This window comes from Escherichia sp. E4385 (genome assembly GCF_963883145.1).
Lineage (GTDB): Bacteria > Pseudomonadota > Gammaproteobacteria > Enterobacterales > Enterobacteriaceae > Escherichia.
Genome location: NZ_CAWOOJ010000022.1, coordinates 56,451 through 106,473 on the forward strand (window position 1 = coordinate 56,451; position 50,023 = coordinate 106,473).

Consider the following 50,023-nt stretch of genomic DNA (forward strand, 5'->3'; position numbering starts at 1 on the left):
TGGATTTAATCCGCTATGCGCGATCCTTCGGGATCTTTGTCTGTTCGGGACTTGAGCACATCGCCGAGTCAGCGTATACTACGCCACCTTTGAGAATCTCGGGTTTGGCATTTGGGCCTGGCAATCGAGAGTTCACATAGAACTGCGATGACCGGGCTGTAAAGCCTGACGAGGCGCCAATACCCCATACGAAGCTCGAGCTAATTTGATTTTTGGAGAATAGACATGTCCCGAGTCTGCCAAGTTACTGGCAAGCGTCCGGTGACCGGTAACAACCGTTCCCACGCACTGAACGCGACTAAACGCCGTTTCCTGCCGAACCTGCACTCTCACCGTTTCTGGGTTGAGAGCGAGAAGCGTTTTGTCACCCTGCGCGTATCTGCTAAAGGTATGCGTGTAATCGATAAAAAAGGCATCGATACAGTTCTGGCTGAACTGCGTGCCCGTGGCGAAAAGTACTAAGTACTTAGAGGAAATAAATCATGGCTAAAGGTATTCGTGAGAAAATCAAGCTGGTTTCTTCTGCTGGTACTGGTCACTTCTATACCACTACGAAGAACAAACGTACTAAGCCGGAAAAACTGGAACTGAAAAAATTCGATCCAGTTGTTCGCCAGCACGTGATCTACAAAGAAGCGAAAATCAAATAATTTTCGCTTTGATGTAACGAAAAACCTCGCTACGGCGGGGTTTTTTGTTATCTGCCTGCCCCCATATTGACTGCATCTGTTCATTCCTGGAGATGCTATGCCTGAATTACCCGAAGTTGAAACCAGCCGTCGCGGCATAGAACCGCATCTCGTTGGTGCAACCATTCTTCATGCGGTGGTGCGCAACGGACGCTTGCGCTGGCCGGTTTCGGAAGAAATCTACCGTTTAAGCGATCAACCAGTGCTAAGTGTACAGCGCCGTGCTAAATATCTGCTGCTGGAGCTGCCTGAGGGCTGGATTATCATTCACCTGGGCATGTCTGGCAGTTTGCGCATACTTACGGAAGACCTTCCCCCTGAAAAGCATGATCATGTTGATTTGGTGATGAGCAACGGTAAAGTGCTGCGCTACACCGATCCGCGCCGCTTTGGTGCCTGGCTGTGGACCAAAGAGCTGGAAGGGCACAACGTGCTGGTCCATCTTGGACCGGAGCCGCTTAGCGACGATTTCAACGGTGAGTACCTGCATCAGAAGTGCGCGAAGAAAAAGACGGCGATTAAGCCCTGGCTGATGGATAACAAACTGGTGGTAGGCGTAGGGAATATCTATGCCAGCGAATCTCTGTTTGCGGCGGGGATCCATCCGGATCGGCTGGCATCGTCTCTCTCGCTGGCAGAATGCGAACTGTTGGCACGAGTGATTAAAGCGGTGTTGCTGCGTTCAATTGAGCAGGGCGGCACGACGCTGAAAGATTTTCTGCAAAGTGATGGTAAACCGGGCTATTTCGCGCAGGAATTGCAGGTTTACGGGCGAAAAGGTGAGCCGTGTCGGGTGTGCGGTACGCCGATTGTGGCGTCTAAACATGCGCAGCGGGCAACGTTTTATTGCAAGCACTGCCAGAAATAATTGATGCTTGCCGGATGGCATACCATCCGGCATAAACGCTACGCTAACTTCGCCATCAGCGCCTGATGGACATTCTCCGGCAGGAAATGGGTGACATCGCCCTGATGGCGCGCCACCTCTTTCACCAACGATGAAGAGATAAAGGACCACTCTTTCGACGGCATCAGAAACACACTTTCCAGTTCTGGCATTAAGTGGCGATTCATATGCGCCAGCTGCATTTCATATTCAAAATCTGCCACCGCACGCAGGCCACGAATCAGCACCGTAGCGTGTTGATTGCGGGCGAAGTTTGCCATCAAATCGCTAAATCCGACCACTTCAACGTTTCCCAGATGCGCAGTTGCCTGTTGTGCCAGCGCCACACGCTCTTCCAGAGTAAACATCGGTTTTTTACTGGGGCTGGCGGCAATCGCCAGAATAACGTGATCGAACATCTGCGTGGCGCGCGTCACGATATCGATATGACCATTGGTAATGGGATCGAAAGTACCCGGATAAATCGCCCGTTTTTGCATAACAACCTCAATGCGTTTTCGGTGGCAGGTAAGGTTCCAGCAGTTGAAGCAGACGCTGTAGCGCGCCCTGGTTTTGATACAGCACTTCAACGGCATGACGGCCATAGAAACTACGGTAATCGGCGTCGGTGAGTAAAGAGGAAACCTCTTTTGCAAGCGTAGTGGCATCGGTGACGGTAATCAGCCCGCTTGCCTGCTCCAGCCGCGCGCAAATGTCTTTAAAGTTAAAGGTATGCGGCCCCATCAACACCGGGATAGCGTGTGCGGCGGCCTCCAGCGGATTATGCCCACCGCGTTCAACCAGTGAACCGCCAACAAACGCGAGATCGGCAATACCGTACAGCAACATCAGTTCGCCCATCGTATCGCCAACCACAACCTGCGTGCTGGTGGAGGGGACTTCCCCTGAGGAGCGTGTGATATAGCTTAGTCCAGCCTGGCGGACAAGGTTAATCGCATCCGGGAAGCGTTCCGGATGACGGGGTACCAGGATGAGCAATAAATTCGGGAACTGTTGTAACAGCGCCTGATGGGCGGCAATCACTACGCTCTCTTCGCCATCATGAGTACTGGTGGCAATCCATACTGGACGATGCGGCGCCCACTGGCGGCGCAGTGTTACTGCTTTAGCGGCCAACTGTGGCGTCACTGAAATATCGAATTTCAGGCTACCGGTGACGGTGACCTGATTATTTTTTGCACCCAGCGTCACAAAGCGCGCAGCATCTTCTTCATTTTGCGCAGCAATCAGCGTAATACGGCGGAGCAAGCGACGAACAAATTTACCCAGTTTGGCGTAACCTGCGGCAGAGCGTGCAGAGAGTCGCGCATTAGCGATAACCAGTGGAATTTTACGTTTATGTAGCGCCGCAATCAGGTTAGGCCATAGTTCGGTTTCCATAATCAACACCAGTTTTGGGTCGACTTTATTCAGGAAACGGTTGAGCGCATCGGGCAGATCGTAAGGCAGATAGACGTGCTGAACATCTTTTCCAAAAGCCGATTGTACGCGCTCCGAACCAGTCGGCGTCATAGTCGTGACTGTGATTGGTAAATCAGGATAGCGATGACGCAGCGCGCGCACCAACGGGATTGCCGCCAGGGTTTCACCGACGGAGACGGAGTGCAGCATAATGCCGCCTGGTGTTAGCGGATGGCGGTAAAAACCGTAACGTTCACCCCAGCGTTTTCGATAGGCCGGAGCCTTACGTCCGCGCACCCAGAGCCGTATCCAGATTAGCGGCTGAATAAGGTAGAGAAGGGCGGTGTAAAGCAATTCGAGCATAATAAATAGCTGACTTATGGATGTGCTGGGGATTCTATGTATTTAACGGTGGCTTTACCATTACTTTTCCCGTTTTTGACTTAAATAGCTTCAGTTTGGTCTGATCTGCCGCTACATCTTCATTTTTTTTGTATTTTTATGCGATTCATTGAAACTCGGCCCCATTTTCAACTCTACATAGGCCATACCGACATTATAGATATGCTTTTTTATCTATTTGATTTTTATGATTAAAACATATTTCGTGTATAAAAATCATTCGGGTCGGATTGCTGCGAAAGAAATGATACACTAGCACGTCAAGTAAGTGCGTTATCAGTATTCAGGTAGCTGTTGAGCCTGGGGCGGTAGCGTGCTTTTTTTCTGCTTAACTTAATCAGACAATCACACAAAAGAGTCGCTAGTGGAAAAGCCATTTCGAAAAATTCTGGTCATAAAGATGCGATATCATGGAGATATGTTATTAACTACTCCTGTCATCAGTACGCTCAAGCAGAATTATCCTGATGCAAAAATCGATATGCTGCTTTATCAGGATACCATCCCTATTTTGTCTGAAAACCCGGAAATTAATGCGCTCTACGGGATAAGCAATAAAGGTGCGGGAACATTCGATAAAATTAAAAATGTGCTTTCGTTGATAAAAACTCTGCGTGCGAATAATTATGACCTGGTCATTAATCTTACGGATCAGTGGATGGTGGCGCTGCTGGTACGTTTTTTACCCGCACGGATGAAAATATCGCAACTTTATGGTCATCGGCAGCATGGCATTTGGAAAAAAAGCTTCACACACTTAGCGCCAATACACGGCACACATATTGTTGAGCGTAATTTATCGGTCCTTGAGCCATTAGGTATTACCGATTTCTACACTGACACAACAATGAGTTACGCCGAAGATTGCTGGAAGAAGATGCGCCAGGAATTAGATGCCCTGGGCGTAAAAGATCATTATGTTGTCATCCAGCCGACAGCGCGTCAGATATTTAAGTGCTGGGATAACGATAAATTTTCTAAGGTTATCGATGCGCTGCAACAGCGAGGGTATCAGGTTGTCCTGACCTGTGGGCCTTCGGCAGATGATCTCGCTTGTGTAGATGAGATTGCACGAGGTTGCGAAACAAAACCCATTACTGGCCTTGCAGGTAAAACACGTTTTCCTGAACTAGGCGCGTTAATTGATCATGCAGTGCTTTTTATTGGTGTGGATTCTGCGCCGGGGCATATTGCGGCGGCGGTGAAGACGCCAGTTATTAGCCTCTTTGGGGCCACTGATCATGTATTCTGGCGCCCATGGACCGAGAATATTATTCAATTCTGGGCGGGGAATTATCAGAAAATGCCGACCCGGCATGAACTTGACCGCAACAAAAAATATCTTTCTGTTATTCCAGCGGAAGATGTGATCGCCGCTACGGAAAAGCTGTTGCCAGAAGATGCCCCATCAGCTGACAGGAATACACAATTATGATCGTGGCGTTTTGTTTATATAAATATTTTCCATTTGGTGGGCTTCAACGTGACTTTATGCGCATTGCATCAACAGTTGCCGCACGGGGCCACCATGTTCGAGTCTATACGCAGTCATGGGAAGGTGATTGCCCAAAAGCATTTGAGCTTATTCAGGTGCCAGTTAAGTCCCATACCAACCATGGACGCAATGCAGAATATTATGCCTGGGTACAAAATCATCTCAAAGAGCATCCCGCTGATCGCGTTGTTGGGTTTAATAAGATGCCAGGTCTGGATGTTTATTTTGCCGCTGATGTTTGTTACGCCGAGAAAGTTGCGCAAGAAAAAGGTTTTTTATATCGTTTAACATCACGATATCGCCATTATGCCGCATTTGAGCGAGCAACTTTCGAGCAGGGTAAATCGACGAAACTTATGATGCTGACCGATAAGCAAATCGCCGATTTCCAGAAGCATTATCAAACTGAATCTGAACGTTTTCAAATTCTTCCTCCCGGTATTTATCCGGACAGAAAATACAGCGAGCAAATCCCAAACAGTCGTGAAATTTATCGCCAGAAAAATGGCATAAAAGAGCAACAAAACTTATTACTGCAGGTTGGATCAGATTTTGGTCGTAAAGGTGTTGATCGCTCAATTGAAGCTTTGGCATCGTTACCGGAATCATTACGTCACAATACGCTTTTATTTGTTGTTGGTCAGGATAAACCGCGGAAATTTGAAGCGTTGGCAGAAAAACTCGGCGTGCGGAGCAATGTGCATTTCTTCTCCGGTCGCAATGATGTGTCAGAATTAATGGCAGCCGCTGATTTATTACTGCATCCCGCTTATCAGGAAGCCGCGGGTATCGTTCTTCTTGAAGCGATCACTGCTGGATTACCTGTTTTAACAACTGCAGTATGTGGGTATGCGCATTATATTGCAGATGCCAATTGTGGAACGGTCATTGCTGAACCTTTCTCCCAGGAACAATTAAATGAGGTTTTACGTAAAGCGTTAACTCAGTCTCCATTACGAATGGCCTGGGCGGAGAATGCTCGCCATTATGCCGATACTCAGGATTTGTATAGCCTGCCAGAGAAAGCCGCAGATATCATTACAGGTGGTTTAGATGGTTGAATTAAAAGAGCCGCTTGCCACACTTTGGCGTGGTAAAGATGTTTTTGCAGAAGTCAAAGAACTGAACGGCGAGGTCTTTCGTGAACTCGAGACGCGTCGCACATTACGCTTTGAGCTGTCCGGGAAAAGCTATTTTCTTAAATGGCACAAGGGGACGACATTAAAAGAGATTGTAAAAAATCTACTCTCATTACGGATGCCCGTTTTGGGCGCAGACAGAGAGTGGCACGCTATTCATCGCCTGAGTGATGTTGGCGTTGATACAATGAAGGGCATTGGGTTTGGTGAGAAAGGTTTAAACCCATTAACCCGTACATCATTTATTATTACCGAAGATCTCACTCCCACGATTAGCCTTGAAGATTATTGTGCTGATTGGGCAGTCAACCCGCCTGATATACGTGTAAAGCGTATGCTGATTACACGAGTGGCAACCATGGTGCGTAAAATGCACGCCGCAGGGATAAATCACCGTGACTGCTACATTTGCCACTTTTTACTTCATTTGCCATTTACTGGCCGGGAAGATGAATTAAAAATTTCGGTTATCGATCTGCATCGGGCACAGATACGTGCAAAAGTACCGCGTCGTTGGCGCGATAAAGACCTGATTGGTTTGTATTTCTCATCAATGAATATTGGGCTGACGCAGAGAGATATCTGGCGATTTATGAAGGTTTATTTTGGTATGCCTTTACGTAAGATATTATCTCTTGAACGGAATTTATTGAACATGGCAAGTGTTAAGGCCGAGCATATTAAAGAGCGAACACAACGCAAAGGATTATAAAAATATTTATCAGTATGTACTGGAACTAATTTCATTATGACTATTTATTTTATAAACTGGATTGCAGATTATGAATTAAGAATGATCCAGTACCTGAAAAAAAAGTACAAGATAAAAAATATAACAACACCAAAAAAATACAACTGGGTTAATAAGAAAATTTTGAAATTAGGGATGGATAATGCATGGCTGGGGCGATTATTCATCAAGCATTACCTCAATGATATCAGAAAAGATGACATAATTATCTTTAATGACAGTGTTATTAATAAAGGTATCAATAAACAAATATTAAAAAACATTAACTGTCATAAAGTTTTGCTTCTAAGAAATACTGTCAGCGAAGATTTTATTTTTGATAACACTAATTATTTTGATATTATCTATGATTTTGAGCATAGATTTATAGGGAATGAAAAGACCAAGGCAATAGAACAATTTTTTCCTATAGGAATGGATGAAATTAGAAATTATAGTTTATCTGACAAAAATAACAGTCAGCCAATATGTTTTTTTCTTGGTCGTGATAAAGGACGTCTTCAAATAATTAATGAATTAGCCGATAGATTAACAACACTAGGATGTAAGTTAGATTTTAATGTTGTCAAAGATAAAACATCATCTCCGACTTCAAAGTATTTGATTGAAGAACAAATACCGTATGAAGAGAATATTAGAAGAACATTAAATGCTAATATAATTGTTGATATAACTAAAGAAAACCAATCTGGCTGGACTCTTCGTATACTTGAGGCACTATTTTTCAATAAAAAATTAATTACTAATAATATAAATATACTTGGTTCAGAAATCTATAGTGAGTCTCGCTTTTTTATAATAGGTCATGATGATTGGGATAAGTTAGAGTATTTTATTAACTCATCTGTTAAACCAATGGATTATGATAGTTTATATAAATTCAGCCCTGATAAAATGATGTCAACAATTGTTTCTGATTTTATAGAAAAATAAAATCATTAAAATAGTGAGCTTTACTCAATTAATGAGAGTTTCAATGAAAATAGCATTTATCGGCGAAGCTGTTTCTGGATTTGGCGGCATGGAAACAGTCATTCGTGATGTTATTACTACCTTCAGGCAACAACATATCCAAAGTGAAATGTTTTTCTTTTGTCGTAATGACAAAATGGATAAGGGATGGCTGGAAGGTATTAAATACTCATGTTCATTTTCCAATATTCGTTTAGGTTTTTTGCGTCGGGCGAAACATATTTATGCTCTAAGTAAATGGCTTCAGGAGTACCAACCAGATATCGTTATTTGTATTGATGTGATCTCCTGCCTGTTTGCCGCCAAAGCACGTAAAAAATCAGGAATTAATGTGCCAGTATTTTCATGGCCACATTTTTCTTTAGATCACAAAAAACATGCTGAATATATCACCTGTGCCGACTATCATTTAGCAATCAGCTCTGGCATTAAACAGCAAATGATTAATCGGGGTGTAGCAGAATCGACGATAAATGTTATTTTTAATCCAGTCGAAGCTAAAGACACAGTCATTCCTGCGCCTGAGGAAGGCGAAACGGCAACGTTCATTTATGTTGGGCGTATGAAATTCGAGGGCCAGAAGCGAGTTAAAGACCTCCTTGATGGCTTATCACAAGCGCAAGGTAACTGGAAACTCCATGTATTGGGTGATGGTTCCGATTTCGAAAAATGCCAGGCTTATAGTAGAGAACTAAATATTGATGATCGAATTGTCTGGTATGGTTGGCAACAACATCCCTGGGAATTGGTCCAGCAAGATATTAAAAAGGTGAGTGCGTTATTGCTCACGTCATCTTTTGAAGGTTTCCCAATGACCCTACTTGAAGCCTTGTCATGGGGAATTCCTTGTATCAGTGCCGATTGTGTCTCCGGGCCTGCTGACATTATTCAACCTGATGTCAATGGTCATCTGTATCAACCGGGAGATATTGCTGGTTTTGTAACGCTTCTAAATAAATATATAGCAGGTGAAATTCATATCGAACATGAAAAAATTCCTGCGTCGATCGATAAGTTTTACCAATTGAAGTATTACGATAGATTACATGAACTAATTATTTCTGCTATTTCCCGGAGGAAATAATGCAGCAGGTGTTTTTCCAGGAAACTGAGTTTCTTAATTCAGTTATTGATTATAATCATAAAGTAGAAACAGAAAATCTTTGTTTGGACATCGCTTATGGGACTGACAAAAATTTTCTATTTGGTTGCGGAATTTCGATTGCTTCAATATTAAAGTGTAATGAAGGAAGTCGATTGTGTTTCCATATTTTTACTGACTATTTTGGTGATGATGATCGTAAGTATTTTGATGCCCTGGCGCTGCAGTATAAAACCAGAATTAAAATATATCTGATTAATGCTGATCGACTCCGCTCATTGCCTAGCACTAAGAACTGGACTCATGCAATATATTTTCGCTTTGTTATTGCAGATTACTTTATTAATAAGGCGTCTAAAGTCCTTTATCTGGATGCAGATATCATTTGTCAGGGGACTATTGAGCCACTAATTAATTTCTCATTTCCTGACAATAAAGTCGCAATGGTTGTTACAGAAGGGCAAACTGACTGGTGGGAAAAACGCGCACATTCGTTAGGTGTTGCGGGAATTGCTAAAGGTTACTTTAACTCCGGTTTTTTATTGATTAATACTGACCAATGGGCTGCTCAGCAGGTTTCTGCACGAGCCATTGCAATGCTAAATGATCCAGAAATAGTCAAAAAAATAACACATCCTGATCAGGATGTATTAAATATGTTGCTGGCAGACAGACTTATTTTTGCTGATATAAAATATAACACCCAGTTTAGCTTAAACTATCAACTCAAAGAAAGTTTTACAAACCCAGTAACCAACGATACTATTTTTATCCACTATATCGGTCCAACCAAGCCCTGGCATGATTGGGCCTGGGATTATCCTGTATCACAAGCCTTTATGGAGGCAAAAAATGCTTCGCCATGGAAGAGTACGGCGTTGCTGAAACCGAACAATAGCAATCAATTAAGATATAGCGCAAAACATATGCTTAAAAAGCATAGATATCTAAAAGGATTTAGCAATTATCTTTTTTATTTTATTGAAAAGATAAAGCATTAAAACTGGGAAACTATAAAGTAATGATATAAGGGTAGCATTGTGGACTCATTTCCTGCCATAGAGATAGATAAAGTTAAAGCCTGGGATTATCGGCTAGTTAATATAAATACTTCTGAATGTTTAAATGTTGCCTATGGTGTCGATGCTAATTATCTTGATGGTGTAGGTGTTTCCATCACATCAATTGTGCTAAACAATCGAAATATTAATCTTGATTTTTATATTATTGCTGACGTTTATAATGATGGTTTTTTTCAAAAAGTCGCAAAGCTTGCAGAGCAATACCAATTAAGAATCACGCTATATAGAATTAACACTGATAAGCTCCAGTGCTTGCCTTGTACACAGGTCTGGTCAAGAGCAATGTACTTCCGTTTATTTGCATTTCAATTATTGGGTTTAACGCTTGATCGTTTGCTTTATCTTGATGCAGATGTTGTTTGTAAAGGCGATATTAGCCAACTATTGCATCTGGATTTAAACGGAGCGGTAGCTGCTGTTGTTAAAGATGTTGAGCCAATGCAGGAAAAGGCGGTATCCAGGTTGTCTGATCCTGAATTACTTGGGCAATACTTTAATTCCGGCGTCGTTTATTTAGACTTAAAAAAATGGGCTGACGCAAAACTAACAGAAAAAGCGTTGTCTATTCTTATGAGTAAAGATAATGTTTATAAATACCCTGATCAGGATGTTATGAATATCTTACTGAAAGGGATGACAATATTTTTGCCTCGTGAGTACAATACAATTTATACAATTAAAAGTGAATTAAAAGACAAAACACATCAAAACTATAAAAAACTGATTACAGAAAGTACTCTGCTTATTCATTATACAGGTGCAACTAAACCGTGGCACAAATGGGCAATTTATCCATCGGTAAAATACTATAAAATAGCTTTAGAAAATTCACCATGGAAAGATGACTCTCCACGAGATGCAAAATCAATTATTGAATTTAAAAAAAGATATAAACATCTTTTAGTACAGCATAAATATATCTCAGGAATTATAGCAGGAGTCTGTTATCTTTGCCGAAAATATTACCGTAAATAACATTTAACTGGTTTATTATGATTCAGAAGAGCAAGATCAAAGACTTGGTTGTTTTTACCGATGAAAACAATTCAAAGTATCTCAATGTATTAAATGATTTCTTGTCTTATAATATAAATATCATCAAGGTTTTTCGTTCTATTGATGATACAAAAGTTATGCTTATTGATACCGATTACGGTAAATTGATTCTTAAGGTTTTTTCTCCGAAAGTTAAGCGTAACGAACGTTTCTTTAAGTCTCTGTTAAAAGGTGATTATTACGAACGCCTTTTTGAGCAAACCCAAAAAGTAAGAAATGAAGGGTTAAATACACTCAATGATTTTTATTTATTGGCTGAACGGAAAACCTTACGATTTGTCCATACTTATATCATGATCATCGAGTATATTGATGGCATAGAGTTGTGTGATATGCCTGATATTGATGATGTGCTAAAAAATAAAATTCAGCAATCAATTAATTCCTTACATCAACATGGCATGGTTTCTGGCGACCCCCATCGTGGTAACTTCATTATAAAAAATGGCGAGGTTCGAATTATTGATCTCTCCGGAAAACGTGCTTCAGCGCAGCGTAAAGCGAAAGATCGTATTGACTTAGAGCGTCATTACGGTATTAAAAATGAGATTAAAGATCTAGGCTATTATCTTTTAGTATATCGTAAAAAAATGCGCAATTTTATGCGGCGTTTGAAAGGGAAACCAGCGCGCTAAAATAGAATTACCCACAATTACTGTCTTCACCCGGACAGTTTTAAGCGGAGTTATTTATTTCACAGGTTTATCATGAAGAATATTAGATACATTGACAAAAAAGATGTTGAAAACCTGATTGAAAATAGAACATCTGATGATGTTATTATTTTTCTTTCTGGCCCCACATCGCAAAAAACACCTTTGTCAGCATTGCGAACAAAGGATATTATTGCTGTCAATGGTTCTGCGCAATATTTGTTAAGTCATAATATCGTTCCTTTCATATATGTACTTACAGATGTCCGCTTTTTACATCAGCGTCGTGATGATTTTTATAAATTTAGCCAGAGAAGTCGTTATACTATAGTAAACGTTGACGTTTATGAACACGCTTCCAAAGAAGATAAACTTTATATCCTCCAGAACTGTCTTGTATTACGGTCTTTTTACCGCCGGGAAAAAGGTGGTTTTATAAAGAAGATTAAATTTAATATTTTGAGACAGATTCACAAAGAACTGCTGATCTCTGTACCGTTGTCTAAAAAAGGTCGTCTGGTCGGATTTTGCAAGGACATTAGTCTTGGTTATTGCTCATGCCATACTATTGCCTTTGCTGCAATTCAAATAGCATATTCACTTAAGTATGCACGGATTATTTGTTCCGGTCTTGATTTAACGGGTAGTTGTTCGCGTTTCTATGACGAGAATAAGAATCCCATGCCCTCGGAATTAAGTAGGGATTTATTTAAAATCTTGCCATTTTTCCGTTTTATGCATGATAATGTAAAAGATATTAATATTTATAATTTATCAGATGATACGGCTATTTCTTACGATGTAATTCCATTTATTAAACTTCAAGATATCAGTACGGAAGAGTCAAAGGATAAGACAAGAAAAAAAATGCAATATAAAGCTTCAACTGATTCTTATGCTAATTAGTTATCCTGAAACTAAAATAATATGGTATAAAAATGCGTTTAGGAACTTTTCACAAAAAGAAAAGATTTTATATAAACAAAATCAAAATTAATTTCCTTTCTTTTTTATTTCGTAAGAAAATCAATAACCAAGTTACAGGGCCAGCACAAATTAAATCATGCCTAATCATTCATGATAATAATAAACTCGGTGATCTAATTGTATTAAGTTCGATTTATCGTGAGCTTTATAGTAAAGGAGTTAAAATAACCATTCTCACAAATAGAAAGGGTGGGGAGTTTCTCTCTAATAATAAAAATATATTTGAGTTCTGTATCAAAGAATCGACGGGTTCCCTTAAAATGCTTACTCTATGTAAGCATCTGCGGGATTTACAGTTCGATATTGTATTAGACCCCTTTGAAACAATGCCCTCATTTAATCATAGTTTAATATTATCAAGTTTAAAAGATTCTTACATTCTGGGTTTTGATCAATGGTATAAGCGTTACTATTCATTTTACCATCCCCACGATGAATGTTTAAAAGAACATATGAGTACACGAGCAACAGAAATACTGAAGCATATTTATGGTGAGGGTGAATTTTCCACCGACTACGACTTGCATTTACCTGTAGATGTTGAAAATAAAATAAAAGATTTTATTGGAAATACAAGAATAATCATCATTAACCCATTAGGTGCAAAAAAAATATGCCGACTTACCTTTGAGCAAATAAAAATTATATATCAAGAAGTGAAAGCACAGTTTGAAAATTATCGAGTGATATTTACCGGGTTACCACAAGATTTATTGACAATACCAATACCTGAAATTGAAACACTACCATTTGACGAGTTTATTTATACTGTTGCGTTGACCCGGTATAGCGATTTTGTCATTTCTGTTGATACAGCTCTTGTTCATATCGCTGCGGCTTATCATAAACCAACGCTTGCATTTTATCCTAATTCACGTACTCCGGAATATCCCTCACATTTAATTTGGGCCCCGAATAATCATCAATCTATACAAATAGTATCTCCAACATTTACGATAAAAGATATCGATACTGAAACTTTAACTGATTCAGTAAAGAGATTAAGTTGTATAGATAAGAAGTGAGTTAAAACTCACTTCTTAAACTTGTCTATTCTTGATTAATAGTATTGTTGCGATTATTAATAACGAGTAAGAGGACTATCGCGGATATAACGATAATTGGAATGCTGCGTGCCCATATGATCACATCACTGAGTCCAATCCCCACAATGCCGAGCGTTAATATCAACAAACCCAATGCGCGTTTTTTATATACTGTATAAAATAGTGAAAAATAGAGGAAAAGGGTGGAAAAAATCCCCATCAGACCTTTCAGTGACCCTGCTTCAATTATCTCATTATGTAGGTGTACGTTAGCAAAATCCAATGCCCCTCTTAGTCTATTGTTTTCTGCGACTAACAAATTCATACTTTCAGCGCGCGACTCTGCAGATCTAAATGAAAAAGGCGATTCTTTGAATAAATCAAAACCAATTTCGTACATTGCCAGTCTTGCACCTAAGGAAGTCACGCTATTAGCATTGGTATAACTGTTTAAATCATTTAATGCTTCGTTATAGCGATATTGAATTGGTTTATTAAATATAATTACAACACTGGCCAATATAGCAATTAGAAGAACAATAGCGGAAGTGAATTTTTTTGGGGATTTATTGTAATATGTAATTAGTGCAACAGCACAAATTACAGGGAAAAGGAGTAGAGTTGCTCTGGTTTGTGTCAGTGCCAGAACATAAAGTACCGCGCAACTATTTAATAAAAATAAAAAAGGATGGTTTTTTTTAGTATAAAGAATTGCAACACCACTAACTATCCCTATTAGCATTGTTGAATATGCTGCTCCTGTTGCCGCTCCTATACCAAAAGAAATGCGGTCATATTCATGAATGCTATTAGTATAAATTGCATATGCAGCAATTATAAATGACAGGGAATATAAAATGTATAACACACTTTCTTTTTTTGTTTTTAGCTGGCTAGTTAGTGCTAAAAAAACAATAAAAGATCCAAATATAAATATTTTAGCAGTATTTAAATAACTGTGGTAAGTAGCACGAAATGGAGAGTTGTCTACTTTAAACACAGAATACCAAATTAAATCAAGCAATCCTATAAAAAATATAGAAAGTGGAAGGATAAGGTTTTTTATATTATAATTTCCTTGTCTGCCACGTAAAATTAGTGATAACAAGCAAACTATAGCAGTGATATTATATATCTTTATGCTGAAAGTGTTATCGATGAATGCAATTATCAATGAAAAAAAACATAATATATAAGTCATTATCTCTAGAATCACAGATGATTTCAGAGTGTAAGGTTTCCATGAGTGAAATTTAATGAAGGTTGGCATGTTTTACCTTTATAATGATGATAATTTTTCCAAAACTGCTTGACCGTTGAGATTAATTAAACTTTTCCCCGGTGCCATGCAAACTACCTGATTCTTCCCATAACCGCCAATTAATCCCGGGTCTGTCGGCCCATAAACTGTGATATTGGGTTTATCGAGTGCCGCAGTTAAATGGCTTAATCCTGTATCGACTGACACAACAAATTTAGCTCCAGCCAGCACACGGGCAACGCCTTCCAGAGTCATCTTCGGCAGTACGTCGACATAATCAAAGCCTTCCGCCAGCCTTTTTGCCCGCTCTTCTTCATGCGGCGCTCCCCACGGTAGTTTAATTCGAATCCCTGAACCTGCCAGTAAACCAATTAATTCTCGCCAGTGCTCTTCCGGCCAGTGTTTATCATCGCGGGTGGTCGCATGAAGGAATACAGCATACTCCCCAGCATCCGGTAGTGGATTTGTCAGGAAATGCTGCGCAATAGCATAATCGCCCTGGGCCTGCGGTTTGCTATACCCAAGGCTTTTTGCGAACAGTTCACGGGTACGTTCTACGGCATGCTGCTGTTTCGCAATATGATGTTTGCGATTGTAAAACAGGCTGGCTAAAGGCTCGCGAGCGGTTTGCCAGTCCATTCCATGCTTAACGCCATGTGCTAAACGTGTCACCAGCGCTGCGCTTTTTACCAGCCCTTGGGCGTCGATAATTGCGTCATAGTTTTCTGCCTGAAGGGCTGCACGAAACGCTTTCCGTTCCGCTTTTATGGGGGCCGAGAACCAGGCTTTGCGCCAGCGTCGTATCGCCACCGGAACAACTCGCTCAACGGCGGCGTGCCAGGAAGGAATCTGTGCGAATCCCTCTTCCACCACCCAATCAAACTTAATCCCCGGAATTGCCTGCTGGGCATCGGTGAGCGCGGGCAGCGTATGGAGAACATCGCCCATCGACGATGTTTTAACGATCAGAACCCGCATCCGTCAGGCTTCCTCTTGTAACAATAGCGCGTTGAGTTCTTCCAGTACGCGCTGGGGAGTAATGTCGATCAAACTCTGGTGATATCCTTCTGCGGCATCGCCTTTACGCACTTTGTGATAGCCGGTAATCAGGCGGATCACGCGCGCTTTATGGGAAAGCGGCGGCGTAAAGTCCGGACTGCTCGGCCCATACAGAGCAACCAGTGGACGATTGAGCGCCGCAGCAACGTGCATCAGGCCAGAATCGTTAGTGACAATGGCTTTACAGGCGGCAATCAAAATGACTGCCTGCTCAAGCTGCGTTTCGCCAGCCAGATTACGACACCAAGCCTGCTGCTCGGTATTCAATGCGGCAAGAATCTCATTGCCCGCCTCATGATCTTTCGCAGAGCCAAACAGAACCACCTGATAACCTTCATCAATCAGCTGCTTTGCCAGCTCTGCATAGTGGTAGTGTGGCCAGCGTTTCGCCGGGCCAAACTCCGCACCCGGGCAAAAGCCAATCATCGGACGTTCTGATGAGAGCGAAAATTGGTTACAGGCATACGATTTTTCACCTTCGCTCACTTGCAATTGCGGCCATAACAACGGTTTTGGTAGATCTTGTGCGGTACGCATCACGCCTTTGTCATAGGCCAGCGCCACATAGCGTTCCACCATTAGCGGCCAGGCTTCTTTATCGAGCACACGTACATCGTTGAGTAAACCGTAGCGCATCTCGCCGCGCCAGCCGGTGCGATGAGGAATACCCGCGAAGAAAGGCACTAATGCAGATTTGAAGGAGTTGGGTAAGACGTAGGCGCGGTCGTAGCGCTTTTCACGCAGACTATGACCCAGTTTGCGGCGTTCGCCGATTTCCAGCGCCCCGTGACCGAGAGGCATAGGGATAGCTTCGTTAACTTCCGGCATCCGCGATAATAATGGACGGCACCATGCCGGTGCCATCACGTCGATTATCGCCTGGGGATAGCGCGCCTGGAGCGTGCGATAGAGACTTTGCGACATCATCATGTCGCCAACCCAAGACGGGCCGATCACCAGTATTTTCATGCAGAGCTCTTATGCGTCGCGATTCAGCCAGGCCATGTATTCCGTTACACCTTCAGCAACGGTTTTGAACGGTTTGTCGTAACCCGCAGCGCGCAGATTAGTCAGATCCGCCTGAGTAAACGCCTGATAGCGGCCTTTCAGTTTATCCGGGAACGGAATGTATTCGATCTGACCTTTCTTGTGATAAGCAAGCGTTGCATCTGCTACTGCCTGGAAGGATTCCGCACGGCCAGTACCGAGGTTGAAGATGCCGGAAACGCCATTTTCCAGGAACCACAGATTCACATCAGCCACGTCGCCCACGTAGACGAAGTCGCGTTTAAAGTTCTCGCTACCTTCGAACAGTTTCGGAGACTCACCGTTGTTAAGCTGGGTGTTGAGATGGAAAGCGACGCTCGCCATGCTGCCTTTATGGCCTTCACGCGGTCCATAAACGTTGAAATAGCGGAAACCAACAATCTGCGAGTTCGCTTCTGGCAGGATTTGACGAACATATTCATCAAACAGGAACTTCGAATAACCGTAGACATTCAGTGGTTTTTCGTATTCGCGGGATTCAATAAAGTCGGAGGTGCGACCGCCGTAAGTGGCTGCGGAAGAGGCGTACAGGAACGGGATTTCGCGCTCCAGACAGTAGTGCAGCAGCTCTTTGGAGTATTGATAGTTGTTATCCATCATATACTTGCCGTCCCACTCGGTAGTGGAAGAGCACGCGCCTTCGTGGAAAATCGCTTCGACATCGCCGAACTCTTCGCCCGCCATAATCTGGATCAGGAAGTCTTCCTTATCCATATAGTCCGCGATGTCCAGGTCCACCAGGTTCACAAACTTGGTGCCGTCTTTCAGGTTGTCCACCACCAGAATATCGGTGATGCCTTTATCATTCAGGGCCTTAACGATGTTGCTGCCGATAAAGCCCGCGCCGCCGGTAACGATGATCATAACTGTAACCTTCGAATTATGGAGTCAGAGACAATCTCAGACACGAATACTTCTATCATATCACTACACGGCGTTGGCTTCAGCCATTCGCCGAAAGTGAGGGGGATGGACGTTATTTATTCTAAATTTTACAGAAGTGTTAACGCGTCATCTCGTCGCGAACTATAAGTTTGGGTAATATGTGCTGGAAATTGCCCTGTCTGGAGAACCGCAATGCGTGGAGAATTTTATCAGCAGTTAACTAACGATCTGGAAACCGCAAGGGCGGAAGGGTTGTTTAAAGAAGAACGCATTATTACGTCTGCGCAGCAAGCAGACATCACTGTGGCTGATGGAAGTCACGTCATAAACTTTTGCGCCAATAACTATCTCGGACTGGCGAATCATCCGGAGCTGATTGCGGCGGCAAAAGCGGGAATGGATTCTCACGGTTTCGGCATGGCTTCGGTGCGATTTATCTGCGGCACCCAGGATAGCCATAAAGAGCTTGAGCAGAAACTGGCAGCATTTCTCGGCATGGAAGATGCGATTCTCTACTCTTCCTGTTTTGATGCCAACGGCGGTCTGTTTGAAACACTGCTGGGCGCGGAAGACGCCATTATCTCCGATGCTCTGAACCATGCCTCGATCATCGACGGCGTGCGGCTGTGCAAAGCCAAACGCTATCGCTATGCCAACAACAATATGCAAGAGCTGGAAGCGTGCCTGAAAGAAGCGCGTGAATCAGGGGCGCGCCATGTGTTAATCGCCACCGATGGCGTGTTCTCTATGGATGGCGTAATTGCCAACCTGAAAGGGGTTTGCGATCTGGCCGATAAATACGATGCGCTGGTGATGGTGGATGATTCCCATGCGGTCGGTTTTGTCGGTGAGAACGGTCGCGGTTCTCATGAATACTGCGATGTGATGGGCCGGGTCGATATTATCACCGGAACACTCGGTAAAGCACTGGGCGGGGCTTCTGGTGGTTATACCGCGGCGCGCAAAGAGGTGGTTGAGTGGCTGCGCCAGCGTTCTCGCCCGTACCTGTTCTCCAACTCGCTGGCACCAGCGATTGTCGCCGCTTCCATCAAAGTGCTGGAGATGGTTGAAGCGGGTAGCGAGCTGCGTGACCGTCTGTGGGCGAATGCGCGTCAGTTCCGTGAGCAAATGTCGGCGGCGGGCTTTACCCTGGCGGGAGCCGATCACGCCATTATTCCGGTCATGCTTGGCGATGCGGTAGTGGCGCAGAAATTTGCTCGTGAGCTGCAAAAAGAGGGCATTTACGTCACCGGTTTCTTCTATCCGGTCGTTCCGAAAGGTCAGGCGCGTATTCGTACTCAGATGTCTGCGGCGCATACTCCTGAGCAAATTACGCGTGCGGTAGAAGCGTTCACGCGTATTGGTAAACAACTGGGCGTAATCGCCTGAGTGAGGATGTGAGATGAAAGCGTTATCCAAACTGAAAGCGGAAGAGGGCATCTGGATGACCGACGTTCCTGAACCGGAACTCGGACATAACGATCTGCTGATTAAAATCCGTAAAACAGCCATCTGCGGGACTGACGTTCACATCTATAACTGGGATGAGTGGTCGCAAAAAACCATCCCAGTACCGATGGTTGTAGGCCATGAATATGTTGGTGAGGTAGTTGGCATCGGTCAGGAAGTGAAAGGCTTCAAGATCGGCGATCGCGTTTCTGGCGAAGGCCATATCACCTGTGGTCATTGCCGCAACTGTCGTGGTGGTCGTACCCATTTGTGCCGCAACACGATAGGCGTTGGTGTTAATCGCCCGGGCTGCTTCGCCGAATATCTGGTGATCCCGGCATTCAACGCCTTCAAAATCCCCGACAATATCTCTGATGACTTAGCCGCAATTTTTGACCCGTTCGGAAATGCGGTGCATACGGCGCTATCGTTTGATCTGGTCGGCGAAGATGTTCTGGTTTCTGGTGCAGGCCCAATTGGTATTATGGCCGCGGCTGTAGCGAAACACGTTGGTGCACGCAACGTGGTGATCACTGATGTTAACGAATACCGTCTGGGGCTGGCGCGCAAAATGGGTATCACTCGTGCGGTTAACGTCGCGAAAGAGAATCTCAACGACGTAATGGCAGAACTGGGCATGACTGAAGGCTTTGATGTTGGTCTGGAAATGTCTGGTGCGCCGTCAGCGTTTCGCACGATGCTGGACACCATGAATCACGGTGGTCGTATTGCGATGCTGGGTATCCCGCCGTCTGATATGTCTATCGACTGGACAAAAGTGATCTTTAAAGGCCTGTTCATTAAAGGTATTTACGGTCGTGAGATGTTTGAAACCTGGTACAAGATGGCGGCGCTGATTCAGTCTGGTCTGGATCTCTCGCCAATCATTACCCATCGTTTCTCCATCGACGATTTCCAGAAAGGCTTTGATGCCATGCGTTCTGGCCAGTCCGGGAAAGTTATTCTGAGCTGGGATTAACACGAACAAGGGCTGGTATTCCAGCCCTTTCTCCTGAGGATAATCCGTTAAATATGTAAAATCCTGTCAGTGTAATAAAGATATCGTAATTGCGCTGTTATCTTATATTGCTGCATTCATTATCTCTCTAGCCTGAAGTTACTTTCTCACCCGTAAAAATAATATTTCACAAGCTTAATGGTTTCTTAATACAAAGCCTGTACAACGTTAGGGTAACTTCAGAGGTCGTCGGTAATTTATGATGAACAGCACCAATAAACTAAGTGTTATTATCCCGTTATATAATGCGGGAGATGATTTCAACGCTTGCATGGAATCTTTAATTGCGCAAACCTGGACTGCTCTGGAAATTATTATTATTAACGATGGATCAACGGATAATTCTGTTGAAATAGCAAAGCATTACGCAGAAAAACATCCACATGTTCGCTTGCTGCATCAGGCGAATGCTGGCGCATCGGTGGCGCGTAATCGCGGGATCGAGGCAGCGACGGGCAAATATGTTGCTTTTGTCGATGCTGATGATGAAGTCTATCCCACCATGTATGAAACGCTGATGACTATGGCGTTAGAGGACGATCTCGACGTGGCGCAGTGCAACGCTGACTGGTGTTTTCGTGAAACGGGGAAAACCTGGCAATCCATTCCCACCGATCGCATACGCTCAACCGGCGTATTAACCGGCCCGGACTGGCTGCGGATGGGACTTTCTTCTCGCCGCTGGACTCACGTTGTCTGGATGGGCGTTTATCGCCGCGATGTTATTGTAAAAAATAACATTAAATTTATTGCCGGATTACATCATCAGGATATTGTCTGGACAACAGAATTTATGTTTAACGCGCTGCGTGCGCGATATACCGAGCAATCGTTATATAAATATTATCTGCATAATACGTCAGTGAGTCGGTTGAATAGACAAGGGAATAAAAACCTTAATTATCAACGTCACTATATTAAGATTACCCGCCTGCTGGAGAAATTAAATCGAAATTATGCCGGCAAAATTACAATTTATCCGGAATTTCATCAGCAAATAACTTACGAAGCATTGCGTGTTTGCCATGCGGTGCGCAAAGAGCCAGATATTATTATCCGCCAACGGATGATTGCTGAGATATTTACTTCCGGCATGTATAAGCGCCTGATTACTAATGTCCGCAGCGTAAAGGTGGGTTATCAGGCATTACTGTGGTCTTTCCGCTTATGGCAATGGCGCGACAAAACACGATCGCACCATCGCATTACGCGTAGCGCCTTTAATTTGCGCTAGCGTTAAACTTCGCCGCTTCGGGCTGTTTGCCCCAGCCTTGCCACTGATGCTGGAAGTAAACGATCAGCGTGCTCTGGCTGATGCTTTCGCTTAATACTTCAAAGAAGCGATTCGCATAAACTGGCTCCAGCGGTTTTTTCGGTTTACACAGCTTCACGCCACGGAACGGATTACGCGGCGCGTTGGGCACCGTATTTTTCGGTGGCGTAGACGTATCGACCTGCGGTTCATTCAGCAAGCTGCTGGCTTTCACCAGCGTAATGTCTGGCGGCAGGTTATAAACCATTTGTTGCAATACGCGTACCGTTGAGGGATGTGGATGACCAATGGCGATGGTCGAACCGTTGCGACGCGCCAGGTCAATTGCACGATTAAACTGTACACGAATATCCGCTTCATTTTGCGAATCGTCGAGGAACACCTTCCGTTTAATAACCTTCACGCCAGTGCCTTGTGCGGCGCGCATCGCCTGGGTATTACCGATGGTTACGCTGTCGAGGAAGTAAAGATTGTAACGCGCCAGCGCCTGCATCACTTTCTGCATACCAAACAGGTTAGAGGTCATTTTGCTGCCCATGTGGTTGTTGATTCCCACGGCATAGGGCACGTTATTGACCGCACTACGAATAATGCGCTCAATTTCGTCGCTGCTCATCTCCGGGCGCAGCGTGTTTTTCTCCAGCGGCTGTTTACTCAACGGTGCCATTGGCAGATGGATCAACACTTCGTGACCGCTGTTATGCGCTTTGGTCGCCATCTCTCTGGCGTGCGGTGAATCGGGTAACACGGCGACGGAGATCGCGGAGGGCATTGCCAGCACCTGGTTTTCGTTGTGCGGGCGATAACCAAAATCATCAATGACGATGGCTAGTTTGCCAGCAATTACGGGGGAGGAGAGCGCCAACAGCGCGGCAAATGCAAGAACGTTACGACGAAATGGAAACAAAACTTATCTTCCCAACCACGGTTGTGGATTGACCGCCTGACCCTGGCGGCGAATTTCGAAATAGAGTGAAGGCCGACCCTGACCACCACTGCTGCCCACCAGTGCAATTGGCTGGCCCGCGCGAACCTGCGAACCAACGCTCACCAGTGCGCTCTGATTATAGCCGTAAAGACTCATGTCGCCTTTACCGTGCTCAACCACCACCACCAGACCGTAGCCTTGCAGCCAGTCGGCCAGAATCACCCGACCGTCGGCAATCGCTTTAACTTCAGTACCTTCAGAAGCACCGATAACCATCCCTTTCCAACGCAGTTCGCCTTGTAGCTGTTCGCCATAGCGATGCAGCGTTGGCCCACGAACCGGCCAGAATGCCTGACCGCGCGGCGCGCCCAGACCACCAGTTCGGGACATCAGCGATTTTTCGCTTTCGGTCGGTTTGTAGGTGGTGCCTTTACGCGTCGCTTCTTTCTGACGGTCGCGAACCGCCTGAGCTTCGCGCGCTTCACGTTCAGCACGCGCTTTCGCTGCCGCTTCTGCACGGGCAATGCTGTTACGCAGACGGGATTCGTTGGCACGCAGTTCACTTAGCTGCTGCTGACCTTGCTGGATGGAAGATTCCAGCCCCGCCAGCGTCTTTTTACGCTCGTTCAGCGCCTGAGTCAGTTTCGCCTGTTGGGCGCGCTGCTCATATAACAGCGTTTGTTGTTCGCTTTGTTTCTCTTCCAGTTCAGCACGCTGCATGGCGACTTCTTCACGCGTTTGCTTCAACTGGGCGATGGTTTCTTGTCGCGCCTGGTTGAGATAGCCGAAGTAAGCCTGCAATCGTTGACCACGCTGGCTTTCTTCACCGCTGAGAATCAGCTGAATACCGGTATGTTCACCCTGACGAAACGCGGCATCCAGTTGCGCGGCGAGGCTGCGTTCCTGGGCGGCTTTTTGCTGCTCCAGTTTGGCAATCGACGCGTTCATCTCATCAATCTGTTTATTCAGTTGATTGAGCGTGTTTTGCGTTTCGCGCAGCTTGCGGGTGGCTTCGGAGATTGCCTCTTCCTGCTTTTTCAGCTGAGCAAGCAGGCTTGAGCGTTGTTGCTGCTGTTGGCGTACCGCGCGCTCTTTCGCGGCGATATCGGCCTGAATAGACTTGAGTTGGTCGCGGTCATCCGCGTGGGCGGAAAACGTGCACAACAATACGCCAGCGCTAAGAACGCTGGCGTAAATGATGGGCCTGACTGCAAACCTGCGCGGTTTCGTGGCCCGTGTCATGGTATTAATCGCCTTTCCCCTCATGGGGAGGGATTATTCCACGATGAACAGCGGCTTACCAGTCATCTCTTGCGGGATTTCCATCCCCATCAGCGACAACATGGTCGGTGCGATGTCAGAAAGTTTACCGCCTTCAACCGCTTTCACGTTCTTATCACCAACGTAAATCAGCGGAACTGGCAGGTTGGTGTGTGCCGTGTGTGCCTGACCCGTTGCCGGATCGCGCATCTGTTCAGCGTTACCGTGGTCAGCGGTGATCAGCAGTTGTCCACCCACGGACTCAACGGCTTTTGTCACTTCTGCAACACAGTGATCCAGCGCTTCTACCGCTTTAACCGCCGCTTCCATCACCCCGGTGTGACCTACCATGTCGCCGTTCGGATAGTTACAGATAATGGTGTCGTATTTGCCGCTCTTGATTGCCGCAACCAGTTTTTCGGTCAGCTCTGCGGAGCTCATTTCCGGCTGCAGGTCGTAGGTAGCGACTTTCGGCGAGTTGATCAGAATGCGGTCTTCGCCTTTGAACGACTCTTCTACACCACCGTTAAAGAAGAAAGTGACGTGAGCATATTTCTCAGTTTCGGAAATACGCAGCTGAGTTTTGTCGTTTTTCGCCATCCACTCGCCGAAGGTATTAACCAGGGAAGCCGGTGGGTAAGCCACTGCGGTTTTGATGTCAGCGGCGTATTCGGTCAGCATCACGAAATCGACGTTAACCACTTTCTTACGCGCGAAGCCGTCAAAATCAGCGTTCACGAATGCACGAGTGATTTCACGCGCACGGTCAGCACGGAAGTTCATGAAAATCAGCGCGTCGCCGTCTTCCATTGCCGCATCTGGCTGGCCTTCCGCACGGATAACGGTCGCTTTCACGAATTCGTCGTTTTCGTCGCGAGCATAAGCAGCCTGCAAACCAGCAACGGCAGTATCGGCCTGGAACTCACCCTGCGCCAGAGTCAGCAGGTCATAGGCTTTTTCAACGCGATCCCAACGGTTGTCGCGGTCCATGGCGTAGTAACGACCAATGATGGACGCTACGCGGCCTTTACCCAGCGCGGCAAATTTCTCTTCGAATTTTTTCAGCGAAGATTCAGCACTGCGCGGCGGAGTGTCTCGACCGTCAAGGAATGCGTGCAGATAGATTTTTTCTGCGCCGCGTTCAGCTGCCAGTTCTACCATCGCCATGATGTGATCTTCGTGGCTGTGTACGCCGCCTGCGGAGAGCAGACCCATAATGTGTACTGCTTTGCCTGCGTTTTTCGCTTTATCTACCGCACCAGTCAGTACTGGATTAGCAAAGAAAGCGCGATCTTTGATTTCAACGTCCAGACGAGTCAGGTCCTGATACACGATGCGGCCGGCACCCAGGTTAACGTGGCCTACTTCGGAGTTACCCATCTGACGGTCAGGCAGACCGACTTCCAGACCGGAAGCGTCGATCAGGGTATGCGGACGATTGGCCCACAGTGCATCCATTACCGGGGTTTTAGCACTAAAAATGGCGTTATCCTGCTGTTCTTCGCGATAGCCATAGCCATCCAGAATCACCAGTACCATAGGTTTTTTAGAAACCGACATTGCGACAACCTCATACTCAAGAGTCAAAATTTGCGTAATTTTACTACAGCTGAATCGATAAAATAGCCTCTGAAGATCAAAATATACGACCGCTCGCGGCAAGCCGATGCCAGATTTGCGATTTTTTTTCGTAGCGCCCCGCAAAATTGCATTCCAGTTAACGCGCTGGCTGTATTTGCCGCACTGCGCAGGTATACTCCTTTCCTGGTTTTTTTAATCACTACGTCGGGAGTTGTTACCCCCCATGCAAGAAATTATGCAATTTGTTGGCCGTCATCCCATACTGAGTATCGCCTGGATCGCGTTACTGGTGGCGGTTCTTGTCACTACGTTTAAGAGCCTGACCTCGAAAGTGAAGGTGATTACTCGTGGTGAAGCTACGCGTCTGATCAACAAAGAAGACGCTGTGGTTGTGGATTTACGTCAGCGTGATGACTTCCGTAAAGGCCATATCGCAGGTTCTATCAATCTGTTGCCGAGCGAAATCAAAGCCAACAATGTTGGTGAGCTTGAGAAGCACAAAGACAAACCGGTTATCGTGGTAGACGGTTCTGGCATGCAGTGCCAGGAGCCTGCAAACGCGCTGACGAAAGCTGGTTTTGCGCAAGTATTCGTGCTGAAAGACGGCGTCGCTGGCTGGGCTGGCGAAAACTTGCCTCTGGTGCGCGGCAAATAATTTACCTGTCGTCTTTCATGATGCAGGCCGTTAGCTGCAATTATGCCCCCAGCGACTTATTGTTATAAGCTTCTGGGGACACTCCATTTTGCTGCCGCCCTGCAACATGAAATTTCAGGGTAAAAAACAGGAGCTAAGTTATGGCCAATGTTGAAATCTATACCAAAGAAACCTGCCCGTATTGCCATCGTGCAAAAGCACTGCTGAGCAGCAAGGGCGTGAGTTTTCAGGAGCTGCCGATCGATGGCAACGCCGCTAAGCGTGAAGAGATGATCAAACGCAGCGGTCGCACCACGGTTCCCCAGATTTTTATTGACGCACAGCACATTGGCGGCTGTGATGACTTGTATGCATTGGATGCACGTGGTGGACTGGATCCCCTGCTGAAATAACGTGTGAACGTTGGCATTACATTGCGCAGTATTTAAGGACAACACTTAAGGGTTTTCTACACATGTCAGAACAAAACAACACCGAAATGACTTTCCAGATCCAACGTATTTATACCAAGGATATTTCTTTCGAAGCGCCGAACGCGCCGCACGTTTTCCAGAAAGATTGGCAGCCAGAAGTTAAACTTGATCTGGATACGGCATCTTCTCAACTGGCAGATGACGTTTACGAAGTGGTACTGCGTGTTACCGTAACGGCATCCCTGGGCGAAGAAACTGCGTTCCTGTGTGAAGTTCAGCAGGGCGGTATTTTCTCCATCGCGGGTATCGAAGGCACCCAGCTGGCACATTGCCTGGGCGCATACTGCCCGAACATTCTGTTCCCGTATGCTCGTGAATGCATCACCAGCATGGTATCCCGCGGTACATTCCCGCAACTGAACCTTGCGCCGGTTAACTTCGATGCGCTGTTCATGAACTATTTGCAGCAGCAGGCTGGCGAAGGTACTGAAGAACATCAGGATGCCTGATGAACCAACGTAATGCTTCAATGACTGTGATCGGTGCCGGCTCGTACGGCACCGCTCTTGCCATCACCCTGGCAAGAAATGGCCACGAGGTTGTCCTCTGGGGCCATGACCCTGAACATATCGCAACGCTTGAACGCGACCGCTGTAACGCCGCGTTTCTCCCCGATGTGCCTTTTCCCGATACGCTCCATCTTGAAAGCGATCTCGCCACCGCGCTGGCAGCCAGCCGTAATATTCTTGTCGTCGTACCCAGCCATGTCTTTGGTGAAGTGCTGCGCCAGATTAAACCGCTGATGCGTTCTGATGCGCGTCTGGTGTGGGCGACTAAAGGTCTGGAAGCGGAAACCGGGCGTCTGTTACAGGACGTGGCGCGTGAGGCGTTAGGCGATCAAATTCCGCTAGCGGTTATCTCTGGCCCAACATTTGCGAAAGAACTGGCGGCAGGTTTACCGACGGCTATTTCGCTGGCCTCTACCGACCAGACCTTCGCCGATGATCTCCAGCAGTTGCTGCACTGTGGCAAAAGTTTCCGCGTTTACAGCAATCCGGATTTCATTGGCGTCCAGCTTGGCGGCGCGGTGAAAAACGTCATTGCCATTGGCGCGGGGATGTCCGACGGTATCGGTTTTGGCGCGAATGCACGAACGGCGCTAATTACCCGTGGCCTGGCTGAGATGTCGCGTCTTGGCGCGGCGCTGGGTGCCGATCCTGCCACCTTTATGGGCATGGCGGGGCTGGGCGATCTGGTGCTTACCTGTACCGACAACCAGTCGCGTAACCGCCGTTTTGGCATGATGCTCGGTCAGGGCATGGATGTACAAAGCGCGCAGGAGAAGATTGGTCAGGTGGTGGAAGGCTACCGCAATACGAAAGAAGTCCGCGAGTTGGCGCATCGCTTCGGCGTTGAAATGCCAATAACCGAGGAAATTTATCAAGTATTATATTGCGGAAAAAACGCGCGCGAGGCAGCATTGACTTTACTAGGTCGTGCACGCAAGGACGAGCGCAGCAGCCACTAACCTCAGGGAACCTTTGTTACCGCTATGACCCGGCCCGCGCAGAACGGGCCGGTCATTATCTCATCGTGTGGAGTAAGCAATGTCGTGTGAAGAACTGGAAATTGTCTGGAACAATATTAAAGCTGAAGCCAGAACGCTGGCGGACTGTGAGCCAATGCTGGCCAGTTTTTACCACGCGACACTACTCAAGCACGAAAACCTTGGCAGTGCGCTGAGCTACATGCTGGCGAACAAGCTGTCATCGCCAATCATGCCTGCCATTGCTATCCGCGAAGTGGTTGAAGAAGCCTACGCCGCTGACCCGGAAATGATCGCCTCTGCGGCCTGTGATATTCAGGCGGTGCGTACCCGCGACCCGGCAGTCGATAAATACTCAACGCCGTTGTTATACCTGAAAGGTTTTCATGCCTTGCAGGCGTATCGCATCGGTCACTGGCTGTGGAATCAGGGCCGTCGCGCACTGGCTATTTTTCTGCAAAACCAGGTTTCTGTGACGTTCCAGGTCGATATTCACCCGGCAGCAAAAATTGGCCGTGGCATTATGCTCGACCATGCGACGGGCATCGTCGTTGGTGAAACGGCGGTGATTGAAAACGACGTGTCGATTCTGCAATCCGTCACCCTTGGCGGTACTGGGAAAACCAGCGGTGACCGTCACCCGAAAATTCGTGAAGGCGTGATGATTGGCGCGGGCGCGAAAATTCTCGGCAATATTGAAGTTGGGCGCGGCGCGAAGATTGGCGCAGGTTCCGTGGTGCTGCAACCGGTGCCGCCGCATACTACCGCCGCTGGCGTTCCGGCACGCATTGTCGGTAAACCAGACAGCGATAAGCCATCAATGGATATGGACCAGCATTTCAACGGTATTAACCATACGTTTGAGTATGGGGATGGGATCTGACGTTCTGTGATCGTGCCGGATGCGATGTAATCATCTATCCGGCCTGGCGTAACTAATCTCTCAATACCGCTCCCGGATACCCCAGCTGCCGCCAGGCTTCATACACCACTACCGAAACCGCATTGGACAGGTTCATGCTGCGGCTGTCCGGCACCATCGGAATCCGAATTTTTTGTTCAGCGGGCAGGGCATCAAGAATGCTTGCTGGCAGGCCGCGTGTTTCCGGGCCGAACATCAGATAGTCGCCATCCTGATAGCTTACGGCGCTATGTGCGGGCGTACCTTTTGTAGTGAGAGCAAACAGGCGCTGGGGATTTTCTGCTTCGAGGAACGCGCTGTAGTCATGATGACGCGTAACGGCGGTAAACTCGTGGTAGTCCAGCCCCGCGCGGCGCAGGCGCTTATCGTCCCAGGCAAATCCCATCGGTTCGATGATATGCAGACGAAAGCCGGTATTAGCGCAAAGACGGATGATGTTGCCAGTATTTGGCGGAATTTCTGGTTCGTAAAGTACGATGTTTAGCATACTGCCCCCTTAGTGCGGGGGCAGGATAGCAGAAAATTGGTGAGCCGTGCGGCCTTTTCCCCTCACCCCGGTCCTCTCCCCAGAGGGTTAGGGGGCTCAAACGACTATGCCGCATTCCCTTTCGCCATCGGAGCCAGCGCCGCAGGCAACTCTTTACCCAGTCCCTGCACCAACGAATCTTGCGTAATTTCACTGATCGATTTCGCGCCCGTCAGCGTCATCGCCACTTTCATCTCTTTTTCGATCAGATTCAGCAGGTTAGCCACGCCAGCCTGGCCTGCTGTTGCCAGCGCATACAGGAAAGCACGACCCAGCAGTACGGTGTCGGCACCGAGCGCAATCATACGCACGACATCAAGCCCGTTACGAATGCCGCTATCTGCCAGAATGGCGATATCACCTTTCACCGCATCCGCAATAGCAGGCAGTGCGCGGGCAGAAGAGAGCACGCCATCTAACTGACGACCGCCGTGGTTAGAAACCACAATCCCGTCAGCGCCAAAGCGTACCGCATCACGGGCATCTTCTGGGTCGAGGATCCCTTTGATCACCATCGGGCCATCCCAGAAATCGCGGATCCACTCAAGGTCTTTCCAGGAGATGGACGGATCGAAGTTATTCCCCAGCCAGCCGATGTAATCTTCCAGCCCAGTCGGTTTGCCGAGGTAAGTTGAGATATTGCCTAAGTCATGCGGACGACCATTCAGGCCCACATCCCACGCCCATTGTGGATGAGTCACCGCCTGCAAGTAGCGGCGCATTGCCGCATTTGGGCCGCTCATACCCGAATGCGCATCACGGTAACGCGCGCCCGGCGTTGGCATATCCACGGTGAAAACCAGCGTAGAACACCCCGCGGCTTTTGCTCGCTCCAGTGCGTTACGCATAAAACCGCGATCGCGCAGTACGTAAAGCTGGAACCACATTGGGCGCTTGATGGCGGGTGCGACTTCCTCAATCGGGCAAACGGAAACCGTCGAGAGGGTAAACGGAATGCCGTGCGCATCCGCCGCTTTTGCGGCTTGAACTTCGCCGCGTCGCGCATACATGCCGCACAAGCCCACTGGAGCCAGCGCTACTGGCATCGACAATTTCTCATTAAACAATGTCGTTTCCAGACTTAAGTCGGACATGTTTTTCAGAATACGCTGGCGCAGCGCCACTTCTGATAAATCTTCCATGTTACGACGCAGGGTATATTCAGAATATGCGCCGCCATCCATATAGTGGAACAGGAACGGCGGCAGAATGCGTTGTGCTGCGGCGCGATAATCGCTGGCTGCAGAAATAATCATGCGTTTTTCTCCCTCGAATGCTCATTATGCTCACCGGGCAGGCGGGTAATACGTGCACGGCGCGCCTGATCTTCATCGAATCTTTTCATGGTGCTGTGGACAAAACTGAGATGCGCCATCATCGCTTTACGCGCCCCGTCGGCATCCCCGGCAAAAATGGCGTCAATGACCGCCTGATGCTGCTCGGTCAGTTGTGAAAAAATGGGCGGCACGAGATACATCCGTTGACGGCTTTGCATCACCGAGGATTGCAGAACATCAAAGAAACCACGCATGGTTTGTAGCAGCACGATGTTATGCGAGGCTTCGGCAATCGCCAGATGAAAACGAACGTCCGCTTGCGAAGCGAGGTCCGGGTCTTCGCTGAGCGTTGCTTCAAAACAAAGCTGAATCTTTTCTTTGTCGCCAGGCGTGGCACGCATTGCTGCATGCCATGCGGTGCTGGCTTCAATGGCGTAGCGGGCTTCCAGAATATCGAAACTGTAATCCGGATCATCGGCCATCAGCGTTTTCAGCGGCTGGACGATGTTTTGCTCCGACCACGCGTCATGACGCCAGCGCACAAATGTGCCACCACCGCGACGACTAAGAAGTACGCCTTCGCTCACCAGTTTTGCCAGCGCTTCGCGCAGTGAATTACGCGACACGCCGAGTTGCATCGCCAGTTGGCGTTCAGCGGGCAGCTTCATGCCCGCCTCCAGCTGTTTTTCATCAATCAGCGCCCGCACACGGGAGGCAACTTCGTCTGACAGGCGTCTGGGTGTAGCAATCATTAAGGAATCATCCACGTTAAGACGTAAGCCTGAAGCGTGGTGATCACGCCGACCATACAGGTGAATATCAGGCTGTGTTTGACAGTAAAGCGGAACAGGTCTGACTCTTTGCCAACCAGACCTACCGCCGCACAGGCGATGGCGATGGATTGCGGGGAGATCATCTTCCCGGTAACACCGCCGGTGGTATTGGCGGCAACCAGCAACAGGTCAGAGACGCCAATTTGTTGTGCGGCAGTGGCTTGCAGAGCGGCAAACAGAGCGTTAGATGACGTATCCGACCCGGTCAGGAATACCCCCAGCCAGCCGAGGAACGGCGAGAAGAAGGTGAATGCATGGCCGGTGTGCGCCAGTGCCAGCGCCAGTGTTGACGACAGCCCGGAATAGTTCGAGATAAAGGCGAACGCCAGCACCATACCGATGGAGTAGATGGGCAGCGCCAGTTCTTTCAGCGTGCTGCCGAAGGTGCTGAGAGCGTCAGATGGTTTCATCTTCAGCCAGACAACCGAGAGCAGCGCAGCAAACAGAATGGCGGTGCCGGTGGCAGAGAGCCAGTCAAACTTAAACACGGCGGCATAGGCGGTAGCTTCGCTGACCACCGGCGGCATACGAGCAACCAGTTTGTCGAGATACGGCACCGGAATGTTGATCACCCATTCATACAGCGCTCCGCCCGAAGCGAACAGTGCTTTAAACGGCGGGATACTCCAAAGTGTTACGGTGGCGGTCAGGAACAGGAACGGTGTCCAGGCTCGCAGCACCTGACCCGCCGTGTAACCTGTGTGAGCCAGCGTCATATCAACCTGCGATGCACCCAGATCGCCGAAGCGGAAAACGCGTACTGGCTGCCAGCGTTTGAGGAACAGTGTCAGGCAGAGCAGCGATACCAGCGAAGAGATAATGTCCGGCAGTTCCGGCCCAATGAAGTTGGAACTGAGATACTGTGCGATGGCAAATGAACCACCTGCAACCACGACCGCAGGCCACGTCTCTTTAATACCGCGCCAGCCGTCCATAATCGCCATGATCCAGAACAGGACGATAATGGTCATAAACGGTAGCTGACGACCCACCATCTGGCCAATTTCAAAGCTGTCGATGCCCGTCACCTGTCCGGCAACCAGGATTGGAATGCCCATCGCACCAAATGCCACTGGCGCGGTGTTAACAATCAGGCACAGCCCGGCGGCGTACAGCGGTTTAAAGCCCAGGCCGACCAGCAATGCGGCGGTAATCGCCACTGGTGCGCCGAAACCCGCAGCCCCTTCGAGAAATGCGCCGAAACAGAAACCGACGATCAGCATTTGCAGGCGCTGGTCAGGGGTTATTGAAAGAATAGACGAGCGGATAATGTCAAATTGCCCGGTTTTCACCGAGATCTTATAGACGAACACCGCCGCAATAATGATCCACGCGATGGGCCACAAGCCGTAGAAGAAGCCATAAACCACCGAGGCCAGCGCATTGGCAACCGGCATTTTGTAGAACAATAGCGCGACGGTCAGAGCGATAGCGACTGTCCACGAGGCGGCGACATAACCTTTGAGTTTGAGCTTAATTAGCGCAAAGAAGAAAAACAGGATGGGAAGCGATGCTATCAGGCTGGAAAGCCAGATATTCCCGGCGGGATCGTAGTTTTGTTGCCAGAGATTCATTGCAGGTCTCCTGGAGTCCACGCACATCGTGTAATGAGTCTGTTGCTCATCTCCTTGTCACACGTTGTGTAAAAGTGGCACTGCCAATTTTGTAGTGTAGGGATAATGACAATGAATAGTTAATTAAATGTTATTAATTGGCAATGTTAATGTGAGTTTTAATTGGGGAACTGTGAACCAGAGTCCAGATAAGCGAAGAATTGGTAGGGCCAATTTTTTGGTGAAGGGAGATGTCTGGTAAAGAAAAGGGCAATCCTCATCAGAGAATTGCCCTTAGATTGTTGACCCGGTGCGCCTTATCTTGCCTGATGTGCGTAACGCATCAGGCAATTTGGCGTTTATCCATTCGTTAATGGATGATTACCACTGAATACCGGCACCGAGTGCGGCGGAGTATTCACCCTGGCTATTGGTACTACCTTGTAATTTGTAGACCCAACGACCATTGGCGCTCACCATCGACACACCTAAAGCAACAGCTGATTCACCGTTGTAGGTACCGCCACCAATAGAGGCCATGCTGGCACCTGGAGTGTAAGCCTGCGGCAGACCGGTCATCGCCATTGCAGAAGCGATACCACCACTCAGCTTGCTTTCGGTTTTAGACAGTTTGTTATCCATCTCAACCATGCGCTGATCGGTGTATTGCTTCGTTTCCTGCACGCTTTGCTTCAACTGCGCGTAGTTCACCGCGTCGTTGTTGTTCACGCCAGCGGAAACGTTGCTGATCCGAGTCGTACCGCCATTGCCACCACCGAGAGTGATATTGCTGTAGTCGATAGAGCCATCAGCTTTGGTGTCGTAACGCACACCGCCTGCTTCGGAAGACTTCAGCTGCGAAACGTTAACCGCGTCAGTCGCGTTTTTACCTGCGGCAACGTTAGTAATACGGCGTTGATTAGTGGAAGAACCTACGGAAATCGTATTTTCCTCGTTTGCCACGGAGCCTGTACCCAGAGCGACGCTGTTGTCAGCGGCTGCAATGGAACCAGATCCAATTGCGACGCTATCTTTACCCTGCGCGTTAGCATCGACGCCATCGGTATTGGTCTTGAAGTACTTGGTGCTACCGGTGGTCACGATGTCGCCAATACCGTTTTCGATATTAGTAACGCGAGTATCCAGATTAGTGACCTGATTGTTCAGGTTAGTAATGCTCTGGGTATTCTGGGAAACCTGCGCGTCCGTTACTTTCAACTGACCCACGTTAACCGCATCAGTATCAGCCGAACCTGCTGCGACGTTGGTGATCTGGCGTTGACCGTCTTCACTGCCGACAGAGAACTCACCCACAGAGTTCTGCGGTGCGTCCATGTTGTAGGCGGTGTAGCCAGTCTGTGCACCACGGGTAGTCTGAGAACCATTACCCATCGCAATACTGTTGGCATGATTTGCGATCGCGTTACTGCCGATTGCGATACCGTTGATGGCATCTGCCTGCACCAGAGTGTTCAGGCCAATACCAATACCCGCATTACCATTAACGATGGTTTTCGCACCCATTGCCAGCGAGTCTTCACCGACCGCCAGTGAATCTTCTTCCGTTGAATTAGCGTGGAAGTATTTAGTCGGCGTGGTCGCTACTGCACCAATCGCATTCTGCAACTGGCGAACCGTAACGGCGTCATGGGCTTCGGAACCATCGGCTACGTTGATGATTTGACGATATTTACCGTCGTCACCGATAGACAATGCGCCAAGCAGTTCACCGTCAGTGGTGTCATAACCAATAACAACGCCATTTTCCGTTACGCTGGTGTTACGAGAACCTTTAACAATCACACGGCTGGAGACGGATTCGCTACCCAGCGCAATACTCGTCTCAACGATGCTGTTGCTGCCATGACCGATTGCCACGCTGTTATCGCCATCGGCAACAGAGTTATAACCCACAGCGGTAGAGCCAATACCTGCTGCGCTGGCATCGTTGAACGCTAAGCCGCTGTCGTTGGTACGTACATAGTTAATACCCGCACCGTTATCTTCGATGTAGGTTTCGCTGGTGTTACCGGCAAGCTGATTGATGATTTCGCTGTTTTGCTGGATCATCATGTTGGTTGCATTCAACTGAGAACCATTGATAGCGTCGGTGCTGCCTTCGCCAATGTTACCATCAGCAACGTTTGTGATGATGCTGGCATTGCCGTCATGGCTGGCGTTGTAGGCACCTGCACCGTTATTGGCCGTTGCATCCCACAGCAGTGCGTTATCATCGAGCGCATCCAGAGCGTCACCGACGTTGTTGTACTCGGCATTCGCAATGGTGTACGTCGGCGCAGTGATGCTGCCGTCTGCATTTACCTCTGCGTCACCACCAAGGGCATCAGCAATGTATTTGCTCGTGTCATAGAGTTGCGAACCGTTAATGGCATCGCTGCTGGTATCAGAAATTACACCATCTGCGACGTAAGTAATGACGCTGTCGGTACCACCGTGTTTGGCGCTGAATTTTTTGGCGGCAGTATCCCAGAGCAGAGCATCACCGAGCGAATCGGTGAATGACGAGTTAATGGCTGCCAGTGCATCGCCGACGTTATAATAATTTGTTTCACCGATTTTGTAGGTTGGACCGGTAAACACACCGTCAGTATTCACAGAAGCATTGCCGCCGAAGTAGCTGGCGATATTGCTGCTTAAGTCATAAAGCTGGCTGCCGTTAATGGCATCGGAACTGGCTGCAGTGACTGCGCCGTCCAGGATATTGGTGATTTTGCTGGTGGCCTCGGTGCCGTGAGCTGCCGTGAAGACACCATTGTCCTTATCCCATTTCAGCGCATCCTCACCAAGGTTAGTCACCGTCTCAGTCAGGTTAGAGATGTTGGTGGTGTTAGTGGCGATACTGGTGGTATTCGTCGCCACGGCATCGTTGGTGGTTTTCAGCTGAGAGCCGTTAACGGCATCGGTGCTGCCAGCCGTCAGGTCGCCATCTTTAACGTTGGTGATTTTGCTGGTGGTATCCTGGTCGTGAGCTGCACTGAATGCATTTTTGGCATCATTCCACAGCAGGGCATCATCCTTAAGGTCGCCAACGGAATCCGTCAGGTTGGTTATATTGGTGGTGTTAGTGGCGATACTGGTGGTATTCGTCGCCACGGCATCGTTGGTGGTTTTCAGCTGAGAGCCGTTAACGGCGTCTTTACTGGTAGCCGTCAGGTCGCCATCTTTCACATTGATGATTTTGTTTTCTGCTACGGTGCTGGCAATCGTTCCATCGGCATTTTTGACAATATAACTGGCGCTGAAAGCCCCATTAGATGAGTCCCAGTGCAGGGTTTCATTGTCAAGGTACTGGAGTGCTTCACCAACGTTATTGAAATTCTTTTTCTTCAGTTGATAAGACATCCCCATTATTGTTCCGTTACCGGCTACATCTGCTCCGCCTCCCAGCCTGTCTGCTACCGACCGGCTAATGGCGTAAAGCTGTGAACCGTTAATGGCTTCTTTACTGTCAGTTGAGATTGTACCTGCCGCCATATTGACGATGCGACGCTGTGCTGAACCAGAGCCTACCGACACTACGTTGTCTTCACCTGCTGTAGAGTTTGCACCAATCGCGACGGAATTATTCCCCCCTGCAGAGGATGAACTTCCCAATGCAAGACTGTTTGCGCCATTCGCGTCACTACCTGTCCCGATCGCAATAGCATTTGCGGTTGATGCGCTGCTGTTTTGGCCTAATGCGATGGTGTTTGTGTTTGATGCTTGCGCATTTTGCCCCAAGGCAAGAGCATTTGCGCCAGTAGCCGCTGCTGTATATCCCAGGGCAACAGAACCTTCACCTGTTGAATTACTGTTTGCACCTAATGCCAGACTGTTTTTGCCTCGAGCTTTCGCGTTAGTACCTACAGCCGTCGCATTTTCAGCGGCTTCGCTTTCTGCGCCAATCGTAATGGCATTCGCTGCACTGGCAAGTGATTTTCTGCCTAATGCCAGGCTGTCTGTACCTTTAGCTGCGCTATCACGACCTGCGGCAATCGCATCAACGCCTTCTGCACTGGCGGCTGCACCTATGGCGACACTATATTGTGCAGAACTGGAACTTTTGTAACCTAATGCAAGGCTTTTTTCGCCTAGCGCAGTGCTGTTAAAGCCGAATGCCGCTGCATAATGCTTACCGGGTTCATTGTTGTCGGGATCGGGGGCCACACCGGCTACGCTGCCATGACCAAATGCCATTGACTCATTTCCGAGTGCTTTTGACGAGACCCCTACTGCCATAGAGTAGCCGCCACTTGCTTTGGCGGAGGCCCCTATAGCGGTACCTCTATCGCCAATAGCTTTAGCGTTAACCCCCAACGCTGTTGACGCAATGCCGTCAGCAGAGCTTCTTGAACCTATAGCTGTACCAAATCTACCTAACGCCCAGGCAAGGTTCCCAATAGCTGTTGATGCACCGTCGCCATCTGTGTGCTGGTTTGCTTTTGAACCTTTACCGATCGCTACCCATCCGTCACCGCTATTATCACCCGGCACTACGACGGGCGTACCAGGATCATTATCTGCATATGCAAATGGCGACAACAACCCACCTGCAACCAGTGCAGAAATTAACAGCTTACTGCGCCCGGATTTCTTGCCACGGCTTTTCGCCGTTTCGCTGGCGACGTTGTAACTGCCCGTCGCCGGACTCCAGATAACTTTAAAAATTTTGTTCATTATTGATGCTCTCTATTCCTTGATATAAGCGCAGAAGCTGCATTTATTTTTTGCTTTTTCGCTGCCGAGTTTCAGCAGGTTGGACCGTGTCGAACTGGAGATTGGCCATATTCATGGACAACTTCAGATACTTCAGGTTATTAGGCGAAACGCCTTTTAACGTCAGATTAATGTCTTGCCATTGACCAGGCATTAATTGCAGAGTGGAGTTCAAGGTGGTGTTAAAAAGTAGTTGTTGCCATTTAGCCAGAGCTTTGGCATCGGTGGGCCTTTCATTGCCCCATGTTGCATGAAAGCCAATATTTGATACTGGAACGCTTAATAGATTGACCAGTGAAATACGAATGACGCTGCCGTTTTCAACCGCATCAATAGCCAGCACCCGACCTGCCAAACCGACAGAACCGTTATTTAGAATGAAGTATTGTGTTTGTGCTGGGTTAAATTCAGTGAAGACGAATTCATCCTGCTTGTCCTTGACTGATTTCACGACGCCAGCAAGCGTCCTGGTACTGTTTATGATGCTATTTTGTTGTTTTTCAAGAAGTTCAATTTGGCTTTTATATTGATCTTGCTGTTTTTTTAGCGCGTCTATTTGACTTTGTTGCAACGCTTGCTGTTTGGTGAACTCGTCGATTGAGTTTACTTTTTCAATATAGTCACACCCCGTTAATGCGCAGAGTGACGATATCATTAACACGTTTAATAGTGCTTTTTTTATGCTCATGGGATGAATTCCTTTTCATAATCCTGATGCGTTGAAAACCACGGTATAATTATTTTTTGTGTGAATGATTTAATATTTTATATTCACAATAAAAATGTATGAGAGAGTTTTTAATTAATGGGCATTGAGAGTGTGTTATTAAATGTCAAATTGTTTTAGTTTGTCGATGATAATGAGTAAATCGCGCGAATTTTAATGATCGGTGTCAATCAATGTCAAATGTTTAATGGAGTAAAAGCGAGGAAGATAAGAAGTTAATATTTGTATGGTGGATGTTTTGATAAAATAAATGTGATGATGGTTGGAAAATATAAATAATTAAGCATTAATACACGAATAATCATATTTAATATTTATATATAGTGCTTTTATTACGCAGAATATTTTCAGAATTTAGCCTGTGACAATGAGGCAAGCGAGCGGGCAACATTGAACATGCAATGTTAAATATGTTAACAATATTTGGTATCTGAAACCGGCTCCTGCATGTACCAGCAGGAGCGAGTAAAAATAGAGGAAGCGGTGATTACATTGATCAGAAGGCAGTCTTTGAGAACCCGGTCATCTCTTCCAGGCCCATTTCACGGCCCAGTGCGGTCATTGGGTGTACAACCACCAGTCCGCGAACGCTCTTCTTCAGCTTGCCCATATCAGCTTGTTCTTTTTTGGTAATCGCGCGCTGGAACGGCATCTTCATCAGCTTTTGTGCTTCTTTACTGAGTTTCTGGCTATGAACTTCGCGCAGACGCGCAATTTCAGCTTCCAGCGTGGCTTTCTCTTTTTCCAGCTCGGCATATTTGTCCGCGGCTTCAACCAGCGACAGGTCAGCCTGCTGGTGGCGGATGGCGTCCAGGCGATCGCTGAGACGTTTGATTTCGTTTTTTTCGACTTCTTTCATGTGATGGCTTCTGATAAAGATAAATTTATAGTCCCTAGTATGCGCGACGGGGTGCTTTGTTCACAACTGATGGTGTTGTAATAGTTCTTCCTTGCAACCATTTACATACTCAAAAACCATGTAACATTTTGATTTGTAATAAAATTAAAAGACAAAGATTACCGGTGATGATGAACATAGAGGATTAAGCACGTTTTCCTTAATCCCTTCTTTACTAGGATCCTAAACTAAAATTGGCGGCCGCGCATTCCCGGCGCGGGGTGATACGGAGATAATATCATGGGCAAATTAGGTGAAAACGTTCCGCATCTGATCGACAAAGCCGTAGATTTTATGGCATCAAGCCAGGCGTTCCGGGAGTATCTGAAAAAGCTTCCTCCCCGCGACGCTATTCCGTCCGGTATACCTGAGGAAAGCGTGCCGTTATATCTGCAACGTCTGGAGTATTATCGTCGGCTTTATCGGCCGAAGCAGGTTGAGAAGCAGTAATCGCTTACTTTTGAAAGGCTTTTTTTAAGCTGATTTTGGAAATCAGCTCTGTCAGTGAAAGGACCATTGTTGAACGCACCGCTTGTTGGTAACGCTGAATTTGCATCGCATACAAACTGGAATCCGTTGGTTCAAATTGTGGCGGCGGAGGGATCGCCGCCACGCAGTGCAGCTCGCCAAATGGCCCTATAATTTCATCATCGGTAAAGGCGTATTCGTTACCGTCGTGATTTAGCTCTTCACGTAGCGCCATCAAGAGTTCCGCATCTTCATATTCGTTGCGGCTAATCACGCCAAGCCCATAAATCAGCTTTAAGCGCACGGAAAGGTCGCCCAGCGGACCATCGCCGTCGAGTAACGGTTCTACAGCATACTTCACCGCGTAATCGTCTTTGCGGAATACCTGAAGCACCAGAAGATTCACCGCCTCGGTCAGGAGATCAACGGCGGTGATCAAAAAGCTTCGCACGGTTTTGCCAGCATTCAGACGCTCAAGCACACGGTTTTCAAAGGCCTGGGTTTGTTCCATTGTTGCCTGCATATCTGACAATCTGTTGTTCAGGCGCAGGGTTTTCTGCGCCTGGTCTACCATTATTTTGCGTTATAAGCCGTGACTGCTTCGGCGACTACCTCGCTGTTAGCATCAAGCCCGGAAATTTGCGCCAGCGCTTCCTGCGGGCCTTTCTCGGTAATCAGTGCCGCCAGTTCCTGCGCCTGCGGATCATCTTCACTACGGAAATGCATCGCGGCGGCGATACCTTCAATCAGGTTTTTGTGCGGCAAACCGTACTCCAGCGTACCCAACAACGGTTTTACCAGACGATCGCCAGCGCTCAGTTTACGCAGTGGCTGACGCCCTACACGCTCCACATCATCCTTCAGATACGGATTTTCAAAACGACCGAGGATTTTCTGGATGTACGCTGCATGTTTGTCAGCATCAAAGCCATAGCGCTTGATCAGTACAGCGCCGCTTTCTTCCATCGCACCTTTTACCACTGCACGGATTTTCTCGTCGAGAATCGCATCACGAATGGTCTGATGGCCCGCCAGTTTTCCGAGGTACGCGGTTATAGCATGACCTGTGTTCAGGGTGAAGAGTTTACGTTCGACAAATGCCATCAGGTTGTCGGTTAACTCCATGCCAGGGATGTTCGGCAGTGTGCCTTTGAACTGGGTTTTATCGACAATCCATTCGCTGAAGGTTTCTACCGTGACTTCCAGCGGATCGTTAGTTGCAGAAGCGGAAGGCGGTACGATGCGGTCAACGGCGGAATCGACAAAGCCAACATGCTCTTCTACCCACGCTTTGGCGTCCTCCGGCAGAGCGTTCATCACATGGCCTTTCAGTTGCGTGGTTCCGCGAACCATGTTTTCACAGGCGATGATGTTCAGCGGGGATTCATTACCTTGTTCTTTACGTTTCACCAGCCCTTTAGCGATGGCAGGAGCTATACGTTCCAGCACGACCGGGCCAACGGCGGTAGTGACTAAATCAACCTGAGCAATCAGATCAACGACATCATCACCAATGCTGCTGACGGCATTTACACTGGAAACGGTATCCACCTGCTCGGTTTCGCCGACCACATGAACCTGATAGCTATGACGGGCATTCAGGGCATCAAGCACCACCTGATTTACATCGGCAAACGTCAGTTGGATACCCGCGTCCGCCAGCAGTTTACCGATAAAGCCACGACCGATATTACCTGCGCCAAAATGTAATGCTTTCATAGTATTAACCTTCATCAATGTTTTTACCCGAGAGGGCTGGGGTGAGGCATTTCCCTCACCCAAACCCTCTCCGTGAGGAGAGGGGCAGCGCCGGATGCGGCGTAAACGCCTTATCTGGCCTACAAGAACGTGCAAATTCAACAAACTGCGCTTTGTTTTGTAGGCCTGATAAGCGAAGCGCATCAGGCAATCAGCCCCACCTTCTCCATGTGGAGAGGGTGGGATTGGATTACTTACGACCTGCCAGCAGTTCCAGCACTTCATCCACGCTGGTGGTGTGTGCCAGACGCTCGATGACGGACTCATCATCCAGTGCGTTGGTCAGGCTGGTGATAACCTGAATGTGCTCGTTGTTACGGGCTGCAATACCAATCACCAGACGGGCAATGTCATCTTCTTCTTCACCGAAGCGCACGCCTTCCGGGTACTGGCAGAACACGACGCCCGTTTTCAGCACGCGATCTTTCGCTTCAACCGTACCGTGCGGCACGGCGATAGACTCACCCAGGTAAGTCGGGGTCAGTTTTTCACGGTCCAGCATCGCCTGTACGTATTCCGGCTCAACATAACCGCCTTTCACCAGCTGCTCGCCAGCAAAACGAATCGCTTCTTCTTTGGTGGCCGCTTTGCGACCGAGGAAGATGTTTTCCGCGCCGAGCTTGAACAGGTTGGCATTAGAATCGTCAAAGCTGTCTTTCAGGCTGTCTTTTACTTTCACTTCGTTTTCAGTATGACGCTGGGCAGCAACCAGACGTTCAGTCAGGCTGGTGTACAGGCCGCTATCGAGGAAGTTAGTCAGCGAAATATGTTGTGCCTGCGGAACCTGGCGCATAGCGCGTTCGGTCAGATCACGGTGAGTGATGACCAGGTCCACATCCGGCGGTAGGTTGTTGATCGCGCTGTTGGTAACTGAAATCTGCGACAGACCCGCATCCTGAATTTTCTTACGCAGCACACCTGCGCCCATCGCACTGGAACCCATACCGGCGTCACAGGCAACGATGATTTTACGTACGTGGCTCAGGTCGTTAGTCACATCGCCAGCAGACAGCGGAGACGCGCCTTTAGACTCAGCCTTCATTTCCTGAACGCGACGTGCTGCAGCTTCAATATCATCTTCTTCTTTTACTTTGCTGGTTTTCAGCAAAATAGCAGAGACAACGAAGGACACAGCCATCGCCGCACACACACCTGCGATGTTAGCGAAATAAGCACCTTTTGGCGTCATCGCCAGTACCGCGAGGATAGAACCCGGAGATGCCGGAGAAACCAAACCACCGCCCAGAATAGTCAGCGTGAACACGCCAGTCATACCGCCGAGGATAACGGCCAGAATCAGACGCGGATTCATCAACACATACGGGAAGTAAATTTCGTGGATACCACCCAGGAAGTGGATGATTGCCGCACCGCCCGCAGACTGTTTAGCGCTACCACGACCAAAGAACATGTACGCCAGCAGAACACCCATACCCGGACCCGGGTTAGCTTCAATCAGGAAGAAGATGGATTTACCCAGTTCATGGGACTGCTGAATACCCAGCGGCGAGAAGATACCGTGGTTAATGGCGTTGTTGAGGAACAGGATTTTCGCTGGCTCAACAAAGATGGACGCCAGCGGCAGCATGTCATGGACAACCATGAAGTTAACGCCCGCAGCCAGCATTTTGGACAGGGCTTCAACCAGCGGACCAATCCCCATGAATGCCAGAATAGCGAGGATCATCCCCATGATACCGGCAGAGAAGTTGTTCACCAGCATCTCAAAACCGGATTTGATTTTACCGTCTACCCAGCGGTCGAAATGCTTAATGCACCAGCCACCCAGCGGACCTGCAATCATAGAACCGAGGAACATCGGCATATCTGCGCCGACGATAACGCCCATGGTGGTGATGGCACCGACTACGCCGCCACGTTCGCCGCCTACCAGCTTACCACCGGTATAACCGATCAGTAGCGGCAGGAGGTAGGTGATCATCGGCCCGACCAGCTTCGCCAGCGTTTCGTTCGGTAACCACCCTGTTGGAATAAATAACGCGGTGATGATACCCCACGCGATAAACGCGCCGATATTCGGCATCACCATGTTGCTGAGGAAACGACCAAAGCTTTGCACTTTGATCTTAATATCGGATGACATAAAAACACCCCTTCTTATGTTTGCTGTCGCGCAGGCTGGAAGCCCGAGGTTTTTTGTTAATGTGGCGGCAGAGGTAGCCGGACCTTGTAGATACTGCGAAATCTGGCACTGAATCGGTTAACTGTCCAGTTGATGGCCTTTTGTGTGATGTCAATCACATAAATATAGGGGGTAGAGAGGTAATTGACGTGATGTTCATCACAAAATGCTTGTGTAAAAAAGCAACAAGACGGCGATTTTCGCTAAAAATGGCATTTAAATGTGAGTAACGTCACATTTTTATTTTGACGGTTTGTTGAATCTTTGTGATCTAAATCACAAGATATTTTCTCACGGCGTTCACCTGATGTGATCTACAGCATGTTATGCCTTAGTCATAAAATCGTTATGTAACTAAGCAACTCATCGCTTCTTAAAATTATTCTTCGGTGTGATGGCGAGAATCGCAAACCCGGATTATTGTCAAATAATCAGCCCGACGTGCATCTGGCTGCCAGCCCATAACAACTCTGATAAGCGTGAATTCGAGGCAGCTATGTTTCTAAATTATTTCGCGTTGGGAGTGCTGATTTTCGTTTTTCTGGTGATTTTTTATGGAATCATCGCGATACATGACATCCCCTATCTGATTGCCAAAAAGCGCAACCATCCTCATGCCGATGCCATTCATACCGCAGGGTGGGTCAGCTTGTTTACGCTCCACATTATCTGGCCGTTCCTGTGGATCTGGGCCACGCTTTACCAACCGGAACGCGGCTGGGGGATGCAGTCGCATATTACGCCGCAAGAGAGGGCGCCTGACCCGGACATCGCTGCGCTTTCTGACCGTATCTCCCGGCTGGAACATCAACTCGCCGCCGAGAAAAAACCTGACTACTCCACGTTTCCGGAGATCTAATCATGGATCTGTTGATTGTCTTAACTTACGTGGCGCTGGCGTGGGCAGTATTTAAAATCTTCCGCATTCCGGTGAATCAGTGGACGCTGGCGACGGCGGCGCTCGGCGGTGTGTTTTTGGTGAGTGGTTTGATTTTATTGATGAATTATAACCATCCCTACACTTTTACGGCGCAAAAGGCGGTGATAGCTATCCCTATCACGCCACAGGTGACGGGGATCGTGACTGAAGTCACCGATAAAAATAATCAGCTTATTCAGAAGGGCGAGGTGCTTTTTAAGCTCGACCCGGTACGTTACCAGGCGCGAGTAGACAGACTTCAGGCTGATCTGATGACGGCGACGCATAACATCAAAACGCTGCGGGCGCAGCTCACTGAAGCGCAGGCTAACACCACTCAGGTTTCAGCGGAGCGCGATCGGCTGTTTAAAAATTATCAACGCTACCTGAAAGGTAGCCAGGCGGCGGTGAATCCGTTCTCGGAACGTGACATCGACGATGCGCGGCAAAATTTCCTCGCGCAGGATGCGTTAGTGAAAGGCTCGGTGGCGGAGCAGGCGCAGATCCAGAGCCAGCTCGACAGCATGGTCAACGGTGAGCAATCGCAGATTGTGAGCTTAAGAGCGCAACTTACTGAAGCAAAATATAACCTTGAGCAGACCGTCATTCGCGCGCCAAGCAATGGCTACGTTACTCAGGTACTGATCCGCCCAGGTACATACGCAGCTGCCTTGCCGCTGCGTCCGGTTATGGTTTTCATCCCTGAGCAAAAACGGCAAATTGTCGCCCAATTTCGGCAAAACTCGCTGTTACGTCTGAAACCCGGCGATGATGCGGAAGTGGTGTTTAACGCGCTGCCTGGGCAGGTGTTCCACGGCAAACTGACCAGTATTTTACCTGTCGTGCCTGGCGGCTCGTATCAGGCGCAGGGGGTACTGCAATCATTAACGGTCGTGCCCGGCACGGACGGTGTGCTGGGAACCATTGAACTGGACCCTAACGATGATATCGATGCCTTACCCGACGGCATCTACGCCCAGGTGGCAGTTTACTCCGACCATTTCAGCCATGTTTCGGTGATGCGGAAGGTACTGCTAAGAATGACCAGTTGGATGCATTATTTGTATTTGGATCATTGAGGGGGAGGGGGACAGGGCAAGATTACGAAAGTCCGCTCCCCGCAAGGACTGACGCCAGATAGTTTCTGTCCATAGCTGCTTTTCGCATTTTACGTCTTAACCCTGCCTTGAATACCTTATCATTCGTCAAAATATTAATAGCAATGTGCCGTATCCCTGAAAATAATTCTGCTGCGCTTCCTCTTCTTATTTTGCAGTCGTCTTCATTCATTACCACGTCCAGACGCCAGTGCAGCTTATTCTCCACGTGCCAGTGATTTCGGATCGCTGTGGCGAACTTCTCTGCGGTTAAATCAGCAGAACGGATATAATATCTGACCATCATTTCTGGCTCTTTCTTTTGTTCTGCTATTATTGAGCGAAAGGAGACTGCCACGCATAATTTTTTTCAGTTCTTTCCATTCAAACGTGAAATCAATAAGTTCATCAGGGACATCGCAAACAATGTGAAGACGGATTTCTTCTCTGCCGTGACTCTTTTCACTAATTTCGTAACTGTCATGCTCTGGATTATTTAATTCTTTCAGTGGAAATTTTTCCTCAAAGGCTTTATTAAGCCGCCCCTGATTTCCTTTTACAGCGAATAAATAATCACCTCCCTGTTTTTGTATCTTCTCTGCAATATCTTTCTGGCAACCCATCGCATCAGTTGTGATAATTTTTCCTTTAATATCCAACATGTTAAGAAGTTCTGGGATAGTTGTGATCTCATTAGATTTCTCATCCGTCTTGATCTGTCCGATGACCAGACTGTGCATTGTTGAGAATGCACTAATGACATGAATCGCTCCCTTGCGGCGACTCTTGTCATAAGAATGCCGGAGCGTTTTTCCATCAATTGCAATGACGTCTTTATCATTTGATGAATGGCAGTCACGCATCCAGTTAATAAAGCACTCGTGAAATTTTGCAGGACTGATACAGGATACAACTCTGGCAATGGTATCGTGAACAGGAATACCATTTTCAAAATCACCATATTGCTTCAAAAAATCGAGATGAATTTCCCAAAAATTCTCTATATCTTCCCAACCTTCTGCACCAGAAATAACGGCACAAATAGTCAACAGTAGAATATCCGACAATTTATGTTCCACTTTCCAGGCTTGTCTGTAATCGTGAATAATAGAAATATGCTCCATCAATTTTTTAATTTCCATTTTGTTCTCCTTAATTATGTAAGGAGTATTTGATCATGTATAAGCAATGAAAAACAGCTTTAGGAAATAAGGAATATCTCAATTATTGAACATAAAATGCGAATTATTTAGTACAAAAAGTGTACTTCTGATGATCTTTCCCTGTACCACCTCCTCAGGAAGTGGTTTAAGGTTAATAACAAAAACACCAATCATTTTAATAAAATATGACGAGTATTTATTTTCATTATATTTTAAAGCATCCTAACCCCTGCGATGCTCGCCATCGTTTTAACTCATCAACAATCCCTTGGGGACTATCTTCTCTATCTTCAGATGGATAGAATATCAAATCACTACCATCTGGGTGCTGAGTGATTCTAATAAAATGACTTACAAGATCATCAATAAACTTCGACAACTTATCGCCATGCAATTCCTCAGGTGGTTCAAAAAAATTATTTAGAAGTTCGATAAATTCATCTTCCGTATAATCTTCTAGATTATTTTTAAACTCCATTACTACCTCCTTTTTTATTTATGCAATCGTATGTGGTTTTTAGGTGTGTTTACTCTAAGATTATCAATATCATAGACTTCTCCCCCATATTGGATTTCGTCAATATGATGAATTTCAAATGTACCTCGCCCCCCAACTCTTTGTCTTGATATAGTATAAGGTGCGCGTCCACGCTTTATCAACGTTTGGTTAGCTTTATTAAATTGGCTCAATAGTTCTGGACATTCACCTACAGCAGTCCAGAAAGCTGCCCTGAATTCATCAAAATTGTTAAATGTCTTACTCCGAAGTTTATTTGCGACCTGTTGTGGAATTGGCACTCCTAAGCTTTTCCCCGCCTGCGACAGCCATCTTCCTGTACCTGCTAACACCTCCCCCTTACCTGTTACTGTTCCCGCTTCATCCCTTGCAGTTTTCAGATACACATATATTGGTGTTAATTCCGCACCGTCAGGAAAGACAAGTATCCAGTCATTAAAATTTCGCTCCTCCGGCATTGGAGAAGGCGGCGTGGTGAGATCTGTTTTTTCATCGGGTATCGGATTAACATAAATATCAGGTAGATCAACTAGTTCGACAGGAGTTCCGGTGTGTATGGGCTGCTCTGAACCTTCTGGCTTTGCAGGCGTCCAAAATATTTCTGGTCCCGAATCAGACACAGGTGAAAATTCATAACGGGAAAATTCCTTATTCCACTCCATCAATGCTACCCGAACACCTTCAAGTTCCGAACCTGCGGGTGTGTGGTATCCGTATGTTCTCAATTCACCAGCAGTATTCCGCTGAAAGAGAAAGCGCGCCCGCGTAGCTGCCGTCTCTCCAGATTGCGCTTTACGACGTAGCTCATTTTCGAGCCACTGTTCATCCCGTCCAGGAACTTTATCACTACCTTCACCGGCAGGTATTGGATATAGTGCTGATACTAGAACACCAAGGGCTGGCACCGTTTTTGATACACTTAAAAAACCTTCTCCACCCCATGCACCTAATGTTCCCCATACGCGAGTTAAAACTCCCGCAGACTGTTCCGCCGCTAGTGGAACCGCAACACCCGCTGACGCAACTGTCATTTCCCCCGTCAGTGAGTTCGCTCCTGAAGTTTTTTTTGCTGACTGCGCATGTTGCTCCACTTCATCGTCATGATAGTGTGTACCATAGCCGCAACAGTCATCCTCCACTGGCTGGGCAAATAGAGCCATATCACCAAAATGTTTCGATGGCTCCATGGTCGTACCAGCATCAGTGCAGCCTTTCTCCTTCAGACAAGATTTTGCGTATACAGGAATTACCAGTTCATCTGAATCGTCCTTGTCTTCTTCTCCACCTTCTGATTCATCCTCATCACTAGGCTCTCCGTCATTCCCGCCGCCAGCATTCCCTCTGTCATACTGCTCGTCAGCCAGAGCGTCCATAACTGCCGGTTGTAGTGTATTTATCGGCGTTCCCGGACTACCGCCGCTATTGAGATTGATTTTCGGCCCGACGATGTCCACTCCACCTGAATGGATGACCACAAACGAACCACCCACCTTCAGTGTGATTTTACCGCCACTCTCCAGTACGATTTCATCCCGGACCTTCATTCCCAGCGCTCCGGTAATCTTCCTTGCCAGGTCGCCTTTCACCTCCAGGCTGTGCTTTCCCTCCACCTGGCTGATGTGGTTTCCTGTCGTCTTATGCTCCTGCTTCCCTTTCACCGTCACTTTACGGTCGTTTCTGACATACAGACCGTCATCGTGACTCACGCTCACCGTCCGGTCGTTCGTCACCTTCAGCGTCTGGTCATTACGTACCGTGATGTTCCGGTCGTTCGCCACCGTGATACTCTGGTCGTGGCCCCCTTCTTTTCTGGTGCCGACCTGAACTGTCTGCCCCTTCACCACCGTGATTTTCTGGTCATTGCCGATGGTTTCCGTATGGTCATGCTTCACATCCGTTGTCCGGTCGTTAAGCACCTCCGTGTCCATGTTCTTCTGCGCATGGATATACACCTGCTCATTACTGGTGGCATCCTCAAAACGCAGTTCGTTAAAGCCACTTCCTTTATAGGTCTTCGACCGTATCGTCATCTGCGTCTTCGTCCCCGGCAGGTCGCCTGGTGAACGGTTATCTTCATGGTAGGTACGTCCCATGATTATCGGCTGGTCCGGGTCACCGTTCAGAAAGTCCACTATCACTTCCTGACCCACACGCGGTATCGCCAGGTTGCCGAACCCCGGTCCCGCCCACGCCTGCGACACCCGTATCCAGCATGAACTCTCCTCCGTCATCCCGTGATAACGGTCCCAGTGAAACTTCACCCGTACCCGGCCATGTTCGTCGCAGAATATCTCCTCGCCCTTCGGCCCGGTCACGATGGCACTCTGCGGGCCGTCCACCTTCGGCTTCGGCAGCGGTGCGTGACGCCACGTCCTGTCCGCCGGTATCACCTCAAACTGGTTACTCAGCGTCGTGCCCTCGCCGTGACTCCCGTGCAGCGCCTGCCGCT

46 protein-coding genes and 2 pseudogenes (1 of these 48 running past the window's edge) are annotated in these 50,023 nt (G+C 47.6%); 25 read left to right on the forward strand and 23 right to left on the reverse strand.

Going from position 1 to position 50,023, the window contains the following annotated elements; all coding sequences use genetic code 11:
• From radC to mutM, 4 genes are all read left to right on the forward strand, one after another.
• Positions 1 to 9 carry the end of a RadC family protein gene (gene radC, locus AACS80_RS21670; RefSeq protein ID WP_130215158.1) on the forward strand. Its footprint begins 660 nt before the window's first position, so 9 of the gene's 669 nt are visible here — the last part of the coding sequence; its start codon lies off the left edge, out of view; it ends in the stop codon at positions 7 to 9.
• 216 nt (positions 10 to 225) lie between these two features.
• On the forward strand, positions 226 to 462 hold the full coding sequence (gene rpmB / locus AACS80_RS21675) for a 50S ribosomal protein L28 (protein WP_000091955.1): 237 nt from the start codon (positions 226 to 228) through the stop codon (positions 460 to 462).
• Between the two features lie 20 nt (positions 463 to 482).
• Positions 483 to 650 (forward strand): 50S ribosomal protein L33, encoded by a 168-nt coding sequence (rpmG, locus tag AACS80_RS21680; protein WP_001051798.1) that lies wholly within the window; start codon positions 483 to 485, stop codon positions 648 to 650.
• A gap of 97 nt (positions 651 to 747) precedes the next feature.
• Positions 748 to 1,557 (forward strand): bifunctional DNA-formamidopyrimidine glycosylase/DNA-(apurinic or apyrimidinic site) lyase, encoded by an 810-nt coding sequence (mutM, locus tag AACS80_RS21685; RefSeq protein WP_130261165.1) that lies wholly within the window; start codon positions 748 to 750, stop codon positions 1,555 to 1,557.
• 38 nt (positions 1,558 to 1,595) lie between these two features.
• Here the strand turns inward: mutM and coaD are convergent, their stop codons facing one another.
• On the reverse strand, positions 1,596 to 2,075 hold the full coding sequence (coaD, locus tag AACS80_RS21690) for a pantetheine-phosphate adenylyltransferase (protein ID WP_001171866.1): 480 nt from the start codon (positions 2,073 to 2,075) through the stop codon (positions 1,596 to 1,598).
• A 7-nt stretch (positions 2,076 to 2,082) separates the two neighbouring features.
• A complete protein-coding gene (waaA, locus tag AACS80_RS21695) occupies positions 2,083 to 3,360 on the reverse strand; it encodes a lipid IV(A) 3-deoxy-D-manno-octulosonic acid transferase (RefSeq protein ID WP_131161542.1) in 1,278 nt (425 codons plus the stop codon).
• Positions 3,361 to 3,763: 403 nt separating this feature from the next.
• On the opposite strand from waaA, the gene rfaQ reads away from it, so the two are divergent.
• From rfaQ to AACS80_RS21745, 10 genes are all read left to right on the forward strand, one after another.
• The gene (gene rfaQ, locus AACS80_RS21700; protein ID WP_130206721.1) at positions 3,764 to 4,834 is read left to right on the forward strand and encodes a lipopolysaccharide core heptosyltransferase RfaQ; all 1,071 of its coding nucleotides are present in this window, start codon (positions 3,764 to 3,766) and stop codon (positions 4,832 to 4,834) included.
• Complete coding sequence (gene rfaG, locus AACS80_RS21705; RefSeq protein WP_130206719.1) at positions 4,831 to 5,955, forward strand: lipopolysaccharide glucosyltransferase I; 1,125 nt, start codon at positions 4,831 to 4,833, stop codon at positions 5,953 to 5,955. Before rfaQ ends, rfaG begins: the two co-directional genes overlap by 4 nt.
• Positions 5,948 to 6,745 carry a lipopolysaccharide core heptose(I) kinase RfaP gene (gene rfaP, locus AACS80_RS21710; RefSeq protein WP_130206717.1) on the forward strand — a complete coding sequence of 266 codons (798 nt, stop codon included), beginning with the start codon at positions 5,948 to 5,950 and terminating at the stop codon, positions 6,743 to 6,745. The genes rfaG and rfaP overlap by 8 nt, the downstream gene beginning before the upstream one ends.
• A 36-nt stretch (positions 6,746 to 6,781) precedes the next feature.
• Positions 6,782 to 7,717: an LPS core biosynthesis protein RfaS gene (rfaS, locus tag AACS80_RS21715; RefSeq protein ID WP_135560313.1), complete on the forward strand. Its 936-nt coding sequence runs from the start codon at positions 6,782 to 6,784 to the stop codon at positions 7,715 to 7,717.
• A gap of 43 nt (positions 7,718 to 7,760) precedes the next feature.
• Positions 7,761 to 8,840, forward strand: coding sequence for a lipopolysaccharide 1,6-galactosyltransferase (waaB, locus tag AACS80_RS21720; RefSeq protein WP_138183989.1), 1,080 nt, complete (start codon positions 7,761 to 7,763; stop codon positions 8,838 to 8,840).
• Entirely contained in the window at positions 8,840 to 9,859 is a 1,020-nt protein-coding gene (gene waaO, locus AACS80_RS21725; protein WP_138183990.1) for a lipopolysaccharide 3-alpha-galactosyltransferase, read from the forward strand. Before waaB ends, waaO begins: the two co-directional genes overlap by 1 nt.
• A 39-nt stretch (positions 9,860 to 9,898) precedes the next feature.
• Positions 9,899 to 10,915, forward strand: a complete 1,017-nt coding sequence (rfaJ, locus tag AACS80_RS21730) for a lipopolysaccharide 1,2-glucosyltransferase RfaJ (RefSeq protein ID WP_138183991.1) — start codon at positions 9,899 to 9,901, stop codon at positions 10,913 to 10,915.
• Positions 10,916 to 10,932: 17 nt separating this feature from the next.
• On the forward strand, positions 10,933 to 11,631 hold the full coding sequence (gene rfaY, locus AACS80_RS21735; RefSeq protein ID WP_130206705.1) for a lipopolysaccharide core heptose(II) kinase RfaY: 699 nt from the start codon (positions 10,933 to 10,935) through the stop codon (positions 11,629 to 11,631).
• 72 nt (positions 11,632 to 11,703) lie between these two features.
• Positions 11,704 to 12,555 carry a 3-deoxy-D-manno-oct-2-ulosonate III transferase WaaZ gene (gene waaZ, locus AACS80_RS21740; protein WP_135560308.1) on the forward strand — a complete coding sequence of 284 codons (852 nt, stop codon included), beginning with the start codon at positions 11,704 to 11,706 and terminating at the stop codon, positions 12,553 to 12,555.
• 32 nt (positions 12,556 to 12,587) lie between these two features.
• Positions 12,588 to 13,661: a glycosyltransferase family 9 protein gene (locus AACS80_RS21745; RefSeq protein ID WP_135560307.1), complete on the forward strand. Its 1,074-nt coding sequence runs from the start codon at positions 12,588 to 12,590 to the stop codon at positions 13,659 to 13,661.
• 25 nt (positions 13,662 to 13,686) lie between these two features.
• Here the strand turns inward: AACS80_RS21745 and AACS80_RS21750 are convergent, their stop codons facing one another.
• From AACS80_RS21750 to rfaD, 4 genes are read right to left on the reverse strand one after another with little or no spacing between them, the layout of a single operon-like run.
• Complete coding sequence (locus tag AACS80_RS21750; RefSeq protein WP_130206699.1) at positions 13,687 to 14,952, reverse strand: O-antigen ligase family protein; 1,266 nt, start codon at positions 14,950 to 14,952, stop codon at positions 13,687 to 13,689.
• A 9-nt stretch (positions 14,953 to 14,961) separates the two neighbouring features.
• On the reverse strand, positions 14,962 to 15,921 hold the full coding sequence (gene rfaC / locus AACS80_RS21755; protein WP_135410579.1) for a lipopolysaccharide heptosyltransferase RfaC: 960 nt from the start codon (positions 15,919 to 15,921) through the stop codon (positions 14,962 to 14,964).
• A gap of 3 nt (positions 15,922 to 15,924) precedes the next feature.
• Positions 15,925 to 16,971: an ADP-heptose--LPS heptosyltransferase RfaF gene (rfaF, locus tag AACS80_RS21760; RefSeq protein ID WP_135410578.1), complete on the reverse strand. Its 1,047-nt coding sequence runs from the start codon at positions 16,969 to 16,971 to the stop codon at positions 15,925 to 15,927.
• Between the two features lie 9 nt (positions 16,972 to 16,980).
• The gene (gene rfaD, locus AACS80_RS21765) at positions 16,981 to 17,913 is read right to left on the reverse strand and encodes an ADP-glyceromanno-heptose 6-epimerase (RefSeq protein WP_000587750.1); all 933 of its coding nucleotides are present in this window, start codon (positions 17,911 to 17,913) and stop codon (positions 16,981 to 16,983) included.
• Between the two features lie 213 nt (positions 17,914 to 18,126).
• Between rfaD and kbl the strand changes: the two genes are divergently transcribed.
• The 3 genes from kbl (at position 18,127) to waaH (ending at position 21,635) form a co-directional block, all read left to right on the forward strand.
• Positions 18,127 to 19,323: a glycine C-acetyltransferase gene (kbl, locus tag AACS80_RS21770; protein WP_064526086.1), complete on the forward strand. Its 1,197-nt coding sequence runs from the start codon at positions 18,127 to 18,129 to the stop codon at positions 19,321 to 19,323.
• A gap of 13 nt (positions 19,324 to 19,336) precedes the next feature.
• A complete protein-coding gene (tdh, locus tag AACS80_RS21775) occupies positions 19,337 to 20,362 on the forward strand; it encodes an L-threonine 3-dehydrogenase (protein ID WP_130206693.1) in 1,026 nt (341 codons plus the stop codon).
• A 238-nt stretch (positions 20,363 to 20,600) separates the two neighbouring features.
• Entirely contained in the window at positions 20,601 to 21,635 is a 1,035-nt protein-coding gene (gene waaH, locus AACS80_RS21780; protein ID WP_138183992.1) for a UDP-glucuronate:LPS(HepIII) glycosyltransferase, read from the forward strand.
• On the opposite strand, the gene AACS80_RS21785 is transcribed toward waaH, so the two are convergent.
• The 3 genes from AACS80_RS21785 to gpmM are packed head-to-tail and all read right to left on the reverse strand — an operon-like array spanning position 21,622 to position 25,422.
• Positions 21,622 to 22,581, reverse strand: coding sequence for a divergent polysaccharide deacetylase family protein (locus AACS80_RS21785; RefSeq protein WP_135410577.1), 960 nt, complete (start codon positions 22,579 to 22,581; stop codon positions 21,622 to 21,624). The two genes, waaH and AACS80_RS21785, sit on opposite strands and share 14 nt — an antisense overlap.
• A gap of 3 nt (positions 22,582 to 22,584) precedes the next feature.
• The gene (gene envC / locus AACS80_RS21790) at positions 22,585 to 23,844 is read right to left on the reverse strand and encodes a murein hydrolase activator EnvC (RefSeq protein ID WP_001626259.1); all 1,260 of its coding nucleotides are present in this window, start codon (positions 23,842 to 23,844) and stop codon (positions 22,585 to 22,587) included.
• A gap of 33 nt (positions 23,845 to 23,877) precedes the next feature.
• Positions 23,878 to 25,422, reverse strand: coding sequence for a 2,3-bisphosphoglycerate-independent phosphoglycerate mutase (gene gpmM / locus AACS80_RS21795; RefSeq protein ID WP_130215192.1), 1,545 nt, complete (start codon positions 25,420 to 25,422; stop codon positions 23,878 to 23,880).
• A gap of 244 nt (positions 25,423 to 25,666) precedes the next feature.
• On the opposite strand from gpmM, the gene AACS80_RS21800 reads away from it, so the two are divergent.
• From AACS80_RS21800 to cysE, 5 genes are all read left to right on the forward strand, one after another.
• Positions 25,667 to 26,098, forward strand: a complete 432-nt coding sequence (locus AACS80_RS21800; RefSeq protein WP_130215194.1) for a rhodanese-like domain-containing protein — start codon at positions 25,667 to 25,669, stop codon at positions 26,096 to 26,098.
• 140 nt (positions 26,099 to 26,238) lie between these two features.
• Positions 26,239 to 26,490 carry a glutaredoxin 3 gene (gene grxC, locus AACS80_RS21805; protein WP_000024392.1) on the forward strand — a complete coding sequence of 84 codons (252 nt, stop codon included), beginning with the start codon at positions 26,239 to 26,241 and terminating at the stop codon, positions 26,488 to 26,490.
• A 62-nt stretch (positions 26,491 to 26,552) separates the two neighbouring features.
• Positions 26,553 to 27,020, forward strand: coding sequence for a protein-export chaperone SecB (secB, locus tag AACS80_RS21810; RefSeq protein ID WP_130206686.1), 468 nt, complete (start codon positions 26,553 to 26,555; stop codon positions 27,018 to 27,020).
• Positions 27,020 to 28,039 (forward strand): NAD(P)H-dependent glycerol-3-phosphate dehydrogenase, encoded by a 1,020-nt coding sequence (gene gpsA / locus AACS80_RS21815; RefSeq protein WP_112914747.1) that lies wholly within the window; start codon positions 27,020 to 27,022, stop codon positions 28,037 to 28,039. Before secB ends, gpsA begins: the two co-directional genes overlap by 1 nt.
• A 79-nt stretch (positions 28,040 to 28,118) precedes the next feature.
• Positions 28,119 to 28,940, forward strand: a complete 822-nt coding sequence (gene cysE, locus AACS80_RS21820) for a serine O-acetyltransferase (protein WP_001277565.1) — start codon at positions 28,119 to 28,121, stop codon at positions 28,938 to 28,940.
• A gap of 52 nt (positions 28,941 to 28,992) precedes the next feature.
• Here cysE and trmL read toward each other — a convergent pair whose 3' ends face one another.
• From trmL to AACS80_RS21855, 7 genes are all read right to left on the reverse strand, one after another.
• Positions 28,993 to 29,466 carry a tRNA (uridine(34)/cytosine(34)/5-carboxymethylaminomethyluridine(34)-2'-O)-methyltransferase TrmL gene (trmL, locus tag AACS80_RS21825; RefSeq protein ID WP_000932351.1) on the reverse strand — a complete coding sequence of 158 codons (474 nt, stop codon included), beginning with the start codon at positions 29,464 to 29,466 and terminating at the stop codon, positions 28,993 to 28,995.
• A gap of 104 nt (positions 29,467 to 29,570) precedes the next feature.
• A complete protein-coding gene (gene lldD, locus AACS80_RS21830; protein ID WP_135410576.1) occupies positions 29,571 to 30,761 on the reverse strand; it encodes a quinone-dependent L-lactate dehydrogenase in 1,191 nt (396 codons plus the stop codon).
• Positions 30,758 to 31,534, reverse strand: a complete 777-nt coding sequence (lldR, locus tag AACS80_RS21835; RefSeq protein ID WP_135410575.1) for a transcriptional regulator LldR — start codon at positions 31,532 to 31,534, stop codon at positions 30,758 to 30,760. Before lldR ends, lldD begins: the two co-directional genes overlap by 4 nt.
• The gene (gene lldP / locus AACS80_RS21840) at positions 31,534 to 33,189 is read right to left on the reverse strand and encodes an L-lactate permease (protein ID WP_135410574.1); all 1,656 of its coding nucleotides are present in this window, start codon (positions 33,187 to 33,189) and stop codon (positions 31,534 to 31,536) included. The genes lldR and lldP overlap by 1 nt, the downstream gene beginning before the upstream one ends.
• Before the next feature lie 360 nt (positions 33,190 to 33,549).
• A complete protein-coding gene (locus AACS80_RS21845; RefSeq protein ID WP_138183993.1) occupies positions 33,550 to 37,845 on the reverse strand; it encodes a YadA-like family protein in 4,296 nt (1,431 codons plus the stop codon).
• Between the two features lie 43 nt (positions 37,846 to 37,888).
• Positions 37,889 to 38,572, reverse strand: a complete 684-nt coding sequence (locus tag AACS80_RS21850) for a DUF3251 domain-containing protein (RefSeq protein ID WP_138183994.1) — start codon at positions 38,570 to 38,572, stop codon at positions 37,889 to 37,891.
• Positions 38,573 to 39,107: 535 nt separating this feature from the next.
• Positions 39,108 to 39,470, reverse strand: coding sequence for a YibL family ribosome-associated protein (locus tag AACS80_RS21855; protein ID WP_000665676.1), 363 nt, complete (start codon positions 39,468 to 39,470; stop codon positions 39,108 to 39,110).
• Positions 39,471 to 39,749: 279 nt separating this feature from the next.
• Between AACS80_RS21855 and yibT the strand changes: the two genes are divergently transcribed.
• Positions 39,750 to 39,959: a protein YibT gene (yibT, locus tag AACS80_RS21860; RefSeq protein WP_135410572.1), complete on the forward strand. Its 210-nt coding sequence runs from the start codon at positions 39,750 to 39,752 to the stop codon at positions 39,957 to 39,959.
• Positions 39,960 to 39,963: 4 nt separating this feature from the next.
• Here yibT and mtlR read toward each other — a convergent pair whose 3' ends face one another.
• The 3 genes from mtlR to mtlA all read right to left on the reverse strand — a co-directional run bounded on the left by mtlR (position 39,964) and on the right by mtlA (position 43,839).
• Positions 39,964 to 40,551 (reverse strand): mannitol operon repressor MtlR, encoded by a 588-nt coding sequence (mtlR, locus tag AACS80_RS21865; protein ID WP_130206672.1) that lies wholly within the window; start codon positions 40,549 to 40,551, stop codon positions 39,964 to 39,966.
• Positions 40,551 to 41,696, reverse strand: coding sequence for a mannitol-1-phosphate 5-dehydrogenase (gene mtlD / locus AACS80_RS21870; RefSeq protein ID WP_135410571.1), 1,146 nt, complete (start codon positions 41,694 to 41,696; stop codon positions 40,551 to 40,553). Before mtlD ends, mtlR begins: the two co-directional genes overlap by 1 nt.
• Positions 41,697 to 41,925: 229 nt before the next feature.
• Positions 41,926 to 43,839, reverse strand: coding sequence for a PTS mannitol transporter subunit IICBA (mtlA, locus tag AACS80_RS21875; RefSeq protein ID WP_130206668.1), 1,914 nt, complete (start codon positions 43,837 to 43,839; stop codon positions 41,926 to 41,928).
• 535 nt (positions 43,840 to 44,374) lie between these two features.
• On the opposite strand from mtlA, the gene AACS80_RS21880 reads away from it, so the two are divergent.
• Both AACS80_RS21880 and AACS80_RS21885 read left to right on the forward strand, forming a co-directional pair.
• Positions 44,375 to 44,737, forward strand: coding sequence for a DUF3302 domain-containing protein (locus AACS80_RS21880; protein ID WP_130206666.1), 363 nt, complete (start codon positions 44,375 to 44,377; stop codon positions 44,735 to 44,737).
• A gap of 2 nt (positions 44,738 to 44,739) precedes the next feature.
• A complete protein-coding gene (locus tag AACS80_RS21885) occupies positions 44,740 to 45,876 on the forward strand; it encodes an HlyD family secretion protein (RefSeq protein WP_000364939.1) in 1,137 nt (378 codons plus the stop codon).
• A gap of 22 nt (positions 45,877 to 45,898) precedes the next feature.
• Here AACS80_RS21885 and AACS80_RS21890 read toward each other — a convergent pair.
• From AACS80_RS21890 to AACS80_RS24025, 4 genes and pseudogenes are all read right to left on the reverse strand, one after another.
• Positions 45,899 to 47,036 (reverse strand): annotated as a pseudogene (locus AACS80_RS21890) (ISAs1 family transposase).
• A 226-nt stretch (positions 47,037 to 47,262) separates the two neighbouring features.
• On the reverse strand, positions 47,263 to 47,535 hold the full coding sequence (locus tag AACS80_RS21895) for a bacteriocin immunity protein (protein ID WP_000394623.1): 273 nt from the start codon (positions 47,533 to 47,535) through the stop codon (positions 47,263 to 47,265).
• Positions 47,536 to 47,549: 14 nt separating this feature from the next.
• Positions 47,550 to 48,947, reverse strand: coding sequence for an S-type pyocin domain-containing protein (locus tag AACS80_RS21900; protein ID WP_445236451.1), 1,398 nt, complete (start codon positions 48,945 to 48,947; stop codon positions 47,550 to 47,552).
• Positions 48,947 to 50,023: pseudogene (locus tag AACS80_RS24025) on the reverse strand (type VI secretion system Vgr family protein); the annotation flags it as partial. The gene AACS80_RS21900 and the pseudogene AACS80_RS24025, both read right to left, overlap by 1 nt.

What these genes read in the sequence shown, in the direction of transcription:
- mutM (WP_130261165.1), top strand. Translation starts at nt 748, where the DNA reads ATGCCTGAATTACCCGAAGTTGAAACCAGCCGTCGCGGCATAGAACCG.
- coaD (WP_001171866.1), bottom strand. Translation starts at nt 2,075, where the DNA reads ATGCAAAAACGGGCGATTTATCCGGGTACTTTCGATCCCATTACCAAT.
- waaZ (WP_135560308.1), top strand. Translation starts at nt 11,704, where the DNA reads ATGAAGAATATTAGATACATTGACAAAAAAGATGTTGAAAACCTGATT.
- envC (WP_001626259.1), bottom strand. Translation starts at nt 23,844, where the DNA reads ATGACACGGGCCACGAAACCGCGCAGGTTTGCAGTCAGGCCCATCATT.
- lldP (WP_135410574.1), bottom strand. Translation starts at nt 33,189, where the DNA reads ATGAATCTCTGGCAACAAAACTACGATCCCGCCGGGAATATCTGGCTT.
- waaO (WP_138183990.1), top strand. Translation starts at nt 8,840, where the DNA reads ATGCAGCAGGTGTTTTTCCAGGAAACTGAGTTTCTTAATTCAGTTATT.
- mtlD (WP_135410571.1), bottom strand. Translation starts at nt 41,696, where the DNA reads ATGAAAGCATTACATTTTGGCGCAGGTAATATCGGTCGTGGCTTTATC.
- rpmB (WP_000091955.1), top strand. Translation starts at nt 226, where the DNA reads ATGTCCCGAGTCTGCCAAGTTACTGGCAAGCGTCCGGTGACCGGTAAC.
- lldD (WP_135410576.1), bottom strand. Translation starts at nt 30,761, where the DNA reads ATGATTATTTCTGCAGCCAGCGATTATCGCGCCGCAGCACAACGCATT.
- waaH (WP_138183992.1), top strand. Translation starts at nt 20,601, where the DNA reads ATGATGAACAGCACCAATAAACTAAGTGTTATTATCCCGTTATATAAT.
- AACS80_RS21850 (WP_138183994.1), bottom strand. Translation starts at nt 38,572, where the DNA reads ATGAGCATAAAAAAAGCACTATTAAACGTGTTAATGATATCGTCACTC.
- rfaD (WP_000587750.1), bottom strand. Translation starts at nt 17,913, where the DNA reads ATGATCATCGTTACCGGCGGCGCGGGCTTTATCGGCAGCAACATCGTT.
- rfaF (WP_135410578.1), bottom strand. Translation starts at nt 16,971, where the DNA reads ATGAAAATACTGGTGATCGGCCCGTCTTGGGTTGGCGACATGATGATG.
- rfaS (WP_135560313.1), top strand. Translation starts at nt 6,782, where the DNA reads ATGACTATTTATTTTATAAACTGGATTGCAGATTATGAATTAAGAATG.
- grxC (WP_000024392.1), top strand. Translation starts at nt 26,239, where the DNA reads ATGGCCAATGTTGAAATCTATACCAAAGAAACCTGCCCGTATTGCCAT.
- secB (WP_130206686.1), top strand. Translation starts at nt 26,553, where the DNA reads ATGTCAGAACAAAACAACACCGAAATGACTTTCCAGATCCAACGTATT.
- waaB (WP_138183989.1), top strand. Translation starts at nt 7,761, where the DNA reads ATGAAAATAGCATTTATCGGCGAAGCTGTTTCTGGATTTGGCGGCATG.
- AACS80_RS21855 (WP_000665676.1), bottom strand. Translation starts at nt 39,470, where the DNA reads ATGAAAGAAGTCGAAAAAAACGAAATCAAACGTCTCAGCGATCGCCTG.
- AACS80_RS21880 (WP_130206666.1), top strand. Translation starts at nt 44,375, where the DNA reads ATGTTTCTAAATTATTTCGCGTTGGGAGTGCTGATTTTCGTTTTTCTG.
- AACS80_RS21750 (WP_130206699.1), bottom strand. Translation starts at nt 14,952, where the DNA reads ATGCCAACCTTCATTAAATTTCACTCATGGAAACCTTACACTCTGAAA.
- yibT (WP_135410572.1), top strand. Translation starts at nt 39,750, where the DNA reads ATGGGCAAATTAGGTGAAAACGTTCCGCATCTGATCGACAAAGCCGTA.
- AACS80_RS21745 (WP_135560307.1), top strand. Translation starts at nt 12,588, where the DNA reads ATGCGTTTAGGAACTTTTCACAAAAAGAAAAGATTTTATATAAACAAA.
- kbl (WP_064526086.1), top strand. Translation starts at nt 18,127, where the DNA reads ATGCGTGGAGAATTTTATCAGCAGTTAACTAACGATCTGGAAACCGCA.
- gpsA (WP_112914747.1), top strand. Translation starts at nt 27,020, where the DNA reads ATGAACCAACGTAATGCTTCAATGACTGTGATCGGTGCCGGCTCGTAC.
- rpmG (WP_001051798.1), top strand. Translation starts at nt 483, where the DNA reads ATGGCTAAAGGTATTCGTGAGAAAATCAAGCTGGTTTCTTCTGCTGGT.
- cysE (WP_001277565.1), top strand. Translation starts at nt 28,119, where the DNA reads ATGTCGTGTGAAGAACTGGAAATTGTCTGGAACAATATTAAAGCTGAA.
- AACS80_RS21885 (WP_000364939.1), top strand. Translation starts at nt 44,740, where the DNA reads ATGGATCTGTTGATTGTCTTAACTTACGTGGCGCTGGCGTGGGCAGTA.
- mtlA (WP_130206668.1), bottom strand. Translation starts at nt 43,839, where the DNA reads ATGTCATCCGATATTAAGATCAAAGTGCAAAGCTTTGGTCGTTTCCTC.
- AACS80_RS21845 (WP_138183993.1), bottom strand. Translation starts at nt 37,845, where the DNA reads ATGAACAAAATTTTTAAAGTTATCTGGAGTCCGGCGACGGGCAGTTAC.
- rfaC (WP_135410579.1), bottom strand. Translation starts at nt 15,921, where the DNA reads ATGCGGGTTCTGATCGTTAAAACATCGTCGATGGGCGATGTTCTCCAT.
- rfaP (WP_130206717.1), top strand. Translation starts at nt 5,948, where the DNA reads ATGGTTGAATTAAAAGAGCCGCTTGCCACACTTTGGCGTGGTAAAGAT.
- lldR (WP_135410575.1), bottom strand. Translation starts at nt 31,534, where the DNA reads ATGATTGCTACACCCAGACGCCTGTCAGACGAAGTTGCCTCCCGTGTG.
- gpmM (WP_130215192.1), bottom strand. Translation starts at nt 25,422, where the DNA reads ATGTCGGTTTCTAAAAAACCTATGGTACTGGTGATTCTGGATGGCTAT.
- AACS80_RS21900 (WP_445236451.1), bottom strand. Translation starts at nt 48,947, where the DNA reads ATGGACGCTCTGGCTGACGAGCAGTATGACAGAGGGAATGCTGGCGGC.
- waaA (WP_131161542.1), bottom strand. Translation starts at nt 3,360, where the DNA reads ATGCTCGAATTGCTTTACACCGCCCTTCTCTACCTTATTCAGCCGCTA.
- tdh (WP_130206693.1), top strand. Translation starts at nt 19,337, where the DNA reads ATGAAAGCGTTATCCAAACTGAAAGCGGAAGAGGGCATCTGGATGACC.
- rfaG (WP_130206719.1), top strand. Translation starts at nt 4,831, where the DNA reads ATGATCGTGGCGTTTTGTTTATATAAATATTTTCCATTTGGTGGGCTT.
- rfaY (WP_130206705.1), top strand. Translation starts at nt 10,933, where the DNA reads ATGATTCAGAAGAGCAAGATCAAAGACTTGGTTGTTTTTACCGATGAA.
- trmL (WP_000932351.1), bottom strand. Translation starts at nt 29,466, where the DNA reads ATGCTAAACATCGTACTTTACGAACCAGAAATTCCGCCAAATACTGGC.
- AACS80_RS21895 (WP_000394623.1), bottom strand. Translation starts at nt 47,535, where the DNA reads ATGGAGTTTAAAAATAATCTAGAAGATTATACGGAAGATGAATTTATC.
- mtlR (WP_130206672.1), bottom strand. Translation starts at nt 40,551, where the DNA reads ATGGTAGACCAGGCGCAGAAAACCCTGCGCCTGAACAACAGATTGTCA.
- AACS80_RS21800 (WP_130215194.1), top strand. Translation starts at nt 25,667, where the DNA reads ATGCAAGAAATTATGCAATTTGTTGGCCGTCATCCCATACTGAGTATC.